Source organism: Bacteroidia bacterium (genome assembly GCA_016218155.1).
Taxonomy (GTDB): domain Bacteria; phylum Bacteroidota; class Bacteroidia; order Bacteroidales; family GWA2-32-17; genus GWA2-32-17.
Genome location: JACREQ010000011.1, coordinates 115,343 through 173,013, shown reverse-complemented (window position 1 = coordinate 173,013; position 57,671 = coordinate 115,343). Strand labels below are relative to the sequence as shown.

Sequence of the window (57,671 nt, the reverse complement as noted above, 5' to 3'; positions counted from 1 at the left end):
GCAATTGCAGGCGTTTTTTATTTAACGTAATCTTTTTAATTTTACATCTTTAAGATTGAAATGAAAAGAATTGCAATAATAGCTTTAATAATTAGTATTTCTTGCATAACTGTGATTGGACAGCAAGTCACATTAAAAGATCGCATTAAGGCCGAACATATCATTAATTTCGGGGCATATATAAACTGGAAAGACAAAACATTTCAAAAGAATTCTGATAAATTTACCATTGGAGTTTATGGCTCTGATTCATTAATGTACAGCTTACTTAAGAAAATTTGCAAATTTCGAATACTAAAATGGAAGAAAATTGAAATAATTCATTTTAATAGCCTTGATGAAATAAAATTTGTTCCAATATTATATATAGCCTATAAAAACAATTATGAGGTACCTAAAATAGACTCTATTATAAGCAATTGGTCAACTCTACTTATTACTGATAGCTGTAATGACTATAGAGGCATTATGATTAATTTTTTTCCTCGGAATTCTTTAAAAAGAGTAGAAATAAATAAAGAAAATATTACTGCTAGAGGAATGAAAGTTAATTCATTACTCTATGTTGTTGCAAAAAATTATGAAGAAGACTGGGAAAAATTATATCAAAAAAGTGAAACAGATTTAGCTTTAGAAAAAGAAACAGTTGAACAACAATCGTTAATTTTAAAAGAACAAGAAAAAAAAATTAAATTAAAAGAAGAACATATATTAAAACTAGGATCAAATATTTCGCAAAAAGAAGCTGAATTAAATTTAAAACAAGAAAAATTAAATAATTTACAACAGGAAATATTTGAAAAAAATAAATTAGTAACAATAACATCAGCTACATTAAAACGTCAGGAGATTGAATTACTAAGACAACAAATTGATATAAAAAACACTCAAAAACTTTTAAAAGAACAAATTGCTGAATACGAAGTACAAAAAGCAAAAATTGATTTACAAAAAGACGAAATTTCTTCGCAACAAAGTTTAATAGATACTCAGAAATCAAGCTTAAATAAAAGTATTGCCGACCTAAAAAAGCAACAAATTGTTTTATACTTTGTTTTAATTGCTCTGTTGTTATTCGGATTAATGAGTATTGCAATATTTAGAAGCTATAGAATTAAGAAGAAGGCAAATAAAATTCTTAATTTAAAAAATATTGAAATTTCAAGACAAAACTCTGAAATTATACAACAAAAAGAAGAAATTGAAACTCAAAGAGATGAAATTGAAGCTCAACGAGACTTTCTTGCCCGTCAGCGCGACCAAATATTAACACAAAACAAAGATATTACTGACAGTATAACATATGCCAGTAAAATACAACACGCCTTACTCCCACCAGAATTATTAACAACACAACTTTTCTTGGATCATTTTGTTTTTTATTTACCACGGGATATTGTTAGCGGTGACTTTTACTGGACAAGAAAAAAAGGAGATACAATTTATGTGGCTGTTGCAGACTGCACTGGTCATGGAGTTCCGGGAGCTTTTATGAGCATGTTGGGAGTTGCATTCTTAAATGAAATTTTAGACAGGTATAATTGTTTATCAGCAGGTGCACTTTTAGATAATCTTAGAGAAAAAGTGGTATATTCTCTACATCAAACAGAAAACGAAGGTGGCTCAAAAGATGGAATGGATATATCGATAATAACTTTTAATCAGATTACAAAAATTGCTGAAATTGCTGGTGCCAACAACCCAATTTACCATGTAAGAGACGGAGAATTATTTGATTATAAACCTGACAAAATGCCAATAGGTATTTATTACGGGGACGAAAAACCATTTAAAATTCATTCAGTTAAAGTTGAAAAAGGAGACTTCTTTTATTTATTCTCAGACGGGTATGCAGATCAATTCGGCGGAGAAAAAGGTAAAAAATTCAAATATAATGCTCTTAAGAATTTATGCTTGCAAATAAGCAAGTTGCCATGTTCTGAGCAAGAGAAGGTATTAAAAAATTCTTTCCATAGTTGGAAGAAAAATTACAATCAGGTTGATGATATTTTATTTTTGGGGATTTGTTTTGAATAATTAAGCATGTATAAGTTTATTTTATTATCGTTTTGTATTCTGTTTGCATTTAAAGCTGTTGCTCAAAAATATACCGAAGCAGAATTAAATAAGAAAATACAGAATGAAAAAGACTACAAAATACGTATTGGTTATATGCTTGAATTGGCTCAATTGTACATTGAGTCAGATTCAACAGCATTTTTTAAAGAAATGGATTTAATAAAAAAGCAATCTCAGAATTATAATTTCATCAGAGGACTTGCAGAATGTGAATATAATTTTGGTGATTTTTATTATTCGCATGGTCAATTTGAAATATCAAACACATATTTTCAAAAAGCAATAGAATTATTTATCAAAATAAATGACAAGAAAAGAATTGCTGACAGTTATACATTAATCGGAATAAATTACAGTGAACTATCAATATTTGATAAATCATTATCACAATATGTAAAATCAGAAAGAATTTATGAAGAATTACATGACACTGCCGGATTAATACAATCAGATATTAATATTGGTGCTACTTATGGTGACATTAAATTATTTAAGAAGGCTAAAAGTTATTACGAAAAAGCATTAAAACTTTCAATAAAAACAAATAGCAGAGAGAATGCTGCGTATTGCTATGCAAATCTTGGAGTACTCGAAAAACAATCAGGAAATTACGACAATGCACTCGAGTATTATATCAAACTTGAAACAATTGCTGAAGAGTTCTCTAATAAATATTTACTTGGAACCGCTTATATTAATATTGCAAATTTATTTTTAAATAAAAATGAACCTGTTAAGGGGAATAAATTTGCCAGAAAATACCTTAAGTTATATGAAAACTCTGAAGATATGGTTACTTTATATTACGGATATAACACTTTGGGTATTTCAGAAATTGACATGGGCGACTTTAATAATGGAATAAAACATTTATTGGTTTCTTATAATAAAGCTATTGAAATGAACTCCGGTGCATCACAATTACAAACTGCAAATAACCTTGCAGATGCTTACGGAAAAATTTCTGATTATAAACAAGCTTACTTTTATCAGAAAATGGCTTTTAAATTATCCGACTCACTTTTTAAGGCGGATAACATAAAGCAGATGACAGATATTGAAACAAAATATCAAACTGAAAAAAAAGAACAGCAAATAGAAGTTCTTAATAAAGATAAAAAACTTAAAGACCTTGAACTTGAGAAAAAACAAAAAGAACTAAGAAACAGAAATTATGTTATTTTAGGAATTATTATTGTGCTCGTTATTATTATTTTCTTTTCATCAGCCTTATACAAAACACTTCAACTTAAAAGAAAAGCAAATACACTTTTAAAACAAAGAAATGTTGAGATACAACAAAAGAATGAAGAAATTATGGCTCAACGCGATGAGATAGAAGCTCAACGTGACGAGGTAACAATGCACAGAGATAAAATTGCGCTTCAACAAAAGAAAATTACAGATAGCATACTTTATGCTAGCAGAATACAGAATGCTGTTCTTCCTCCTACTGAATTCATAAAAGATGCTTTGCCAGAACATTTCATATTATATAGACCACGGGATATTGTAAGCGGTGATTTTTACTGGATACAACAACAGAATAACAAAGTTTACATTGCCGCAGCAGACTGTACAGGACATGGCGTTCCAGGTGCATTTATGAGTATGATGGGAGTTGCTTTTTTAAATGAAATTATCACAAAAATCAATAATCCATCTGCTAGCGACATATTAAATCAGCTAAGGGTAAATGTAAAACGCTCATTACATCAAACCGGTAAAACAGGCGAACAAAAAGATGGTATGGATATTTCACTCTGTATAATTAATAAGGATAAAAAACAACTTGAGTTTGCTGGTGCAAATAATCCATTATACGTTGTTAAGAACAATGAATTAATTGAACTCAAAGGAGATAAAATGCCAATAGGTGTACATCTTACCGACGAAAAACCATTTACTAACCATGTTTATAATTACACTATCGACGATATCATATATTTATTTAGTGATGGATATAACGATCAGTTTGGAGGACCTGACGGGAAAAAATTTATGCAGTCAAGATTAAAAAAATTATTACTCGAGATTAATTCAAAAACATTGTCAGAGCAAAAAAATGAACTTGAATACAATATTGAAAGGTGGATGGGAAAACAAGAACAAATTGACGATATACTTATTATTGGAGTTCGAATAGTTTAACTAATTTTACATCATGAAATTTTCGATAATTTTTATTCTGATTTTTATTTCTTCATATTGTTTCGGACAATTTGATAATTCTATATTTAACAGCTTTAAGCCAGTTAATCCTAATGACAGCATGAAATTATCGTTGGGTATTGACAACCAGAATTTTTTATATAACAACGAGTATTTCAATAACCTAAATTATGGTTTTACATATCTGGGATACTCTTTTAAGCCTTATTTGAATTATCAACCTACGCCAAAAGTAAGAATACAAGCCGGATGGTATTTTTTAAAATATTCTGGAAGAGATGAGTTCGGCAAATCTGTTCCCTGGTTTAGATGTCAATACAAGTTTGCAAAAAACATGGATTTATTATTAGGAAATATTCACGGAACTGTTGAGCATAAATTAATAGAACCACTTTATTCCTTTTCCAGACATTATACAAACAATCCAGAGCAAGGCATACAATTTTTGGGAAACTTTAAACATTTTGAAGGTGATCTTTGGCTTAACTGGGAAAAATTTATTTTAATAGGAGACCCTTTTCAAGAAGAATTTACATTAGCAACCACAACTAAAATTAAATTTTTTAAACCTGAAAATAAACTTCAATTTTCTATACCAATTCAGGGAATGGCAACACATAAAGGCGGTCAAGGGAATAACAATTCCGACAAACTTCAAACATATTTTAATACAGCATCAGGTTTCGAATTAAATTATATTCCTAACATTAATCACAAACCTAAAATAGGAACCAGTAATTTTTTTGTTTCATATTATGATGCATCAAGCACCCATATACAGTATTATTCACAGGGATGGGGGTTTTTATCGAACATTTATGCAAACAAAGGGAAATTTGGCATTATGTTTAGTTATTGGTATAGCAAACACTTTATTGCTCCACGAGGTGAAGTTATTTTGCAATCTGTTTCAAGAAAATACGGATATTGGTGGGAACCTGCAAAACAACTTGTTACAGCAAAACTACAATTTAAACAACCTGTTTATAAAGGAATAAATTTAGAAGTAAGAGGTGAAACCTATTATGATTTGTTAAGATATAATTTAGATTTTTCGTATAGTTTGTTCCTTGTTATCAACGGGGAATTTTTTCTTAAGAAAGTAGAGAACATTAATTAATGTGAGTTCAAAATAATTTGTCATTATGTCCGCCACTACTAATTGTGTCAGCAACATATAACATGAATGACCGATTGATTCAAATTGCTTTTGCATCAAGATGCTTTGACCTCAGCAGGACAATTTGAATATTATTTTCTTATCTGTGCACCTAATTCCTTTTCAAATGCAGCTGAAAGTTTGTTCATAATCTGATCAATCTGAAAATCGTTTAGTGTTTTTGTAACATCTTGCAGATGAAAACTTACCGCATAAGATTTTTTACCTTCTGGAATCTTATCTCCTTCATATACATCAAACAAATTAATGTTTTGCAGAAATTTTTTCTCACTCTTCGAAGCTATTTCAACAATTTTAGAATATGGAATCTGCTTATCCAAAATCATAGCAAGATCTCTTCTAACCTCAGGATATTTTGATAATTCCTGAAATTTAGTTTTTTGATTATTTAGATTAGGCAAAACATTATCCCATAAAAATTCAGCAAAATAAACCGGTTGCTTTATATCAAATTCCTTCAATATATTTTTACTTAACAAGCCTAACGAAACAAGTTCCTTTCCTTTATAAAAATACATTTGACCTTCGGCAAAAACATTTACATCAGGTTGCGATACAGCTATCTGATTTAAAGGACAACCAAGTCTTGTTAAAATATTTTCAACATAGCTTTTTAAGTAATAATAACTAACCTGAGTTGTTTGCGATGTCCAGTTTTCAGAGTTTTTATTTCCCGAAATAAAAAGTGCAAGTCTTAAGTCTTCACAATAAGAGTTCTTCTTCTTGTCATTTGTTAAATCAGGACAATAAGCATAACAATTTCCAAATTCAAACATTTTCAGGTCCTGGCTCTTGCGATTAATGTTATATGAAACAGATTCCAATCCACCAAATAATAAAGTCTGACGCATTACACCCAAATCGGCACTTAAAGGATTTAAAATTTTAACAGAATTTTTTTCATTCCAGAAAGGTTTATTTTCGTAATATGACGACTTAGTAAGTGAATTTGTCATCATTTCAAAATAACCATTTGAAGCTAAATAATCAGAAATAATATTATTAATTTTTTCTTTATCAGGTTTTTGTGAATAACTTATATTTGATCTTACTCTATCTGACACTTCCACGTTGTTATAACCATATATTCTTAAAATTTCCTCGATAACATCCACTTCGCGTAGAACATCTACTTTGTATGCTGGTATTTCTAAAAGTAGGCTCTTCTCTTTTTCTGCTATTATCTTTATTTCAAGAGAGCGTATAATTTCTTTTACATTTTCTTTTGGAATTTGTTTTCCAATCAGTTCGTCAACATTAGCAAAACTAATTTCTACTGTAACATCCTTTACAGGCTTTGGATAAACATCAACAATATTTGAAGATATAACACCTCCAGTAATTTCCTTAATAAGCATTGATGCACGCTTTAATGCATAAACAGTAATATTAGGATCGGCACCACGCTCGAATCTGAATGATGAATCGGTAGCTAAAGCATGACGGCGGGCTGTTTTTCTAACAAATACAGGATTAAAATTTGCACTTTCAATAAAAATCTTTGTTGTCTTTTCGGTAACCCCACTATGCATACCGCCAAAAACACCGGCAATACACATTTCCTCTTCAGAATTACATATCATCAAATCGTTTGAAGACAAACTACGTTCAACGCCATCAAGAGTGATAAATTTTGCATTATCTACAGCGGTTCTAATTATAACTTTATTTCCTTTTATATAATCGGCATCAAATGCATGAAGTGGCTGACCTGTTTCAAAAAGAATATAATTTGTTACATCAACAATATTATTTATTGGTCGTAAACCTATTGAACGCAACCTGTCCTGAAGCCAGATCGGTGAATCTTTTACAACTATATTGCTAATTGTTATACCTGTATACCTCACACAAGCTTCTTTATTTTCAATTTCAACAATAATTGGTAAATCATTATTGTCAACTTTAAAACTCTCAACTGATGGCTTTTCTAAAACCACAGGTTTGCGATGCTGTAAATATGCTGCCAGATCTCTTGCAACACCATAATGCGAAGCTGCATCAATTCTATTTGGTGTTAAACCAATTTCAAAAACATAATCATCATTTATTTTAAAATATTCACGCATTGAAGTTCCAGGGACTGCATCTTCGTTTAAAATCATTATACCTGCATGCGAATCTCCCAAACCAATCTCATCTTCGGCACAAATCATTCCTTCGGATTCTATTCCACGAATTTTGGCACGTTTAATCTCGAAGCTGCTATCGTCTTTATACAAAGTAGTGCCAATTACTGCTACCACAACTTTTTGGTTTACGGCAACATTTGGTGCACCACAAACAATATTTAAAAAATTATCGGTCCCTATATTTACTTTTGTAACGCTTAATTTGTCTGCATCTGGGTGTTTCTGACATTCCATAACATGACCTACAACCAAGCCTTTTAGTCCACCTTTTACTACCTCAAATTTCTCGAGTGCCTCTACCTCCAACCCAATACTTGTAAGAATTTCGGCAATTTTTGCAGGGGCTAAATCAGTATTTATATATTCTCTTAGCCAGTTATACGATATCTTCATAATTCAAATAATTTCTGATTTTACAAATATAGAAAAAGAAAATTCTATCTCGAAAAGTTAAATTAAATGATACCATAAATTTATTTTCAATTAAAATTATTTGTATTTTTATTCACCCAAAATACTAAGAATCATGAGAAATATTTTAAAATTCAGCTTTTTTATTTTCTCTATTTTATTTTCAATAAATATTAAAGCGCAAAATAATGTTGGAATTGGCACAAATAATCCTGATGCAAACTCAATACTGGAACTATCTTCAACGAATAAAGGTTTATTAATCCCACGTCTAACAACATTGCAGCGTACAGCAATGAACACATCATTAAACACAACCCAAACAGGATTACTTGTTTTTGATACTAATGATAATGTGTTTTATTTTTGGAATGGAACAGCCTGGACACAAATCGGAGCAGGTTCAGCGGTATGCACAACACTAGATAACGCATATAACTGTGGAGGAAACGGAGCCGGAAGAACAATTACTGCAAATTATGGAAATATACAAATTGACTTATCAAGTATTTCAACAAATACTGAAGCATTGATTGCTAATGTAACAGCAGGAACATCAGGAAGCCCATCTACTGCAATTGCAGGGCAAAACTCAGCTTTCGGGGTTTCTTTATATGCCGACAATACAAATACAGCGAATCCATACAATTCTTTTGAAGCTCATAACAAAAGTACAAACAGCTATACCTCTGCCGTTGCTGGATATTACGATGGGAATAATCAAGGTGTAGGAGTTTACGGTAGTGTTTTTACTGCAGCAACTGGTGGTGGTGTTGCCGGTGTAATGGGAGTTAATGCTAGAACAGACGGCGGATACGGCATATTAGGTCAAGGTTTTAATGGAATTGTTGGTGAAACAAATTATCAACTTGGAGCCGGAATTTGGGGACAAAATAACGATGCTCTTGGATCAGGAAACGGTTGCGGAGTAATTGGTGACGGCAACTACGGAGTATGGGGACAAACTTCAACTGGAACTGCCGGAACTTTCGGCATAAACGCAAGAACAAATGGCGGATGGGGCGTTGAAGGACAAGGCTTTAACGGAGTAGTCGGCTTTACTGCACAGGATCTTGGTTTTGGGGTTTATGGCGAAAACTTAAGCACAGGAACTGTAAATAATAATGTAGGAGTAGCAGGACTTGGATGGGTTGGAGTTTTTGGTGAGAGTAACGATTTAGCAACCGGATTCGGAGTATACTCAAACGGTGAATTAGGTAGCTCAGGAACAAAATCATTTGTTATTGACAATCCACTTGATCCAGAGAATAAATTTTTAAAACATTTCTGCATTGAATCCCCAGAAGTTCTTAACATGTATCGCGGAACAGCAACTTTAAACAGTAATGGTGAAACTGTTATTACTTTACCCGAATATTATAATTCAATAAATATTGAACCAAGTTATGAACTTACTCCTATAGGTAAACCTGCTCCAGATCTATATATTAAAGAAGAAATAAAAGAAAACCAGTTTACAATTGCCGGAGGAAATCCGAATCAAAAAGTTTCATGGACTGTATATTCTAAACGTAATGATCTTTATGTTCAGAAAAATAAGGAAACATTAAATGTACAACCCGAAAAAAGAGCAAATCAAAAGGGGAAATATTTACATCCTGATCTTTTTGGAAAATCTAAAGAGTTTGCAATATTTCAGCACCCTGAATTAACCGTAAAAACACCACAAAAATCAGATAGTAATTTAAAGAAAAATATTTCTCAACCTTTTTTGAAGAAAATTGCAAATAAGTAATTTGTTATGTTTAGAAAGCTATTTTTCATATTATTATTAACATCACAAAGTATATTATTGTGTTTTTCACAAACCATAACAAATAATGGTGAACTGATTCATATTTCAAACGGGGCAGTTTTTCATGTTTCAGGAAGTTTTACAAATGGCATAAACGGAATATTAGAAAACAACGGTGACCTTACAGTTTTGGGTGATTTAATTAACAATTCACAATTAAATTCAAGTGGTATAATTAATCTGTCAGGAAACTGGCAAAACAATTCAGTATTTAATCATAACAATGGAAATGTATTTTTAGAAGGAACTACTCAAAATATAGGAGGTGCTAACCCTAGTAAATTTTATAATTTAACATTAACAGGAAACGGAATTAAAAGCCTGAATCAAAATGTAAATATTTCTAATTCACTTGCTTTAAATGACAAAGAAATAGATATAGCAAACTTTAATTTATTTATTGAGAATCCAGATATATCAGCCATCTCAAGAACAACAGGATTTGTTAGTAATAACTTGCAGGGAAGATTAATTAGAAATACAAATTCAAACGCTACTTATCTTTACCCACTTGGATCATCAATTAATACTCAGAGATACAGACCTATTGAAATTATTCCGGCAAATAATAGTACAAATAAATATTCAGCAGGAATGGTTAATCATGATGCCGACATTGATGGGTTCAATTTAAATCAAACAGACACCAACCTTTGTAATTTAAATAACAAGTATTATCATTTTGTAAACCGTGATAGCGGCTCTACTTATGCAAGAATTATTTTTTATTACGATTCTTTAGCAGATGGTATATACACTACTGCGGCAAACTGGCATAGCACACCACCAGCAAAGTGGAAAAAAACAGACAGTACTTCATATTCATTCAATAATCCTTATAGCAAAGTAACCATAAATCATTGGCTCTTTACAGGATCTAATATTTTTACTTTAGGAAATTTACTAAATAAAGTTGAACTTGGACAAAATATTACAGGTTGTTTTGGTGATACAATATTATTGGATGCATCAAATCAGTTTACAAGTTATTTATGGTCTAACGGAGCAAACACGCAAACTATTAACGCAATATCAAGCGGAATTTATTACGTAACCGTATCTGCTAACAATTGCTTTTCTAACGACTCGGTAACAATTGCACTTACCCCTCTCCCTCTTGCTAATGCAGGATCTGATGTTAGTATCTGCAATGGAGATTCAGTTCAATTAAATGCTACAGGTGGTACAAGCTACAACTGGATAACAACAGCTGGATTAAATAATCCGAATATTAGTAATCCAATAGCAAATCCGTTAATAAACACTTCATATATTGTTAATGTAACAAATGGTCAGTGTAGTAAAACAGACACTGTTTTAATTACTGTGCTATCGCAACCAACAGTAAATGCAGGTTCTGACACAACAATATTTGAAGGCAGTCAATACCAGTTTTTACCAATAGTTTCAAATTATTCAACAGCTATCTGGACACCAAATATTGGTTTATCAAATGCAAATATCTTAAATTCAATTGCGACCGTAAACACTACAACTACTTATATTCTGACTGTTTATGACAATAACGGTTGTTTTAATTCTGACGATATAACATTAATCACAATTCCAAAACCAAATTATGATATTATAATCTTTAACACATTTACTCCTAATATTGACAACGTTAACGACACATGGTTTATAGAAAACATTTCAAAATACCCCGATAATCATTTAAGTATTTACAATAGAAACGGGCACATTGTTTATGAGAAACATGGGTATAATAATGAATGGGATGGAAAATATTATGGGAATGATTTACCGGAAGCAACATATTATTATGTGTTAAAAATCTCAGGACAAGATGTATTTAAAGGTGATGTAACAATAATCAGATAATATAAATGAAGAAAATATTATACATCTTGTTTTTTACAAGTATTTTTAACTGTAACGCACAACAATTACCACAGCTATCATTACATACATTTGATTACGCTATATTTAATCCGGCTGCAAACGGAACAAAACCTAATAGCGAAGTAATGCTTCATCACAGGAGTCAGTGGGTTGGCTTTAGCAATGCACCAAACACACAATTTCTGACATTTAACGGTAAAGCAAATAAGACAATGGGAATTGGAGGTAATTTAATGAACGACATAACCGGACCAACACGTCGTTTATCGGCTTCAATTGCTTATAACTACAAAATTAAATTCGAAACATTTAAGTTATCAATAGGATTAGCAGCCGGAATATTGCAATACGGAATTGACGGCAATAAAATTACCTTACACGAAAATACAGATATGGCTGTAGCAGAACATAGTTCTCTTAAATCAATCCGACCAAATATTGACTTTGGAACATTTCTTTATACTGACAAATTTTCTGCAGGAATAAGCATCATGCAACTACTTGCAAACAAAATAAAATTTAAAGACGATTTAATTGATCCAGAAATTAAACTTGCTAACCATTTTTATATAACAAGTTGTTATAAAATTGATTTAAATGAAAAAATAAAACTTCAGCCATCCTTCATGGTGGGTGGCGCATTTGGCACTCCCTTAACTGTTGACCTAGGAATTAAAGCAGAATTTCAGGAAAAAATTACAGCCGGATTAAGCTTCAGAACAAAAGATGCTATAGTTATTCTGGCAGGAATAAAAATTAAGAAGCTTTTTACTATTGCTTATGCATATGATATTGTAGTTTCTAAACTCAGAAAATACAATTCTGGTTCACATGATATTATTTTAGCATTTGATATTATTTCGAAAAAAGAAGTAAAGCCTGCTTTGTTAAATTAAAACGTTTTCTATCACAGAGTCCACTTCATGAGACTCTGTGAGAAGATAAAAACACTAGCTTAAATAACACCATGTATTACTTCTGCTTTTTTATCCAGAAAATAGCCATAATCCAGGGCTGTCTTTTCAACCAAACTCTTAACAACTTTGTTCTGTGACTGGAAAAAGAATGTTTCTACAATTACTTTTTCTTTCTTTATTGAGCGCTTCCAGATGCCTATAACATGTCCGTTTATAATAATAACAGGTCTGAAAATTCCATTTTCTGAAACTACTTTCTTTTGATTAACAAATTGAAACGAAGCACTTCTATCTTTGTAGCTAATTAAAAACTCATCAAAAGCAGGCAATAAATAAGCATTATTATCTTCTTGAAATAAAGAAAATGTATTTGTAAACCAATATGTTTCTGACCCTATAACTTCTGAAACTAAATCTGACTTTATCATCTCTAAAGCTTTTCTTGCATCAGAGACAGGCAAACCCGACCACCAAACGAAATCATATAAAGTAGCAGGACAATGACTATTAAAATACTTTCTTGCAATTTTTTCCAAAGCTTGTTCCCTTGTCAGATTATTTGTTTTTGCAACCCTTTCATTAATTAATGCATAAGTCTGCTTTTTATTTTTTATAGCACCACTACATATTATACCATCTAATTCAGCCTGCATAAGCAAATGTGATGCTCTATTGTTATCTACAGGAATATTTGCTTTTGATATTTCAGAAATTAACTCTTCTCTTGTTAAATGGTTACCACCAGTCAACATTCTTCTTATAATTGTGTTAGATTTCTTTAATAATGATTCGGTAAGCTCCAGCTCATTATGCCTGGATTTTAATGATGCACTAATTCGTGGTGCTGTAAGTTCCAACAACCAATAAATGTCTTCTGCAGAAACAAAGTGCCAGGTGGGTCTTAATAAATGTGTTCTGATAATATCACCATTATCTGCAGCATGTTCTATTTCTTTATCTGTAGAATTTGGAAGTCTTACTCCTATTGCCCATTTTGACATAGCATAGTCCTGTGCCTGCATTGCACCCATCCAACCAACAATTTCCTTTACAGTTTTAAATTTTGTTGCTGCAATTTGTTGACTAATTAATCGAATATTTGTAATATCTGTTAAAGTCATAAAAGTTTAAGTTATTTAACACTAAGCCCACATTTATTACAAACAACAAATTCCGGTTTAAGTGCTGCTCCACAGGCAGGATAAAAAAATTATTATAGTTGTCAAATTGCCTATTACTGCAAGACCTTATGTTAGATAATATTAACACATGTTTATTTTTCTTGTTTTATAAGAATTTGTTTACCGTACCCTTCATTTTGATAGTTTACTCCTAGTAGAAAAAGATGGTTATACATTCGATCGTCAGGAAGAATTAATTTTTTAAAACCAAAGTCTACGGTAGAGACAAATGCAATATCAGCAGTACACAAAGTTTCTTGATTAATGAATATTCTCGCTGTCCAGTCACCCTTTTCATACCTTTGCCCAAGTTGATAACTGTCGAATGAAAAAGAAAATATATTGTTATTAATATGTTTTATTTTTATAAATCCTCTTTTGGGACCATCTTCTACCTTACCATTTATAAGATTATATGCTTCCCATTCAGTATTATCTAAATTTTCGATAAGTTCTTTTAGTCTAAGTTTAGGTTCTCTAAATTCAATATTTTTTAATGCGAAATATAAATCATTTGTCAGTTTGTCACTTGCGATTTTTTTATTTTTTTGTATTCTACTATTTTCATTGCTTAGATAATATGAAACACCTCTTCTATAACCTATGTCAAATGGCAATTTATTAAATGAACCAAAAGCTTCATTTATTATACAAATTATATTTGGCCATTCGACATTTTCAGATGCAAACCCTAATTCATAAAGTACATTTGGGTTACTTGTTTTACGATATTTTTTACTACCATTATTAATAATGGAGATGTCACCTACGAAAATATCTGCTTGTCTTATTTTATTTTCAATTGTTTGGACAATATGGATTGCACCTTTTTCGTCTCTAGTAGCTTGGTCTATATAAATACTAATGCTGAGTTCAGTCTCAATACGTTTAATTGCTTTATTTAGACAAGATAATATAAATCCCTTGTTTGTCTTATTGTCTAAGTCAGTTTGCCACGAGTAAAACAAATTATATTTCATTTGCAGAGATTTTATAAATATGTGCTAACTAGCAACTATGTATAATCACACAATCAAATCTACTTTATCTCAAAATCCATCATCTTTTTATCTTCGATAAATGCCTGAAGTCTGTCGCCAATATTAACAGGACCAACACCTGATGGAGTTCCGGTATAAATTAAATCGCCAACTTTTAATGTAACAAATTGCGAAATATATTCAATTACAGAGTCAATATGAAAAATCATATCGGAAGTATTTCCCTTTTGCACTAGTTCACCATTCTGTAATAAAGAAAAATTAAGGTCATTAATATTCTTAACATCATCCAGAGAAATAAAACGTGATATAGCTGCAGAGTTATCAAATGCTTTGCTTATTTCCCATGGGAGTCCTTTTGTTCTGCATTTTTCCTGTAGATCACGGGCAGTAAAGTCAATGCCAACAGCAATACTGTCATAATATCTGTGAGCAAATTTTTTAGAAATTGATTTTCCAACTTTATTAATTTTAAAAACAATTTCAACTTCGTAATGCAAGTTTTTTGAGAATGATGGGATATAAAATGGTTGGTTGTTACGTAACAATGCACAATCGGGTTTAAAAAACATTACAGGTTCGGTTGGAACATCATTCTTAAGTTCTTTGGCATGTTCGGCGTAATTACGACCTACGCAAATAATTTTCATAGCTTTTGTTTTATTTTAAAAATATTACCACAATCTTGAGTATAGTACTAAATTAAAAACAATTTACTTCGCTATACCTACCTTCCTTCGATCCGCCGCGGCGGACGCTCAGGATGACGGTAGGCAAGCACGGGATGTCAAAATTATTTATTTTTCATTCTTAACTTAATCTCGGTTAAAACCTTTTTAGTATAAAGCGGAAACTGACTATTTAACATCCAGCCATAATAACCGGGGTCTTTAACAAAAACCTCTTCAACTGCCATTCCCTTATACTTTCCAAAATTAAAAACCTCAACATCTTTGTCGTTATATATTATTTGTCCGGCTAAATCTACAGTTCTGTTTTGCGATGAAAACTCACTAAGTTCGGGAATAGTTTTAGGAATATCCGGATAAACATCAAGCTGAGCCTTTAAAATCTCATAGGTTGCCAGTGTATCAGCTTTTGAACTATGAGCATCAACCAATTCTTTTTTGCAATAGAATTTATATGCTGCTGCCAGATTACGTTGTTCCATTTTATGAAAAATAACCTGCACATCAACAAATTTGCGGTTACGCATATCAAAATCCACTTCAGCACGAAGAAACTCTTCAGCTAACAAAGGGATATCGAATTTATTTGAATTAAAACCGGCTATATCTGCACCTTCAAAAACAGAGGCCACAGTTTTAGCTATCTCTTTAAATAATGGTTTATCCTTTACGTCCTCATCAGATATTCCGTGAATATCAGTAGCAAACTGAGGAATTGGTATTGAAGGGTTGACTAAAAAAGTTTTTTCGGTTTCTTTGCCATTTGTTTCAATTCTAATAAGCGTAAGTTCAACTATTCTATCTGTTGTTATATTTACACCAGTGGTTTCTAAATCAAAAATAACCATTGGGCGTTTTAAATTCAATTCCATTAAATTTTATTTTTTCTTAAGGTAGATATTTCGTAACACAAGGACTTGTAGGGGTTGCTCATCTCTAATAAGTATATCTTTTGAATATGGAAGATAAGCTTTGCCTACAATCTCAAGTTTCCAGCTTCCCGGAGGTAATGCTATAGTATATTTCCCTGTTTTACTGGGTTGATAAGTTGCAAAAACAGCATTATTTTTATCTTTGTTATATACATTAATAGTAAGAATTGAATCCACCTTATTAAAAGGAACAGCAGTAAGAGAGTCACCAACCATTATTCTTCCGGTGTAAATAATATTTGTTTGAGGAATATCATTAAAAATAACTCTGTATATATCCAAACCACCCAATCCATCTTCTTCGAATTTACTTATATAACCATACCTTGCATTTGAAGTAAGTGCAATATTATAATTATCATATGTATCATTAATCGGGTAACCTAAATTTTTTGGTTCGGCCCATTTATTTTCAATTAATCTGCTTCTGAATACATCATACCCACCCATTGAGTTATGACCAGTAGAAGAAAAATACAACGTTGTACCTTCTGCTGTAATATTTGGGTAATTTTCATCATTCTCTGTATTTACAGGTTCTCCTAAGTTAACCGGAATTCCCCATGTTTGGTCGGGTAATTTAATTGCATAATAAATATCGAAACCACCTTTACCACCCGGACGATCACTGGCAAAAAACATAGTATCTCCTGTTTGTGATATTGAAGCACCAGCTTCGCCATATTTTGAATTAATATTATTTCCAATATCTGCTAGTTCTGAATAACTTCCAGCTTTATTTTTTTGTGAAAAATAGATCTCATTTGGTGCACTTAACCTGTCAACATGTGCTAAAATTAAAGAACCGTCTTTATTTATACCAACAGCTTCAGCATTTTCATCGGTGTTAATTTTTGCACTTGCAGCTTTTGCTTTTTGCCAGGCACCACCACTCTTTGAACTTAAATAAACCCCTCTGATAAATTGCTGATACTCGTTATTGTATTTACGAGCTGATGAAAAAACCATGAATGTTTCATCTTCTGTAATAAACGGAATAAAATCATCCTGAGGAGAATTAATATTATCTCCAAGATTAACAAAAGTTACCTTAAGTGGTTTAGCCACTAATGTTTTTGCATTACTACACATTTCCATAAATCTGTCAAGTGCAGCTAACTCCTGTGAATTTCGGGTTTTCAGGCTCAAATATTTCTTAGCAAATGATGTTGCATTTTCAAAATTATGACGATAAAAGTATGCCTGTGCCAGATCAAATTGTATTGACTCAAAGCTGGAACCCTTAACACTATCTGCAAACAAAAGATAAGGAAGTGCCTTTCCTTTATTGTAATTTGTTTTCAAATAACAATATCCAACTCTGTAATTAACCTTCGGATCATCTTTATACTTCTTAATAATTTTTAAATATTGTTTTAATGCTACCTCATAATTTTCATCTTCAAAATTTGAATCAGCATCTCCTAATATTTCTGCCTGCGAAAATGATGAAAAAGTAAATGCCAGAATAAAAACCAGCGACAGTAATATATTAAAAACTCGTTTCATTTTAATTTAATTTAATAGCAATTTACATCTTTTTTAAAGAAAGTGAAAATATTTTATCAGTTTCAGACTGATACAAATCGCGATCCAAAACAGTTATTTTCTCGGAATAATCATTATAGCCATCTGCATGAATTACTATTTGATATTCACCAATTGGTAATGCAGCAATAAAACGACCCATATGTGTATTGTAAATATATTTTCCAAAAAGATTTTGTTTTAAATCATAAACAGAAATATCCAAGTCTTCATTTCCTAAATTCCAATCAACTGTTCCGGTCTCATTTGCAATTACAATTTTTCCTTTAACTACTGTTATAAGATCGTCAACATCTTTAAAAGTAACCCTGTAAATATCCTGTCCACCCATACCTTCTTTTCTTATTGATGACAAATAAGCATATCGTCTGTTAGCAGAAAACGAAATAGTTAAATCGTCACCGGGAGTATTTATGGGATATCCAAGATTTACAGGTGTTGTCCAGTCTCCTGTAATTTCGTTTATATAAGAAACAAATAAATCATATCCACCCATACTATTATGTCCCTTACTAGCAAAATATAACATTTTACCATCAGGAGAAATGTTTGGGCATGTTTCATCATAAGGTGAATTAATTATATCGCCCAGGTTTTTTAGTGGTCCCCATGTTCCGTTAGGTAATTTCCTTACTATATATATATCACTATTTACAATACCTCCTTCATTATTCTCCCGTGAAATGTACACGGTGTTATTGTCTGTTGAAATACATGCACCATTGGATGTTTTTATGGCTAAAGGATGAAACCAGTCATTTGCAGTTTCAAACTTAAATAATTTACTTTTAAGCAATGCCATATCTACCTCGCTATATGACTTTTGATAGCTTCCACAAACAAATAATTTTTTACCATCATTACTTAATCCGACAGACCTCTCATTATCATCGGTATTTATATATTGCATTGGTTTTGAAAAACTCCAACTGTTATTCTCAGGATAGCTTATATAAAGATTATGATCAAACATTTTTGTTACCTGATCAAATTTTTTATCTGAAGTGTAAATAAGAAATTCTTCATTTCTCGGGACAAATGGATTATAATCATTGGAAGATGAATTAATATTAGATCCTAAATTCTGAAATGAAACATTTACTGGCTTATTCATTAATACAATTGCTGAATTACACATTTCAACAAACCGTTTTGATTCTGCAACTTGTACTTTATCTGCACCAGTTGTGGTTAAAAAAGTATTAAACATATCAATTGCATCGTTAAACTGATATAAATACATATAATTCTGTGCAACCCAATAGCAGACATCAATAGGTGCTTTTGAATTGCCAATTAGTGGCTCAAGCGATTTTAACGATTTATTATTATCGAATCCGGCAAGAAAATTTGAAATCCCAAAACGATAATTATATTCCACGTTGTTTGGAGTTAAAGCTATCAACCTCTCATACGATGCTGCAGCCAGTTTATAATTATTATTCTGCCAGTCTTTTTCAGCTTGTTTGTCTAAATCGGTACCTGCCAACACATTTGGCTGACAAAATCCCGACAAAGCAGAAAATAGAATCGCTATAAGTATTAAAAATATTGTTTTCATAGTCTAAAAATATTAAAAAAAAAGGAAACCTAACGGTTTCCTTTAATATATTATGATCAAAAGTTAAATACTTTCATTTAGCATCATTGGCATAAGCAACATTAATACTTCTTCATCTTTATTGTCTGCTTCTGATGGTAAAATAATTCCAGCACGGGTTGGATCTGACAACTCAAATCTTACCTCGTTTGCTGAAAGGTTTAGAAGAATTTCCATTAAGAACACAGATTTAAAACCTATTTCCATTGAATCGCCTTCGAAATTACATGAAATTCTCTCAACTGCAGAAATCGCAAAATCGATATCCTGTGCTGATATTGTAAGCTGATTTCCTGTAATTTGTAATCTAACCAAATTTGTTGCCTGATTAGAAAATACACTAACTCTTTTTAAACTGTTAATTAACTCAACTCTGTCAACCGATAATTTATTAGGATTATCAACAGGTATAACTGAATTATAAGCAGGATAATTTCCATCAACAAGACGGCAGATTAATTTATTAGTACCAATAGTAAAAAATGCATTTTTATCGTCGAACTCCAATACGATTTCATTAACACCTTTAACCAAAAGATTTTTTAGTAATGAAGCTGGTTTTTTAGGAAGAATAAAAGAAGAAACCACATCTGTTTTAACATCAAATCTTTTATAACGAACCAATTTGTGAGCATCAGATGCAACAAAACGAATTTCTTCTGCAGAAATTTCTATGTAAATTCCATTCATTACAGGTCGTAACTCATCGTCAGCAGTAGCAAACAAAGTTTTGTTAATTCCATTTAAAACCAATTCTGATTTTAAATTTAGTTGCGAGCCTTTTGCTTTTTTAAATGCAGGCAATTTTGGAAAATCATTTCCATCCTGACCAATTAATGAAAATTTTCCGTTTTGTGATAAAACATCTACATTAAAATTTTCAGTATTGATATTAAAAGTAAGTGGCTGTTCAGCAAATTCTTTTAAAATATCAAGTAAACGTTTTGCTTCAATTGCAATTACTCCTTCTCCTTCAACATTTGCTAACTCCATGCCTGTTATTAGAGTTGACTCTAAATCTGAAGCTGTTACTTTTAGATTTTTACCATCAACTTGAAACAAAAAATTATCAAGTATAGGCAAAGAGTTTTTTGAACTAATAACCTGTTTAATAGATTGCAAATGAGCGAATAACTCCGAACTAGATACTACAAAATTCATTTCTTTTTATTTTATTTTAATTGTACCAAAATTAATAATTGTAAAGATAAGAATGACTATAATTGCCATTAAATATTAACATTGATTATATTTTATCAACATTAAGATGGTGTTTTCTGAAAGAAATATTCAATATTCTTCATTAACGGATCAAATACATAATACTGACAAACAAGAACTTGCCTTTCGTTATTTAATATTCCATACATAGCATCGGGATCAGAAGTAATAGGTTTACCATTATCATCTAACGCACCTGAAAAATTTGGTCTTAAATATAATTTCAAGGTATTTACTTCACCTTTTTTATCTGTAACAGAAAGAATTGCTAATGGTTTTACTTGTAATAATGAATCTAATCTACTATCAGAAAAAAATTCATTTACATATGATTCGCATTTAACCTTTTTATAACCTGCAATAAATTCTTTAACTATTAATGAATTAAATCCGGTAACCTCTTTTTTGTTAAAATCCTGCAATCTAAAAATATTATTTCCATCATTAAATACTGTAAAAGCCTTATCGGGGGCATTTTGAATACTAACAGAAACTGATACAATATCAGAGTATGAATACATAAACACTGAATTATCCCGCCATAATTTTTCATCAACAAAATATCTTGTAGATAAATAACCTATAAAACCTGGTTTATGTGTAATAAATGGTACTGAGGAATTATCAAGTATCATATAAGTGCCTCCCTGATCTGCAGTTGGCTCACCTACATAATATGTTTTCACAAGATTTTCGCCCTGATATATTTCAACTTTTACAGATTTTGTAGCAAGTCGTTTTATTATATTATCTATTGATGGCTTTGGTACAGGAGATTTCATTTTAACAGAAGCAATAGTTTCTAGTAAAATTCCAATAGCATCCTGACGTGCTATATATTTATTATTAACTTTCCAATAACTATTTTCGCGGGTAAGAATTACCTGGTTGTTCTTTTTATCAACCATAAAAATTTTGGTTACCAATGCAGTATCTTTTACTGCAAAATCAGTCAATTCTTTTTTTGTTGTGCCTTTTTGCTGTGTAAAATAAACTACAGCTGCAATTATCAGAAAAATTAAAAAAATAATTAATACCAGTTTGTTTTTCATAACTATGCTGCAGTTTTTGTATATTTTCTTTTTCTTAAAATAGTAATTACAGTACCAAGAATAACAATTAGTACAATTGGAAATATTGTGTTAACAACTTGCCAGAATGTGCGGTCATCATCAATTTTAGTTTTATCTAACAATCTCAATTTAATCTCACGGGTTCTAAGATTCATGAATCCTGATTCATCCAGCATATAATTAATAACATTAAGCATGAATTCCTTATTGCCAAAAGTATCTCCGGTATATCTGTCAAATCCCAATGGATATGGCTTTGATGTAAATCCAATTTTTTTAACCTGATTTCTGATTATATCTCCATCGCCAATAACAACCATTTTTGTTGGTATACTGTTATCCTTAAAAACCATTTCACGGCTTTCAATAATTTCGGGTGGAACTCTGTTCTTAAATACACTAGTAAATGTACCTTCAAGTAATACTGCAACAGGTAAAAACTGCTTACCAAAATCGGCTTGATCAAGTTTTACTCTTACCAACTCCCAACCTATTCTTACAGGTGCATTCACTATTCTTGAATATTGTGACGAACTAAGCAACACGGTTTTTTTTACAGTAGCTTCATCCTCGCCAACAAAATCTACTGTATTAACAAATAAGCCTTTAACGAGGTTAATATTTCTACCTATTGGATGTGCAGATTGTGGCTGAAGTAAGGGAAAATATATCCAAGGCTTAGGTTCAAATCTTGGCTTTGCTCCGGCTATAGCAGTATTCAGTGGAATTACAGCCGACTGGATATCCTGAACCATATTTGGATTTACTCTTGCACCGTAATGAAAAAGCTGATCGTTAAGATTCAATTCTCTTATTGTAGCAAGATAAGGAAGACTGTCTACTTCAGCATTAACCTGATCGATTAACCAGATAACCTTACCTCCTAACATTATAAACTGATCAATAATAAATTTATCCTGCTCTTTAAATGCTGAATCAGGCTTTGCTATTATTATCATATCGTACTTATTATGTACACGAACACCTGATGAATCCTCAATACGCTCAGAAAGTGCATTTACCTTTCCATCAATTTTTACTCTTTCTACATTATAATATTCCGACAATGAATTTGAGATATCCTCAACTTCAGGTGATTCTAATTCGCTATGACCATAGATAAATGCTATATTTTGTCCGAATTCATTTTTTAATTTTCTGATTGCACTCATCAGAGAAAACTCTATTTCTTCTATCGACCCATTAATATTCTGCTCTTCGGTTTGATTAATACTTCCATTTAAAAAATTTACAGGTGCTTCAACATTTCGATAAGAAATAAGTGCACCCGGAAAAATTATTTTTTGTGATTCTGCTCCTTCTTTATCTTTTTCCTGTAAATTAATTGGCGACAATCCTTTATTAAACAATTCCTTATAAACATCATTGCGATCTTTTAAGTCGGTATTTTCGGATGGATTAATAAATTCATATTGTACATTATCACCTGCATAAACCCTGAATTCATCAAGCATTTCCTTAACACTATTCTGTAGTCTTTTATAACCAACAGGTAAATCGCCTGTTAAATATATCTTAACATAAATCACATCTTCTAGTTCTTCTAACATCTTAACAGTAGATGGAGCCAGAGTATAACGTTTTTCTGTTGTTAAGTCGAGACGGGCAAAGAAAAAAGAAGAAATATAATTTACAAAAATTATAATAGCAACAATCATTGCCAAATCAATAAAAGTTCTTCTCTTAAATGATTTTCGGTTTTTATTTTTTCCTGCTATTTCCATTTTCTTCTGGTTAAAACGGTTTTTGAAAAGAACAAGAAAACAGCAATAATGCTAATAAAATAAATAATGTCGCGCGAATCAATTACACCACGACTTATTGATCTATAATGGTCATTAATACCTAAACTAACAATAATTGAATCGAAGCTTTTTAATACCGGTAAAGTAGAAAGTGCATCGAAACCAAAATAAAACACAAAGCAGAATATCATTGATAAGATAAAAGCGACAATTTGATTATCTGTAATTGATGAGGCTAACAAACCAATTGAAACATATATTCCGGCAAGAAAAAACAAACCGATATAAGATCCCATAATACCGCCTGAATCTAAATTACCAACAGGACTACCCAAAAGGTAAACGCTTAAATAATAAATCACTGTAGGTAATAATGAAAGAAAAACAAGAAATAAACCAGAAAGAAATTTTGCAAAAACAATAGTAAAATCAGATAACGGACGAGTTAAAAGTAATTCCATTGTCCCAGTTTTCTTTTCTTCGCTAAAAAGACGCATAGTAACAGCAGGAACAAGGAAAAGGAAAACCCATGGAGAAATAATAAATAATGTATCAAGATTTGCATATCCCACGTCCAGTATATTAAAACCACCTGGGAATATCCACATGAATAAACTATTTATCAGCAGAAAAACAACAATTACAATATAACCTGTAATTGATGAAAAAAAATTTCCTATCTCTTTACTGAATAGTACTAACACTATTAAGATTATTTTTTAATGCGTGTAAAAATAATGCAATTTTTTGCCATTGCGAAACTTGAAATATTATAAATCATTCTGAAAAAATATAACAAATCGTTTGTTTCAATCAATCAATCTATTATGAAATAGAACAACAAAAGAATTTGCTGTTAAAGAAAGTTAAGAAAGTATATTTGTGCTGTCTGCTTTTTTAGATGTAGCAATACATTACCTTATTAAAACACACAAAAGAATTATTAAATATTTTAAAGAGACACTGAACTTAAATTATTAAAAACCGTTAAACAAACTATAAATAAAATTAGCTATTTCTGAACACGATAATTATTAAAACTATAACTAGTTTATTTTTTGTAGTTTTCTGTTTTCTACAATCAAACTCTCAAATTTTATTGAGAACAAATTCAATATGCGACTTCTCAGCTGTTTCGATAAATTCAGGGTTTAATGACTTTAACTATCTGGAAAAATTTAATTTTGAAGAATCATTTTATTACAGAAACAGATACAATAAAGATAGTAAAGAAAGAACTGTTTACAGTATTTTTTCTATATATAAAAAAAATACATCTATAGGCATCTGTCCATATGGTATTGACTTTGATTTAATGAGCGAACATTTCCAGAAGAAAAAAGCTAATACTTTCAGATACTGGAATAAAATAAGAATGGGATTTAAATTTTTAATTGAAAAAAATCTGAATGATCCAGATGAATTACCGATTGATTATATAATTCCTGAATTGTGTTTTTCATATCTTCATTTACCCCAATCTGCAAGGGGCGATCAAACAACCAAAGTAAGAAAAGGATCATTTATGTTTTCCATTTCTGTTACGCCATTAAAAAGATCGCTTACTTATTTAAAATTCAATGTTGGCTCGGTTTGGATGAGACCTTATTTTAAACAGGAGTCAATAGTTTTTAATCAAATGGAAAATTCATCCGGAATTAGCGTTGAAGTAGAAATCAACAAAAATGGATATAACCGTAGCAAAGTAGAATCCTCGAGAGATATTTACAGAGGAATTACACTATTTGGTGGACCGGAATACAATTTTTCACAAAGCAGAATCTTCCTTAATTTTGGAGTTTCTGTAACAACAGAGAATCATTAAGAATTGTTTTGCGTAAATATATTGTATCTTTGGTATTGAGTAATTTATAAATAATGCAATGAAAATTATTATTATAATAGTCTTTCTAACATTTATTGCTAAAATTTCCTTTGGTCAGTTAGGACTTACTATGCACGATTCATTAATTATAAAACAAAGAACATTTTACTCACCCGGACCAATTGGATCAGGACAAGGCCCTTTATATGTTTATACTTATTATTATTATTTCATAAATGGAGATTCAACTATTAATGGGACAAACTATAAAAAGCTTTATAAATATTCTACAAGCGCTAATTCTGAATTTAATTTTACTTCTTTAATATTTAATTCATTATTACTTGAAGATTCAAATTGTATTTTTCAAGGAACACCTGGTAGTATGTCTAAAATATTAGACTATAATTTACAAGTAGGAGATTCTTTTAAATTTATTGGCTACTCACCAAAACAAGTTTTAATAAGCATTGATTCTGTTTTAATAAATGGTGCTTATGCAAAAAGATTTAATTTTAATAAAAACATTAAATGGATAAAAGGTATTGGCGATGTTAATTATGGTGCAAGTTTTAGTAATTACGATTTTTTAAACCCTGTTCCGCCAATATGGGATTTCTGGGGGAGCAATTTTCTTTGTTATGCAGAATATTTAACACCAATTTATAACTTTGGCAATTATTGTAACTTACCATTAAATATTAATCAAGTAAACACTGAAAATGATTTTAGAATTTTTCCTAATCCAGTTTTCAATAATTTAAACATTGAAATTTCATCTTATAATAATTTTGAGTCAATTGAAATATATTCTATACTTGGCAAAAAGGTAAAAAGTATCCTTTTAACAAATGACAATATAGAAATAAAAGTTAGCGATCTTCCATCTGGAATTTATATTTTAAAAGCTGAAGATAAATCGCATAACATAATATCAAAACGATTTATTAAAGAGTAGATATTTCGACCTTTTTATAACACTTCACAAAATGTAGACGAAGTATAGATTCTTCACTTCGCTCAGAATGACAAAAACAATTAAACTGCAGCCTGCAATTTTTTTAGTGTAGATTTATCTAATTTGCTTTTGCAATAATCTTCGGTAATGTTTAAAGATTTTATTTTTGAAGTTGGTGAATCAAACATTGCATCGAGCATAATAGTTTCGCAAATAGAACGGAGTCCACGGGCACCAAGCTTAAATTCTATTGCTTTGTCAACAATATATTCTAAAGCTTTCTCATCAAATGTTAAATTTATTCCATCTATTTCAAAAAGCTTCATATACTGCTTTGTTAAAGCATTTTTAGGATCTGTAAGAATTTGTCTTAACGCAGCACGATCCAGTGGATGCAAGTATGTTAGCAATGGCAAACGCCCAATTATTTCAGGTATTAAACCAAATGCTCTTAAATCCTGAGGGGCAATATATTTTATTAAATTGTCACGGTCAATCTGATCTTTATCGCGACTGGCATGGTATCCAACAACTAAAGTATTTAACCTTTTGCTTATTTTTTTCTGTATTCCATCAAAAGCACCACCACAAATAAAAAGAATATTTTTTGTATCAACTTCTATAAATCTTTGCTCGGGATGTTTTCTTCCACCTTGTGGTGGAACATTAACAACAGAACCTTCGAGTAATTTTAATAGTCCCTGTTGAACACCCTCACCTGAAACATCTCGTGTTATCGAAGGGTTATCTCCTTTTCGTGCAATTTTATCTATTTCATCAATAAATACAATTCCAATTTGTGCACGTTTTACATCATAATCGGCAGCTTGCAAAAGTCGTGATAACAAACTTTCTACATCTTCGCCTACATAACCAGCTTCAGTAAGAACAGTTGCGTCAACAATGGTAAAAGGCACATCAAGCATTTTAGCAATTGTTCGTGCCAAAAGTGTTTTACCTGTTCCGGTTTCACCAACTAAAATAATATTTGATTTTTCTATTTCAACTTCGTTATCTGTCTGTTCCTGAAAAATTCTTTTATAGTGGTTATAAACAGCTACTGATAAAGATCTTTTTGCATCCTCCTGTCCGATTACATATTGATTTAAAAATTCAAATATCTGAATCGGTTTCAGTAACTTTTGTTTTGGTGCAGCCTTTTTTGTCGATCTATGGCTTTCTTCTGTAATAATTTGCTTTGCCTGATCTACACAGCTATCGCAAATATGTCCCGACATACCTTCAATCAGCATTCCGGCTTCTTTGCGACTACGACCGCAAAACGAACATTTATCCATTAGTAAATAAAATTTGAAAATTTTTAAATTATACCCTTAGATCTGCCGCGGCGGACGCTCAGGGGGGACTAATTAAAAATTATTTTTTCTTTTTATCGCGAACTAAAACCTCATCAATTAAGCCATATTCTTTTGCTTCAATGGCTGTCATCCAATAGTCGCGGTCGCTGTCTTTTTCAATTTTAGCAAAAGTATTTCCTGAATGGTGTGCTAAAATTTCGTAAAGCTCCTTTTTCAGTTTTAAGATTTCGCGAGCTGTTATTTCAATATCACTTGCCTGTCCTTCGGCACCACCCATTGGCTGGTGAATCATAACACGGCTGTGAGTTAATGCTGAACGTTTACCTTTTGCGCCGGCTGTTAAAAGAATTGCTCCCATTGAAGCCGCCATTCCAGTGCAAATTGTTGCAACATCAGATCCAATATATTGCATAGTGTCATAAATACCTAATCCTGCATACACAGAACCACCAGGGGTATTGAAATATATCTGAATATCTTTATTTGGATCGCTACTTTCTAAAAATAACAATTGAGCCTGAATAATATTGGCAACATCATCATCAATTGGTGCACCTAAAAAGATAATACGATCCATCATTAATCTTGAAAAAACGTCCATTGTTGCAATGTTTAACTGACGCTCTTCAATAATTGTTGGAGAAATATAGCTATTTGTTACAGATTTATAACTATCGAAAATAGAACTGCTAATTCCTTTGTGCTTTATTGCATATTTTCTGAATTCGCTATTATCTTTCATCTTATTAATTTTAATTTGGTTTTTACAATTTGCGGAACTCTTCTGGAGTAATTTCTTTTATTTCCAAATTTATTGATTCTTTCACAAATTCTAACACTTTATCTTCAACTTTTTTCTCTTCGATACGTTTTTTCTCTTTTTCGCTTGATAAAATTCTTTTTGCCATTTCATCAAGATATTCATCAGGTACGTTATTCATTCCATATTGACGGAACTGCGCCATAGCCACCTGTTTAGCCAACTCGTTAACTTCTTCTTCAGTAATTCTTAAATCGTTTTCTTTAATAAATTTTTCTTTAACAAGTTGCCATTTAATATCTTCCTGAAATGCAGGATATTCTTTTTCTAATACCTCATCGGTAAGTTCTTTCTCACTGGTTTTCTTTAACCATTTTTTCAAGAAATCGTTTGGAAGTTCGAAAGTTGCCTGTGCCATTAACTGTGCACGAATATCAGCTTTAAGTTTATATTCACTTTCAGCTTTATAGCTTTCAGCTATTTCTGATGATATTTTTTCTAAAAATTGTTCTTCAGAAGTAACTACATCTTTACCATATATTTTATCCCAAAGTTCCTGATTAATTTCAGCATCAACAAAAGAACTAACCTCTTTTACTGTAAAACTAAAATTATTTGTGGTTAATACTAAATCCTGTTTTTTCTGATTTAATAAACCTGCTATTTCATCATCATTTGGAAATGCCTTATTAATATCAAAGCTTACATACTGATTAACAGCTAAACCAATAAATTGCTTTTTAATTTCTTCATCTTTAATAACAGAAACAAGCATTTTTGATTCCTCGTTAACTATACCGCCTTCAAATTCTTTACCTTCATCATTTAACTGTGCCATACGCCCTTTAAGCATTGATTTTTCATCGCTTTGATCGGTAGGCATATATGATCCGTAATTTCTGGTATAATAAGTTTTAAAATTATCAATTGATTCCTGATCAACAGATAAATTATACTTTGGAAGTTTTACTTTTTTGTCAATTTTAACATCAATAACAGGTGAAAGCCCAATTTCAAAAGAAAATTCGAAAGTTGGCTCATTATCTAAATCAATTTTATCTAGATTATTATCATTTGCTAAAGGTTCGCCAAGAATATTAATTTTATTTTCTACAACATAATTCCAAAGCGAATCAGATAAAATCTTATTTACTTCATCAATTAATACATTTTTACCATACATCTTTTTTACTAACCCTGTAGGAACCATTCCTGGTCTAAAGCCTTTAATACTTGCTTTTTTTCTGATGTCGCGCATTGCTTTCTCAACTTTCTCTTCGTAGTCAGCTTTTTCAATTTTTACATTCAAAATTGCATTTAATGCGTCGATGTCGGTCTTTGTAATATTCATTGCTTATCTAAATTTTTAATTTTAAAACCGCCGCAAATTGATATTTGCAGCGGTTCCATTTTTCAGTTTTTATATGTGCGGGTGAAGGGACTCGAACCCCCACACCTTGCGGCACCAGATCCTAAGTCTGGAGCGTCTGCCAATTCCGCCACACCCGCAAAAAACGGTTGCAAAGTTAAAAGTTTTTATTTATAAATTGTATCTTTTTCAAAAAAAAGTACTCTAATTTTGTAAATTGAAAGAAGTTGTGTTAATTTGTTTAAATTAAATTTTTGTAACAACAAACTACTATGAGATTAATCCTTAGTTTCTTACTTATTACTTTTGCGGCTTTTAATTTGTTTTCGCAAACAGAAGTTGAAGTTATTAATCAGACAAATAAGAATGCTCTTGATAGTAATCAGGTAAAATGGCAAGCAGCATTAATTAAAGACTCGCTCTTGCAAGTCAATAAAAACAAGATAGTTAACGTAAGATGGGCATCTAAAGTGGTCAACTTCTCATCGCAATTTTCAAAAAAAGAAAAGGCCGCTTATCAGGTTTTAGGGAAACCTAATGTATTACCAATTGGTGGAGATGCAAAAACCGCATGGTGCGTTAAAGAAAAAGACGGTAAAGAATCTGACAATGATACTTACATCAGAGTAAGTTATGAAAACCCTTCAAGGGTTCAGCAAGTTGCTATTGCAGAAAGCTTTAACCCCGGTGCAGTTACTAAAGTTACTGTATATGGTGTTAAAGGCGAACAACAGGTTATTTATGAAAAACCTGCACAAAATTTAGGTATAAAATGTAGGATGATGAATATTATTTTGCCACAGGCAACAGAGTTCTACGTTTCTGAAGTTGAAGTAAGGCTTGATCCTATTGCAGTAATCGGTAGTAATCAGATTGATGCTATTGGAGTTTCAGAAAATAAAGATTCTATTACATGGAGTATTAATTTAATTCCTATGGTAGAATTTCCAACTATTGCAGAAAATTTAGGCGAATCAATTAATTCAATTTATGACGAGGTTGCTCCAATGATTTCTCCTGATGGCAAAACCATTTATTTCTGTAGAAAATTACATCCTGAAAATGCTGGCGGTTTTAATGATGAAGATGATATATGGTATTCTAAAAAAGATGATAATGGCAAATGGCTACCTGCAAAAAATATTGCAGCACCTTTAAATAATAAGTTTAATAATTTTGTACAATCAATTACCCCTGACGGCAACTCTCTGTTAGTTGGCAATTTATACAACAAAGATGGTTCAACTGGTGCAGGAGTTTCTTTAACCTATAAAACAAAACAAGGTTGGGCATTACCTGAGAAGCAAGTTATTGATGACTTTTTAAATCTAAATCCATTTGCTAATTATTTTCTTTCTAATGACGGAAAATATCTTCTTATGGCTATTGAGAAAAACGATTCTTATGGCGAACTCGACATTTATGTAAGTTTCCGTAAAGGAGATAATAAATGGTCAAAACCAATTAATCTAGGTCCAATGATTAATTCATGTGTAAATGATTATAGCCCATTTTTGGCTGCTGATGGAGTAACATTATATTTTTCTACAGCAGGAATATCAGGATATGGATTAGAAGATATTTTTGTTACAACCCGTTTAGATGACACATGGCAAAACTGGAGTGAACCACAAAATTTAGGCGCAAAATTAAACAGCGCTTCATCAGATTCTAAATATAATATTCCAGCATCAGGTGAGTTTGCATTTTTCTCAACTTCAAATAAATCTATTGGTAAAAATGATATTTTCAGAATAAAACTTCCTACTAAGATTAAACCTAATCCTGTAGTTTTAATTTCAGGAAAAGTTATAAATGAAAAAACTAATCAACCTGTTGACGCCAGAATAATTGTTGAAGAATTACCAAGTGGAAAAGAAGCTGCAATTGCTCGTACCGACCCTAATACCGGTGAATTTAAAATTATACTTCCGGCAGGTAAAAAATACGGATTCCGTGCTATTGGTCTGGGTTTCTTTGAAGTTAACAAAAACATTGATTTAAGTGATGTAAAAGAATATACTGAAATTGAAGACGAAATGTTAAGAATGTCGCCAATTGAAGTAGGATCAGTTGTTAGACTTAATAATATTTTCTTTGAATTTGCTAAAGCAACATTATTACCTGAATCATTCCCTGAACTTGACCGTACTGCAGATTTTCTTAAATCAAATAATAATATTGAAATTGAAATTGGCGGACATACCGATGATTCTGGATCTGACGTTACAAATCAGAAACTTTCAGAAAAAAGAGCTCAGTCTGTTGCTACCTATTTAATCGGCAAAGGCGTTGACACAAAACGCATTACTGTTGTTGGTTATGGTGAAAGCCGTCCTGTAGCATTTAATACCGATGAAGAAGGTCGCGCAATGAACCGTCGTGTTGAATTTAAGATCATGAAAAAATAACCCATAAATATTTTCAGCTATGAAATACTTCAAACAAAACGAAACTCTAAACGGTGACTCATGTGTAAACCTATATTCAGGAATTACTCAGGAAGCATTAAATACCGAAGTAGATAAATTTTTTAAATCTTCAGGCTATAAATTAAAAGATGGCATTCCAGGTAATGCTACATACGAAAAAGGAAATAAAACCATGAGAATATTGTTTGGTGCTTTTGCTAAACATTTTCTTTTTCAGGCAAAAACATATGCTAATGAACCTGATACAGTAAAAGTAACTGTAGTAAAAGGAACAAATGGTATAGCCGGCGGCTTGGTTGGAATGAAACAGGTTAAAGACGAATTAGCCAGAATCTCAAGGGAACTTCAGAATATTTAAGCAATAGCTTATTTAGTAAAACAGGAAGAGAATTAATTTAATATTAGTTCTCTTTATTCTTTATACCAACTAGCATACATTGTATAGCTATTTGCTATTCTTTCTATTTGTCCGACAACTAAAGAAGGATCTACATTCTTAATTTTTTTAGCAGGTATGCCTGCGTAAACTGAGCCTTCTTCTACGACTGTATTTTCAGAAACTACAGCTCCTGCTGCAATAACTGAATTACTATGAATTATTGCACCGTCCATAACAATTGCTCCCATTCCAATTAGAACATTGTCGTGAATAGTACAACCATGTACAATCGCATTATGTGCAATTGATACATTGTTACCAATTACTGTTGGTGCTTTCTTATAAGTGACGTGTACTATTGCTCCATCCTGAATATTTACTTTATTTCCAATTCGAATTGTATTTACATCTCCCCTTACTACTGCATTAAACCAAACACTACATTCGTCGCCCATAACAACATCTCCAACAACTGTAGCATTTTCTGCAAAAAAACAATCTTTACCAAATATAGGTTTAATCCCTCTCAGTTCTATAATCAACGCCATATTAGTATTAAATAAATATTAATCTGTATTTTTAGCTGGCAATCTCTTTCTTAAGAAGCAATATTATTTTATTTAACAATTGTTCAGAAAGCTGTACAATTGGCGGTATTTTTTCAACCTCTTTCATCTCTTTTGCCAACCTTTGAATTTCGTTTATTTTATTTTCAAGAAGTTTCATTCCAAGATAAGAAAGAGCCGGCTTCATTTTATGCGCTATAGTAGTAATTTGTTGCCAATTCTGATTTTCAGTTGCAGTTTTTATCTGACCCATTTCCTCTAATGTTTTCTCAATAAAAACAGTCAGCATTTTTTCAATTGTTTGCTTACTTCCTTTTGAGATTCCTTTAAGAACCGACAAATCAAACAGATTTTCATCTCTTGAATTAAGTATCACATCATTATCATTAAATCTTTCGTGGCTATGAGAAAAATTAGCATTTGCCATACCTAAAGAATTAGCAATTTTATGAAATAATACTTGTGATTTAAAAGGTTTTGATATAGTATCATTCATTCCAGCTTCTATATATTTCCTATGATCTTCGCTATAAGCATTCGCAGTAATTGCAATTATTGGTGTTTCACTAACAGGTTTTTTAAAGTCTTTTCTAATTTGACGTGTTGCCTCAACTCCATCCATTATGGGCATTTGAATATCCATTAACACCACGTCATATCTTGTTGTTTTTAGTTTCTCAATAACACCTAATCCATTTTCAACAATGTCAATCTCAAATCCCCAGTCTTCAATCATCGACTGAACTACCATCTGATTAAAAACCTGATCTTCTGCTAATAAAACTCTAATTTTATCAATTGAATTAAAATTCATTTTATCATTAGCATCTTCTTCCAAAAACAAATCACCCTCCTCGCTTAATGAAAATTTAATTTTAAATGAAAACACTGATCCTCTTTCTGGTATACTAGATATTTCTAATTTACCTCCCATTAATTCAATAAGTTTATTAGAAATAACTAATCCTAGACCCGATCCACCACTTGTTTCTGTAGATATTGGTCGGTTGTTAGCAAAACTACCAATAATCTCTTTCATTCGTTCGGTTGTTATACCTATACCAGTATCAGAAACTTCGAAATTAAAAGTACAATACTCATTACATCCTGATTGCTTAGCGACTTTTATTTCGACTTTACCTTTTTCTGTATATTTTATTGCATTTTCAACTAAATTTAAAAGAATCTGATTTAACCTTGCCGAATCTCCCTTTACATAATAATCATCGCCATAAACAACATAGTCTGATAATAATTCTATTCCCTTCGACCTTACATTATAAAACTGATTATTAATAACTGATGATATAACATCTTTAAGACTAAATGTTTTATTCTGTAATGCAATTTCACCTGATTCAATTTTAGAAATATCCAGCAAATCGTTTACAATAACCATTAAATTTTCAGCTGACTTAATTATAACATTTAAAAAATTAAATTGCTTTTTTGTAAGATCTGTTTTTAATAATAATTCTGACATGCCTATTATTGAATTCATTGGAATTCTGAAAGCATGGCTCATATTTGCAAGGAAAACTGTTTTGGCTTTGTTTGCTTCTTCAGCTTTTTTCCGTTCGATAGTTATTTCTTCTTGTGCAGCTTTTCTTTCACGCATGTCTCTTACCACAAGAAAAAGCATATCTTTTCCATCCCATTTACCAAGAGAATAAGTAGTTTCTGATGCAATCATTTCTCCGGTAGCAGATAGTAAAGGAAAAAATGAAAGCATTGTTTTTCCTTTAAATGCTTTTTCAAGAGTATTTTTAATATCAAATGAAAGTTCTGCAGGGTGAATCTGACTTATGTACATATTAGAAAGATCTTCATCAGAATATCCTAATTTTTGTGCAGCAATAGGGTTAAAATGAATTATTCTGCCATCGGTATTAACAATAAACAACATATCGTTTATTCCCTTAAACAAACTCTCAAAATTAGTTTGATGTTCACGAAGTAAATTTTCAGAATCTAAACGACCGATAACACCTCCAATTTTTGCACTTACTGCCTCAACTGTTTCTGTAACAATATTTGCGGGAGTTCCTTCTTTTTCAGAAATTAAAACTAAAAGAGCTACAATTTCTCGATTAAGTTTTACAGGTGCTGTTATAAAAGAATTTGCTTTACTGATACTATCAAAAATTAAAAACTCATCACGATTATCTGATTTTTTTATTAAACTTATATGCTCACTCAATGCAAGTTCAACTTCAGGCGAAGAATTTTTAAAAATATTTGCAGTCGACTTAAATGATGAAGGCAATCCGATTTCATATTCAAATTGCAAGTCATTATTTGATGATAAAATATATACAGCACCTCCAAAGAAACAATCTATTCTTATAAGATGTTCAAGTAATACATGAACTGCTTCACGTAAACTTAATGTAATACTTAATTCATTTGCAATTTCTTTTTGTAGTGTAATCAGAAATTCTGCGTCAGAACCGTGTTTTGTGTTAATTTCTTTTATTTTATTCATGATAATATATTGTTATCAATAATAATATTTTCCGTCAAACGAATATCATAATTAAGACATTACAATATATGAAAATTCCATATAATAATAAAAAACAAATGTCAACATATGTAATTATTTGGTAAAGGCTAATTTTTTACAATATAATAATAAACAATAATACAGATAACTTTTATCTAATGCCCTTACCAGATGTGTTTTTCAAATAAATGTTAAGTGCCTCTTCAGCTTCTTTAAGCTGGGTAATATCCATAACATTTCCTATTATATATGAATCTTTTCCTGATTCATCGCTTACAACTTTATATTTATCACTTACCCAACGATATTCTCCTTTTTTATGTCTTATTCTGTATTCAATAATAAATTCTGTTTGCAACTGAGGAATAGCCTTAACCATTTTTGCAATAATATTTTCTGCTTTACCTATATCATCAGGATGCAATAATGACATTATTTCGCCTGCATTCATAGAATAAAACTCCTCTGGAGTAAAACCTAATAGTTGTGCTAATGCAGAACTTATATATTCGTAATTACCGGTTTTTATATTTAATTTATAAAGAATCTGACGTGAATTATCTAAAATCTCTCTGAAGTTTACTTCATTCATCCTGCTTTTTTCAAGTAAAAATGCATTATCAGTAAGTTCGTGAATCATGCAAAAACCACCAGGTAATTGGTTATCTGAACTATAAACAGGCGTAAAAATTGCATTTAAATATAAAGACTGGTTTTTATTGATAAAGTAATTTCCAGTAAATGTATTTTTCTCGCCTTGTAAGCAAGACTTAATAGATTCTTTAAAATCCTTATTATATTCGGTTTCCAGTAGGTTAAAACCAATAATTTCATTTCTTGGAAGAAGAAGAATATTTTCATATTTCTCATTACAATCACTGATAATACCCTCATTTGAAAAATAAAAAATTCCAAACGGACTATTGTCAAATATTAAATGATAGCTTCTTTCCTGCTCCAGAATAGCTTTTTCAATTTGTTTTCTTTGTGTAATGTCACGAACAACCGCTAAAACATAATCTTCTTTGTTAAAAGAAAATTTATTTAATGTAACTTCGGTATCAAATGGTTCTTTTCCATTTTTAATATGCGTCCATTCAAAAAATTGTGGCTTATTGCTTAATGCGAGGTCAATTTTTTCTCTTGCCATTTCTCTTGATGAACGACCATTTGGTTGAAAAGTAGGTGAGAATCTGTAATGAAATGGGGTATGCATAATCAAATCTTCAAGGCTTGATTGATAAAGATCCAAACTCTTCTGATTACAATCAATAAACTTATCATCTTTAATTATTAAGTAAGCATCATTTGCAGACTCAAAAAGTGTATGATATTTATTTTCTCTTTCAATCAATTCATTTTCAGCTTTACGATATCTTGTAATATTTCTTGCAATACCTTCAATTGCAATTAATTCCCCTTCTTCATTCTTTACAGGTATTTCTTTAATTTCCAAATAACTAATGGCACCGTTATTATTTTTTACCTCTACTTCAAAAGGGGGTTGCTTAAGATCATTATATGCAAGCTGATTATGTCTGTCAAAGCAATCGTCGTATAATTTTGAAGCTCCTACTTTTCTAAAAGTTTCAACAAAATCTACTTTTGAAAATCCAAGTACGTTAGTTACAGACGAACTTAAGTATTTAAAAGGTTTACCTTTTTCATGTCTGTAAAAGAAATAGTCATCCTTTAAATTATCAACAACAAGCCTGTAATTCTTTCTACTTACTTTTAATGAATCTTCTAATTCTTTAAATTTATTATATGGTTTACCTAATAAAAAAAACAATATTACAGAAAGGGATACCAAAATAAAAAACCAGCGATATGTTTGAACAAGATACCAAACTACAGTATTTTGAATAGCTATATCAAGAAAAAAATCTGAGAATAATGAAAGTACAATTAATGATGTCAAAAAGAAAACCCCTGTAACTTTTAACTTCCAATTATTTTTAATATTTATTTTCATGATTGGATTAGTGTTTATCTTATTCGATCAATAGAACGAATTAATTTCTCATCCTTTCTAATAAATCGATAAGCAAAATAAGCAAGTATTGCTGATACTAAAGGAAAAGCTATTGAAATTTTATAATTAGTTAAAACATCTTTCATCTGCCCCGAATCCCATACAAAATAGATTAAAAGAAGTTGAAATAAAACAAGCAGAACAATATTTATCAGACATGATTTCATTTGTAATTTTCTATTACCAAACAAGAAAATATTTATTAATAACATTATTGAATTAATTATCAATAATATTAACGAGAACAAAGAAACCGATTGCAAATCAAGTATAGATTCAGATTTCATGTCTGCAAATAAAAAATCAATAACCATTTTATCTGGTAATATATATGAAGCAACGGGTAAAAAAATCATAGCAAGCTGAAAAGCAAATGCAAAAAACAAAAAAACCGTTTGAATTCTTTGTATCATAAACCAATTAACTTTAATACAAACCTAATAAAAAAGACACAAGTTCACAACTTATTTTTCACAAATAAAATATGACTTATTATTTTCAAAATTTTGTTTTTCATTGGATATTGTTAATATTTAAGCTACTTTCGTAATATAAATTTAAAATTGCATTATTATTCTAAGATGGTAAACATCTCTTCAAATATTCATGATTTCATCAATAGAATTCTTATCTGGAGGCTTAAACATATTAGCGACAAATATTTTATAATTTTTCTTAGTATTTTGGTCGGAGCTTTAGCAGGACTTACAGCAGTCCTAATTAAAAATACTGTACATTTTATCAGCTATTTACTTACCTACAACTTCTCAGACAAATATCAGGTTTTACTTTATTTGGCATATCCTGCAATTGGAATTCTAATTGTAATTGTTCTTTTAAAATTTATTATTAAGAAAAAACCAAAGCCTGAAATTCCTAATGTTTTATATGCAATCTCAAGATTAGATGGAAAACTAAAAGCTTCTAATATTTATACAACAATACTTGCAAGTACAATAACAGTTGGATTTGGTGGTTCTGTTGGACTAGAAGGACCCTCCGTAACAACAGGTGCATCGGTAGGTTCTTCGCTTGCTCAACTTTTAAGATTAAGCTACAAACAAACAATCCTGCTAATTGGATGCGCAGGTGCTGCTGCAATTGCATCATTATTTAAAGCTCCTGTTACGGGGATAGTTTTTGCTTTAGAAATTTTCATGCTCGATTTAACAATGGCTTCTATTTTACCATTGCTTATTTCTTCTGTTACCGGTGCATTGGCTTCTTACCTTTTCTTTGGGCAAGATGTTATTTATGATTTTCAATTAATAAGCAAATTTAACATTAGAGAAATACCATATTATTTAGTATTAGGACTTCTTACAGGATTATTTGCTGTATATTTTACTGCAATTCAAATACAAATAAAAAAACTTTTCAAGAAAATATCCTCATGGATTGTAAGATTATTAATTGGAGGAACTATACTTGGAATACTAATATTTTTTATGCCATCACTATTTGGCGAAGGATACCAAACTGTAAATTCAAGTTTACATGGCGATTATTCATATTTATTTGAACACAGTCAGTTTTATGCATATAAAGACAGTATTTATTCTGTAATACTAATGTTTCTGGCACTTGTTATTTTTAAATCAATAGCAACAGCTGTTACATTTGGTGCAGGCGGAGTTGGCGGTATATTTGCTCCAATACTTTTTTTAGGAGCAAATCTTGGGTTTTTATTTGCAAAACTTTTCGAAGTTTTTGGCATTAAAATTCAAGCCAGTAACTACGCACTAGTTGGCATGGCAGGACTTCTATCTGGAGTTATGTATGCTCCATTAACTGGAATATTTTTAATCGCAGAAATCACTAATGGTTATGAACTTATTTTCCCGTTAATGCTGGTATCTACTATTTCTTATGCTATTGCCAGAGGTTTTAATCCTCACTCAATTTACACTAGAAAACTTGCAAAAGATGGGAATCTGATAACACACAACAAAGACAAAGCAGTACTTTCAATGATGAAAGTGGAGAAGCATATCGAAACAAATTTTAGAACAGTAAAACCTACAGATACACTTAAAAGACTTACAGAAATAATTAGTAACTCAAATAGAAATCTTTACCCAATTACCGATGAAGAAAATAATTTCCTTGGAATTGTTTTTTTAGATCATATAAAGCATATCATATTTAAACCAGAATTTTATGACACACTCTTGGTAAAAGATTTAGGGTTTATACCACAAGTAACGGTTTCACCTGAAGATACAATGGAAGAAGTTGTGAAAAAATTCCAGGAATCGGGTAACTTTAATATAGCCGTTGTAAAAGATGGGAAATATCTGGGATTTGTATCACGCGCAAATATATTTTCAGCTTATCGTAAAAAGCTGAATTATTTTTCAGAAGAATAATTTTTTAAGTGATATCCAAAGAGAACAAGTAAGTTAATTATTGAATACTTGAAATTAAACTGTTTTTATAATTAACTATTTTTGACCAGTAAATTATCCAGAATACTAAACCAATAAGTGCTGCAATTATTCCTAAATATGGCACCATTGCACAACAGTTAAGTATACATGAAGTTTTACCAGTTGAATAAGCAAAGTTACTTTCATCTTCTGGTAAATTTCTTTTAATATATTCTGCTTTTAAAGAATCAGAAATTGCTTTTACTACAATAAACTGCCAAACCATTCCAAAACCCGGAATAAACATCATCCAGACAGCATTAGGTTTCATTTTCTGATTTTCTTCACTTACTGCTTTTAAGGTATTTTGAAGAGTTGTGATATAAAGTATAGCTAGTAAAATAGCTAGCCCACAAAAAATTAATAAAGCAACAATTAAAATTATTTCCGATTCACCTAATGCCATAATATTATATTTTTTAGTTTAACAAATGTATCAAAATAAAATTGTTTGAAGAAAAGCAATACTAAGCATGGACACTTAGATATAATTATTATTAAATGCTTAATTGTATGGGTTCTAAACAGGATTTTGTCAGCTCATATACTTTAGGTTGTAAGCCCAAAGCAAAATAAAGATAATTGGCAACAACCACAAATAGCTAAAACTAAATCCAACAAAGATTAAAAATGAAGCAATTGGAACTAATTGTCCCAATACAAAATATAAAAACCCCTTTTTTCTTAAATTCCACATCCACATTAGACCTACAAAGCTTATTAATGCAGATACAATAACTATTACTCCTAATATAATTGAGTTTTCTACTAATTTATTTGCAAACACAAGTTGCCCACCAAAAGCATTATTTAGATTATTAACTGCTTTTTCAAATCCATCAACTTTATCTAAACCGTTACTCTGATTAATATTTGCTTCTGCAATATTTAGAAACTCAATACCGGTGAATATTTTAAATACGCCTGAAATTATTGAAAAAGCTACATCAATAAAGCCAACAATACCAATTATTACTATTAACCGAGAGCGCTTAATAAAATTATTCACAATATTTTTTATAAAAAAAGAGCTGTCAAAAATTGACAGCTCTAAAATTTAATAATTTTTTTTAATTACTGAATGCTATCATTTAATTGTTGCATAGCGTTGTCTAGTTCACTACCAAATTCATTAAGTGTACCTTCGAAAGATGGTACTTGACTTACTGAATACATAAAATAACCTAAAAGTAAAACAACAACTACGTTAATAATTAAACCTGTCATTGCTAAACCTTTTCCACCACCTGTTGCACCTAATTTCTTCATACCCATGAAGCTTAATAGTAAGCCAACAATAGCTATTACCAAACAAACACCAAGTGAAATAAAACCGTTTCCACCAGCAGCCTGAACAATAGCAGCAGCGCCCCAAACGAACCAAATACTAACGATCATCAATAACGAGAGAATAAATCCAACGATTGCTAATCCCTTACCCTGAGGTTTTTGTGTAGTTTCTTCCATAATTTAAAAGTTTTAGATTAATAATAAGTTTTCGGGAGCTAAAGTATAACATCTTTTTTTTCCAGCCAAACTAATATTATATTTTTTATTCACATGTGTTTTATAAATATTTTTTGACATTAGATGTATCGTGTGTATTGTAAAAGCTTAACTTTGGCACTGTTTCATTTTTATACATAAATATTTATTCACAATGGAAAAAGATATAAAAATATTTGATCTTATCGAAGAAGAGCATAACAGACAGCTCCATGGTATCGAACTAATCGCTTCAGAGAATTTTGTAAGCCAACAAGTGCTGGAAGCAATGGGTTCAGTTTTAACAAATAAATATGCCGAAGGTTATCCCGGCAAACGCTACTATGGTGGTTGCGAGATTGTTGACCAAACAGAACAACTTGCAATTGACAGAATTAAACAACTTTTTGGTGCCGAGTATGCTAATGTTCAGCCTCATTCAGGTGCTCAGGCAAATGCTGCAGTTATGCTTGCAGTTTTAAAACCAGGCGATAAATTTATGGGATTAGATTTATCTCATGGAGGTCATCTAACTCATGGTTCACCGGTTAATTATTCTGGTATTCTATACCAACCTTTTGCATACAGAGTAAAAGAAGATACCGGATTAATTGATTATGAAGAAATGGAAAAACTAGCTTTTGAGCATAAACCAAAAATGCTTGTTGCCGGTGCTTCTGCATATAGTCGCGATTGGGATTATGCCCGCATGAGATCAATTGCTGATAAAATTGGTGCTTTATTAATGGCAGACATTTCACATCCTGCCGGATTAATCGCAGCAAAAGAACTAAACAACCCATTCCCACATTGTCACATTGTTACATCTACTACACATAAAACTTTAAGAGGACCAAGAGGTGGAATTATATTAATTGGTATCGATTTTCCAAATCCATGGGGATTAAAAACTCCAAAAGGTGAAATTAAAATGATGTCTGCTTTGATTGACTCTGCTGTCTTTCCTGGAATTCAAGGTGGTCCTCTCGAGCATGTTATTGCATCAAAAGCAGTTGCATTTGGCGAAGCATTAAATCCTTCTTACAAAGAATACATAAAACAAGTTAGAAAAAATGCAGTTAAAATGGCTGAAGAATTTGTTAATAAAGGATATAAAGTAATTTCAGGTGGAACAGATAACCATTTGATGCTTATCGATCTTCGCACCAAATTTCCCGATATTACAGGAAAACAAGTTGAAAATACCTTAGTTAAAGCGCATATTACCATCAATAAAAATATGGTTCCATTTGATACACGTTCACCATTTCAGGCTTCAGGTATTCGTGTTGGAACTCCTGCCATTACAACTCGTGGAATGAAAGAAGAACATATGCCAATTATTGTTGATTTAGTTGACAGAGTAATTTCAAATATTACAAACGAAGATGTAATTAACAAAACCGGTAATGAAGTAAACGAAATGATGAAGCAATTCAAATTGTTTGCTTACTAAAACATATTTTCTTATTTAATAACCGTTCGATAAATAAATCGAACGGTTATTTTATTTTTTAAATAATATTAATGCTGCAAAACAAGTTATTTATAACTGAACCTCCCCTAAAAAATAAAGTCATATGAAATCAATAATCTTTCAAACAATATTATTGTCAGTAATAATTCTATTTTCCAGTCTTTCAAATGATAATAAAGTAACAGAAAAAAAACTTGGAATTGAAGACGCTGTAAACAAAGGTCTGATAAGAGCCACTGTTAAAGGAAAAGGAGGTCATGGAGGTGAATGTATCAGTCTTAATATTATTAATATTACTTCTGTTGATACTACAATATATGTAGAGGCTGGAAGAAGGTTAAATTCTGTAGATTCTACTGTTCAGGATATTTTGGTTGTAAAAGAGATCCCTATTCTTGTAAAAGCCGGTGAAGAAAAAAATATTAATATTTATGGATTTTGTTGTCAGGCTTCAAATCACTCTCCTTCTACCAATGAAAAATTTGATATAGGACATATGGCTGATAGCGGACTTGTTAAACTTGCTAAGTTTTTAGACAAAAATTCATTTGAAGATGGGATAATGCAAAATGCTGTTTGGGTTATTTCAGACAATCACCCATTATCTTCTGTAGGATCATCCAATTCTAACAAAAGAAAAGAATTAAAAAAATTACATAATCTTTTAGCTACAATAAAAAATTTACCTATAGATTTCTCCTGGTATTCATTAACATTTAAACCAGATACAGCACGATTGTTTTCGGGTGTTCCTGATTCTTTATATGGAGACATTGAATATAGCATATGGAAAAACAGTAGTGTTTCATTAACACTTAGCGATTCTATCGGACACGTTGTTAAAAGATTTTTTGCAAATAAACCTCAGAACCCAGATAAATATACTTATGAGATTAAAACATCGGTTTTTGGTTATCCTAAAGGAAAATATTTTGTAAGATTATTCGCTAATGATCAAATGAAACTAGAGAAAAAGATTGAACTTTAGTTTTAAACCATTTTTAAAAATATAATAAATGCTGAAAATATAAGCATTGTTAAATTTATTGTATTTTTACAATACAAATTTTAATACACTTCAATTAGATATTTATAATATGTCAGACAAATTTTCCATTATTGGAATTAAAAGATTATACCAGATTATTGAAAAAGATTTTAGCGAAAAAAATGAAATATTTGGTATTCCTGAAGAGCTTTTTTTCAGACCATCTATAAACGATACTTTTAAAATATCGCGTTACGGACAAATTTTAGAAACACCTATTGGAATTGCTGCAGGTCCACATTCTCAGATGGCACAGAATATTATTTCGGCCTGGCTTTGTGGTGCAAGATATATTGAATTAAAAACCATTCAAACACTTGACGAAATAAATGTTTCCAAACCTTGCATCGACATGCAGGATGAAGGTTATAACTGCGAATGGTCACAGGAACTTAAAATTCACGAAACATTTGACGAATATTTAAAAGCATGGATTCTTATACATTTGTTAAAACACAAATTAAATTTTGAAAAAAGTGAAGATATTGGCGTAATTTTTAACATGAGCGCTGGTTACAACATGGATGGCATGTTAAAAGAAAATGTTCAATGGTTTTTTAACAAAATGGAAAATTGCAAAGCAGAAAAAGAAAAATATATTGAATTATTAGAACCTTTTTATCCAGAAATCACAAGCATTTATATCCCTAACAAAGTAACTGATAATATTACTTTATCAACAATGCATGGCTGTCCACCTGAAGAAATTGAAAACATTGGACTATATCTTATTAATGAGAAAAAATTCAACACAACAATAAAGTTAAACCCCACTTTACTTGGGTCAAAAGAATTAAGAGAAATTTTAAACACTAAACTAGGCTTTAAAACCGAGGTTCCGGATATTGCATTTGAACATGATTTAAAATACGCTGATGCACTTAAACTTATTAACTCATTACAGCAGGCTGCAGATAAAAACAACGTTCAGTTTAATCTTAAACTTACAAATACTTTAGAAAGTATCAATAATAAAAACATTTTTTCTGCTGAAGAAAAAATGATGTACATGAGTGGTCGTGCACTACACCCTATAAGTATTAATCTTGCTAAAAAACTTCAAAATGAATTTAACGGGAAATTAGATATTTCTTTTTGTGCAGGTGCTGATTGCTTTAACATTTCAGAAATTCTTAACTGTGGACTTCAACCCGTAACAATTTGTTCTGACATTTTAAAACCAGGTGGTTATGGGAGACTTTTACAATATATTAATAATATAAGAAACAATAAGACTATAACAAATAAACTTGAGTTTCTTAACAAATACGCTGATAATGTTATTTCTGAAAAGGCATATATCCGAGATTCTTTCCACACGCCAGATATTAAAACAAGTAGAGCATTAAATTACTTTGATTGCATTCACCCTCCTTGTGTTGACACATGTCCAACAAATCAGGACATTCCTGATTATTTATATTTAACATCTATTGGTGAATTTGAAAAAGCATTCGAAGTAATTCTTAAAAAGAATCCATTTCCAGCTTCTTTAGGAATGGTATGCGATCATCTTTGCCAGTCAAAATGCACAAGAATAAATTACGACGACAATATAAAAATAAGAGAGGTAAAAAGATTTATTGCAGATTATGGTAACAACGAGAATTTCTTAAAACCTGCAAAAGAAAACGGATTTAAAGTTTCTATAATTGGTGCAGGTCCATCCGGCCTTGCATGTGCTTACTTTTTAAGACTTGCAGGATTTACAGTAAATGTTTACGAATCAAAAAATATCTCAGGTGGAATGGTTGCTGATGCAATACCTGCATTCCGACTAAGAAAACAATCCATTGAGAAAGATATTGAAAGAATTAAAAATCTTGGAGTAAATATTCATTATTCAAGTAAAATTGATTCTACATTTTTTGAGAAAATTCAAAAAGAAAGTGATTTCATTTACATTGCAACAGGAGCCCAAACATTTAAAAAGCTTGGCATTGTAGGCGAGAACTCAACCGGAGTTTTAGATGCATTTGATTTTCTGTCTTCTGTTAAAAGCGGAAACAATATTGAAATTGGGAATAATGTTATAATAATTGGTGGTGGAAATACAGCAATGGATGTAGCTCGCACTGCATACAGAATGGTTCCTGCGAATGGTAAAGTAACTGTTGTATACAGAAGAACAATTCACGAAATGCCAGCAGATGCTGAAGAAATTGCAGCACTAATTGATGAAGGAATAGAAATAATTGAACTCTCTGCTCCGGAAAAAATACTATCTGAGAATGGGAAAGTAATTTCTTTGATTTGTTCAAAAATGAAACTTGGAGAACCTGATTCTTCTGGTAGAGCAAAGCCAATAAAAATAGAGCATTCAGAATTTTCAATATTAGCAGATACTATAATTCCGGCATTGGGACAAGATGTAGATATTGATTTTATAAAACCAGAATTACTTAAAACAAATTCTAATAATTACGAAACCCAAATTAAAAACATCTTCATTGGTGGCGACGCAATGCGAGGTGCTGCAACAATTGTAAAAGCTGTTGGTGACGGGAGAAAAGTAGCTTCAGAAATATTAAATCGTACCGGAATAAATTATAATTTTGAAACAGAAAAAGTAAATCGCGGTTTAAAACACAAAGATTATATTGTAAAAAAATCTACTCGCGAAAAATCAGAACAACTTACAGAATCTGCTATTGAAAACAGAAAGAATTTCGATATAGTAATTTCTCCGCTGACTAAAGAGCAAGCTGTCGCTGAAGCTAAACGTTGCTTACTATGCGATGACATTTGCAATATTTGCGTAACAGTTTGCCCTAATCGTGCTAATTACAGTTACTTTATAGAGCCAAAAATAATAAATATTTACAAAGCAATTAAAAGTTGTGGAAACATAATTACTGAAAAAACGGGTGTTTTAAATATTAATCAAAACATTCAGGTTTTAAATATTGGTGACTTCTGCAACGAATGTGGCAATTGTACAACATTTTGCCCAACAAGCGGAAAACCATTTAAAGACAAACCTAAATTTTATCTGACTGAAAAAAGTTTTAAAGAGATTGAAAATGGTTTCACTATTAACAAATCACAAGGCAAAACAATTTTATTTCATAAAACATATAATGAAACAAGCTGCCTTTGCTTAGTTGAAAATGAATTTATTTATGAATCAAAACATGTAAAAGCAACATTTAATAAATTCGATTTTAGTGTTAAAAATGTTGAATTTTTAAATAACAATATTGAAGAATTTGAATTTACTGATGTTGTTAACATGTTTGCATTATTTGATGCTGCTAAAAACCTATATTAATAATCTAATCTTAGTTTGAAACTACGATTAGATATTAGGCTTTAAATATTAAGATTATCGATCTTCGCTTATCGAAGGACTCGAAAACTGAGATTACTATAAGTCCCCCTTCGAGTGCCTCAGGGTGACTGAAAAAATTCATCACAATTTAACAAATCGCTCACTAAAATTAATATTGTTACCAACAACAATTATTGAGTAAACACCTTTTTCTAAATCACTAACATTTATTACTGATTCGTTTAAATTTGTCATTATCTTTCTAACTAAAACACCGTGCATATTATAAATAAGTATGGTTAAACCAGTTGAATTTGCAGAATTTATATTAAGATTTAATATATCTGTTGTAGGATTAGGATTAATTTCAATTTTAAAATTACCCAATTTTTCAGTATTAATTTTTGTAACACAAGAAGTATCAACATAAACAGTAACAATAGTATCATTAATACAACCAAAATCATCTAACACCGAAAATATATATGCTACATTACCAGTATCAATTGGAGTTGCTGTTCCAATTCCATTTACCTGAGTTGTTATACCACTTCCAGTCCATAAATAATTCGATGGATTATACGTATTTCCATAAGTCCATGTTGGCGGAATTATAGAAGGATTAAAATTTAACATCCAGTAAAAAAGGTAACCATCATCAGCTCCAAGATGATCAGTAATATGAATAGTCCAGCTTCCGTTTAAAGGACATCCTAGTAAATTAGAAAACGGAGTTTCGGGTGCATAATTTCCGGCAGGAATAAATGGTTGGTTTAAAATAGAATTTCCTTCCTGATCTATAAAATTGTGCAATGTATCATTTGACTTTCCTGGTAAAGTGAGCGTATCAATAGATGTCCAATTATATGTATACCCTAATCCTGGGCTTGTGGCTGGTGTTATATCACATGGTTCACCTAAATGTGTTGCACCAGGATACTGAGGATAACCGGGATATGGAAGTGAACATGTAGTACAAGCATAATTGTAATAACCGATAAGATTAACTGCTTGTCCATTGGGACATGTTAACCAAACTTCTAAATCGCCTAAATACGAATGCTCTATATTCATTGTTAAAGATTGCAAATCAGAAACATTAGTTATCACCTGCCCAGAAGCAAACAATGTTTGTGTTAAAGTAGTTGTATATGTTACTCCACTTCCATCAGGAATTAACACTAATCCGGAAACTACTGTTGGGATTGGCTGTACCCATGCATTAGCAGATGCCAACCCTGACAGATTAACAGATTCACCTAAACATATAGTATCCTGAGTAATATTTGTTCCAACATATAACGGTGAATTAGATATCATAATCATATTTCTTGCATAATTTGAATTGTTACAATCATTAATATCCTCTCCTGTAACAGTTGTATAGTAACCACCTCCATTTTGAAAAACATGCGTAACTGACGATAGACCAGTATCAGATTGCACTGGTGATCCATCACCAAAATCCCAGGTAAAAACAGTTGTAGTATCTGACTGAAAATAGTTAAGGTTATTGTCAGGATATGTACCTGCTGCATTAAATGTTATAGATTGTCCCTGACAAGCCCTGATTGTATCACCATTAAAATAAGGAATACTTGCACCAATAATATCAATATTAAAAGGCTGACAAGGATGAGTACAGGCAATTGTAGCTTCCCATCCAGCCTGATTTACTGACCCATCTGATGTAAAAACCAGAGTCAAACAACCACTTCCCTGAGAAAAAATAGTTTGTCCTAACAAATTGGTACCTGTTGCATTTACTATTAATAACCCAGCTGCCGAATTACCTTCATGAATTGCAAGATGCTCAAACCCACTTTCAATAGCAAATTGAGTAAAACTCAACGAAACCTGAGAACCCGGCCAAGCAGAACAAATTGTTATAGTATCATATTCACTTATCTGATATGTTCCTCCTGCTCCACCAGAATCATAAAAAGTTCCACTACAAAGACTAACTGAAGTATCATGCATAAGAACAACCTGCGCTTTTAAATTTAAGCTATAAAAGCTTAAAATAAAAATAACAACGCAGCTAAGATATTTTTTAAATAAATTCATATTTAGTAGATTTTACATTAATAAGACAAATAACTTGCTAATTCGTTGTCCAAAAATAATATGTTACACAACTATAAAATTACAATTTAAAAGATTAAAAAACAAGAATGAACTTCCTAACAAAACATTTGAATTTCCTAACAACGTGTATATACATATTATACTTTATCAAATAATGTTTTGTAACATTCACTAATAATGCGAATTATAGCATCTACTTATTTAGTTAAAATTATTTTATTTATGGATAATATTTAAATATATAATTTGACTTTATAAACTTTCAACTTTTTACTTTAAACTTTGGCGATTTTCAAAAAAAACTAATTTTTATTTATTCATGCCTTTTTATTACTTACTTTTGTATTCTTAATTCGATTATTAAAATTTTTTATATATGATAAAGATTGAAAACAAGATCGTTAACCACGATGTAAGAAAAAAAGCTATTGAACGTTTACGCGAAAAAGGTATTGTACTTCCAACTTTTGCTCAAATGAGGGATCCTCAGTTAATATCTGAAAAAATTAAGGACAAATTAAAAAATATAGGATTGTGGGAACTTAATCCACTGAACCTTTTCCGTATTAACTGGCACAATGAGCCTAAAGAAACTGGTGGTTTATATGGTGGCGTTAATTATATTGAAATCCCGAAAGAAATAACAGGAATCGATACACGCATTGTACTAATTGTGGGAAAATGGTTTCCAACAGGTGCCCATAAAGTCGGTGCTGCATACGGTTGTTTAGCTCCAAGAATAATTTCAGGTCAATTTGACCCTACATATAATAAAGCTGTTTGGCCTTCTACAGGAAATTACTGTCGCGGTGGGGCTTTTGACTCATATTTAATGGGCTGCACTGCTGTTGCTATTTTACCCGAAGAAATGAGCAAAGAACGTTTTGCATGGTTAAAAGACATCGGCGCAGAGGTAATTGCCACTCATGGTTGTGAGTCAAATGTGAAAGAAATTTATGATGCATGTTGGGATATTCGTCGCAACAGAAAAGATTGTATCATTTTTAACCAGTTTGATGAATTCGGAAACCCTTGCTGGCATTATAATGTAACTGGTTATGCATTAGAGGAAGTTTTTAATAAAATAAAAACTCCTAAATCTAAATTCGCAGGGTATATTTCTGCTACAGGTTCTGCAGGTACTATTTCTGCAGGAGACTTTTTAAGAACAAAACACCCGCATATTAAAGTTGCAGCATCAGAAGCATTACAATGCCCAACACTTTTAATGAACGGTTTTGGCGGACACAGAATTGAAGGCATTGGTGACAAACACGTACCATGGGTACATAATGTTAAGAATACTGATGCAGTTGTTGCAATTGATGATGAAGATTGCATGAGAATTTTCAGACTTTTTAATGAAAAAGAAGGTAAACAATATTTAAAATCAATTGGAATCAGTCAGGAAAATATTGATTCTCTTGAATTATTAGGTATTTCCGGAATTTCAAATATGCTATCTGCAATTAAAACAGCAAAACATTTTGAAATGACTTCTGAAGATATTATAATGACAATTGCAACAGATTCTGCAGTTATGTATCAGTCACGCCTTGAAGAACTGGCAGCCGAAAAAGGTGCATATTCAAATATTCAGGCTGTAAAGGATTATGAAAAATGTCTTTTAGGAACAAAAGCTGATTATATAAAAGAATTGACATATAACGATCGTAAAATGATTCATAATCTTAAATATTTTACATGGGTAGAACAACAGGCAAAAGATGTTGAAGATTTAAATCAGTTATGGTATGACAGAGAAATCTGGGATCAAATATTCCATCAGGATGTTAAGCTTGATGAAATGATTAATGAATTTAATGAAGAAACCGGTGTGCTAAAGAATTTATAATTCAGCTATTTTATAATACACTTAGCTATGAACAATAAATTCCATTTTTCCTGTGTTGATTGTGGTAAAATCATTAATTCAACCAAAGTTGAATATTTATGCAACGATTGCGAAAAAAACAATAGTATTACCCAGCCGCCACAAGGTGTTTTAAAAACAGAATATAATTTCTCTGAAATTAAATCAAGGTTATCTGGTAACACATTTAACAAATTAGAAAATACTGGTTTTATTGATTTGTTGCCAATTAAGTCATTGAATAGTCTTCCGTATTTAAAAGTTGGAAATACTCCTTTATATCAAATCTCATCACTTGATAAAGAAGATTTAGGGTTTGATTTATTTCTAAAAGATGATTCACAGAACCCCACTTTTTCTTTTAAAGACAGAGCCTCATCAATTGTTTCTGCCTATGCAAAAGAGAATAACATAGATACAATTGTTGCTGCATCGACTGGTAATGCAGGTTCATCTCTCGCAGGAATTTGTGCCGCGCAAAAACAAAGAGCAATAATTTTCGTTCCCGCTAAAGCACCAAAAGCTAAGCTTACTCAAATTATAATGTACGGGGCTAAAATAGTCCCAGTTAATGGAACATACGACACAGCATTTGATTTAAGTATTGAAATTACTAAAAAATACGGATGGTATAATCGTAATACCGCTTTCAATCCTTTAACTATAGAAGGTAAGAAAACAGTTTCGTTTGAATTATATTCTCAACTTAATCAGAATTTACCTGACAGAATATTTGTACCTGTTGGTGATGGAGTAATTATTTCTGGTATTTATAAAGGGTTCGAGGATTTATTAAAACTTGGTATTATAAAAAAGATACCTACAATTGTAGCTGTACAAGCTTTTGGTAGTAGCAATATTGTAAATAATATTCACAATAAACAATTTGTTTCAACACCGAGTAATACTGTTGCAGATTCAATTTCAGTAGATATTCCAAGAAATTACCTAATGGCAAAAAAATACTTACTTGACTTTGCTGGAGAAACTATTTTGGTTAATGATGATGAAATTATAGCAGCATCAAAAGTATTAAGCAGCAATACCGGAATCTTCACAGAACCTGCAGCAGCTACAGCATTTGCAGGCTTATTAAGCTATAATAATAACAATAAGATTACAGATAACAGTAAAAATGTTGTACTATTAACCGGTAGCGGACTAAAAGACTTAAATGCAGTTCAATCAATAATAAATATTCCGAGCCCAGTAAATCCAACTATTTCTGACATCGAAAGATTTCTAAATTTATAATACATAATGTTAATATTATGATTAATTTCATTCTTAACAAAGAAAACATTAGTTACAACGGAAATCCTGATCTAACGTTGTTAAAGTATTTACGAAATGAATTAGAAATTACCTCTGTAAAAGACGGGTGTTCTGGTCAGGCTGCTTGTGGTGCATGCATGGTTGAAATAAACGGAGAAGCAAAACTTTCATGCAACACACCAATGAGTAAACTTCAAGGTACCGTGGTTACAACAATGGAAGGAGTTCCAGAGCCAATAAAACAAGTCTTAGGAAAAGCTTTTGTAGAAAAAGGTGCTGTTCAGTGCGGATTTTGCACACCAGGATTCTTGATGAGAACAAAAGTTCTACTTCAAAAAAAACCAACTCCCACTAAAGAAGAAATAAAACAAGCGCTTACTTTAAATCTTTGTCGCTGCACTGGCTATGTTAAAATTATTGAAGCAATTGAAGAAGCGGCAAAAACTATAACAGATGGCAAAGATATTGAATATTCAGATTTATCCGGAAAAGTAGGAACTTCCTATCCAAAATATCAGGCTTACGAAACAGCAATTGGAAAAAGAGCATTTGTAAACGATTTGCATTTTGAAGGGATGTTGCATGGTGCATTAAAATTCAGCGATTATCCTAGGGCAAAAGTTTTAAAAATAGATATTTCAGAAGCATCAAAAATTAAAGGTGTAATAAAAATATTTACTTCAAATGATATTCCAGGAGATAAATTTATTGGACTAATATATCAGGATTGGCCTTTAATGATAGGTGAAGGTGAAATCACAAGATATATTGGCGATGTAATTGCTGGTGTTGTTGCAGAAACCGAGGAAATAGCAAGAGAAGCAGCAAAGAAAATAAATGTAAGTTATGAAATTCTTGAACCAGTAACAGATCCTTACGAAGCTTTAAAAGAAAATTCTCCACAGGTTCAGCCAAATCATATAAATTTATTAGATAACTGCAAGGTATATCGTGGTGGAAATGCAGATGAAGTGCTGAAAAAATCAGATTATACATCTAAAGGAACTTACAATACTCAACGTATTGAGCATGCATTTTTAGAGACTGAAGGCGCAGTTGGCTTACCAAAAGAAGATGGAATAACACTTTACACTAATGGACAAGGTATTTATGTTGACAGAAAACAAATTGCTAAAATACTTGCTCTTCCTGAAGAAAAAATAAATGTAATACTTGTCCCAACAGGTGGTGGCTTTGGAGGAAAAGAAGACATGACAGTTCAGGGACATACTGCATTATTTACATGGCTATTAAAAAAGCCAGTTAAACTAATACTTTCAAGAGAAGAATCATTCCGAATGCACCCAAAAAGACATCCTGTATTTATGGATATTGAAATGGGTTGCGATAAAAACGGAATGCTAACAGCCGTAAAACTTATGGCAGTTGGTGATTCTGGAGCATATGCTTCTGTTGGAACAAAGGTCATGGAAAGAGTTGCCGGCCATGCTACTGGTGGTTATCATTTTCCATGTGTAAATCTTGAAGCAAAAACTGTTTATACTAACAATATTCCAAGTGGCGCTATGCGTGGTTTTGGTGCCAATCAAGTTTGTTTTGCTTTAGAAGGTTGCATTGACGAACTTTGCAAACAAGGTGGATTTGATCGCTGGAAATTCAGATATGACAATGCCTTAACTGAAGGCAGAATGACTGCTACAGGTCATATCTTAAAATCAGGAGTTGGAATTAGAGCAACTCTTGATGCGCTTAAACCATATTACGATAAAGCAATATTTAAAGGTCTTGCTTGTGGAATAAAAAATTCCGGAGTTGGTAATGGAATGGAGGATTCCAGTGATGTCATTATTGAAATTATTTCAAAAAAACGAGTAAATATTCAGCATGGTTGGACCGAAATGGGCCAAGGTATTCATAACATGGCTATACAGACTTTACACGAAGAAACAGGTATTAATCCTGAAATAATTGAAGTAATTGTTGATACAAAAGCAAGTATAACAACTGGCATGACAACATCATCTCGTGCAACTGCCTTACTTGGGAATGCTATTATTGATGCCTCAAAACAAATTATAGAAGATCTTAAAATAAAGAAACTCTCCGATTTAAAAGGAATGAAATATAAAGGTAATTACACTTGCAACTGGACTACAAAACCCGGAGCTGATGTAAAAGAGATTATAACACACTACTCATACGGTTATGCATCACAGCTTGTTGTTTTAAATGATAAAGGAGAAATAGATACTGTTTATGCAGCTCATGATGCGGGTAAAATAATGAACCCAATAATGTTTGAAGGTCAGATTGAAGGCGCTGTTCATATGGGTGTAGGATATGCGTTAACTGAAGATTTACCAATGAAAGATGGATTCCTTGTCTCAACAAAAATGAGAGATTTAGGAATTTTATCAGCTAAAGAAACACCAAAAATAAAGGTAATTGGTGTTGAAGTTAAAGATTCTGTTGGTCCATATGGTGCAAAAGGACTAGGTGAAATTGGTTTAGTTCCAACTGCTGCAGCTGTGGCTAATGCCCTTTGTGATTTTGACGGTGTTAGAAGATATTCTTTACCAATGAAACGAAAAAAGAAATGTTAACAAAATAACATTTTACAATAATAAATCAATTATGGCAATTTATTTAAAAAACGCAATATTTATTGATTGGCAAACTTTAGAATTTAAAACCTCAAACATTAAAGTTATTTCTGGTATTAATAATGGTTTCGAATTCATAAATGAAATACCAGTTAATTCTTCCGAAGAAATTATTGATTGCACAGGCAAATATGTCACAAAATCGTTTGTATGCGGACATCACCACATTTATTCAGCACTTGCAAGAGGAATGGGTGCACCTAAAAAGAATCCTGAAAACTTTTATGAAATTTTGCAATATGTTTGGTGGACTCTAGATAAATGTCTTAATAAAGAAATGATTGAAGCAAGTGCATTAACTACAGCAATTGCTTGTGCTAAAAATGGAACAACATTCGTTATTGATCACCATGCCTCACCTTATGCGGTAGAAGGTTCACTTGAAATTATTGCAAAGGCATTCGAAAAAGTTGGTATTTCACATTTATTATGTTACGAAATTTCAGACAGAGATGGATTAGAAATAGCCAACAAAGGACTAAAAGAAACTGAAAATTATTTAAAACATAATCAGGGATTGGTTGGCTTACACGCATCATTCACAGTTTCTGATGATACTCTTAAGACAGCTATAAATATTTCCGATAAATACAATTCCGGCATTCACATTCATGTAGCAGAAGACAAGTACGATCAAGAACATTGTGTAAATAATTACAATCAAAGAGTTGTTGAGCGATTAAATAATTCGGGAGGATTAAATTCCTCAAAAACAATTCTTGGACATTGCCTACATTTAAGTGACAATGAAAAAGATATTATTAAAAACTCCAATGCTTGGGTAGTTCAGAATAGTGAAAGCAATTTAAATAATAATGTTGGATATTTTAACTCAAGAGGTTTAGGAAATAACATTATGCTTGGAACAGATGGAATGCATAGCGATATGTTACGATCAGCAAAGTCAGCATTCTATGTTGGACAAGGCTTTGACAGCATTGACTATTCTGGAGTTTATAATCGTTTTAGAAACGCACATAAATATTTAAGTACAAATAATTTTTCAGGTGACGGTGACAATAATCTTGTTGTACTTGATTACGACTCTACTACCAAATTTGATCAGAATAATTTCTTAGGACATTTTCTTTTTGGTATTGAATCAAAACATGTACAACATGTTATTTCAAACGGAAAGCTGATTGTAAAAGACAGAAATATAACAACAGTTAACGAACAAGAAATTCTTAATAACTCACAAAAACTTTCGCTTCAACTTTGGGAGAAAATGAAAAAATAATCAGTACATGGAATTAACAGTATTGCAAATAATAGGTTACGTTGCATCAGTTATCATTGCTGCATCAATGACTATGAATTCTATTATTAAATTCAGGTGGATTAATCTTGTTGGAGCATCAACTTTTTCAGTTTATGGATTTGTTATGGGAGCTTTGCCCGTTGGTATTTTAAATGGTTTTATTGTTTGTGTAGATATTTATTATTTGTACAATATTTACTCTAAAAAAGAAGTATTTGAAACTCTTGAATTAAGACCTGAGAACAGATATCTTATAAGGTTTTTAGAATTTCATAATGATGAGATTCAAAAGAATTTTCCTGGATTTACATACAAACCAGAAATGAATACTATAAGCTTTTTCATTTTAAGAAATATGTCAGTTGCTGGTGTTTTCCTTGCTCATCGTGAAGATGACAACATACTTAAAGTTGGACTAGATTATGTTATTCCTGAATATAGAGATTTTAAAAACGGCAAATACATTTATAATCGTGTTAAGAATCGCTTTATTGGAGCTGGTTTTACAAAAGTTTTAGCACCTGCTTCAAGCAACAAGTATGTAAAATATCTTAAAAAGCTTAATTTTACAGAAAATACAGATGGAATGTATGAAATTAATCTTAAGTAGTTCTGCAAATTATTTTTAATATATGAATATACTGATTAAAAACGGAACAGTAGTAACTTCGACAAAAACAGAAGTCGCAGACATCTTAATTACCGAAAACATTATTGAAGCTATTGGAAATAATCTTATAGTTAAAAAGGATACTACTATAATTGACGCAACTGATAAATATATTTTTCCAGGTGGAGTTGATGCTCATGTTCACCTTGACCTACCTACTCCATCAGGTCCTTCATCTGACAATTTCAAGACCGGCAGTATTGCCGCAATTTATGGTGGAACAACCACTGTAATTGATTTTGTAACACCTTCCAAAAATGAATCATTAATATCTGCTTTTAACAACAGATTAAAAGATGCTAAAAACTCTCTCATAGATTATGGTTTTCACATGGGAATAACATCTTGGAATAAAGATACAGCAATAGAAATGGTAACCTGCTTAATAGATTATGGAATAAGCTCATTTAAGACATATATGGCCTACAAAGGAACTATTG

General features: G+C 31.2%; 42 protein-coding genes and 1 tRNA gene (1 of these 43 cut by a window edge). 20 read left to right on the top strand and 23 right to left on the bottom strand.

The window, feature by feature from the left end; genetic code table 11:
* Window positions 1-60: 60 nt before the first annotated feature.
* The 3 genes from HY951_02030 to HY951_02020 are packed head-to-tail and all read left to right on the top strand — an operon-like array spanning window position 61 to window position 5,371.
* Entirely contained in the window at window positions 61-2,037 is a 1,977-nt protein-coding gene (locus HY951_02030; protein ID MBI5538810.1) for a DUF4154 domain-containing protein, read from the top strand.
* A gap of 6 nt (window positions 2,038-2,043) precedes the next feature.
* The gene (locus HY951_02025) at window positions 2,044-4,230 is read left to right on the top strand and encodes a tetratricopeptide repeat protein (GenBank protein ID MBI5538809.1); all 2,187 of its coding nucleotides are present in this window, start codon (window positions 2,044-2,046) and stop codon (window positions 4,228-4,230) included.
* A 13-nt stretch (window positions 4,231-4,243) separates the two neighbouring features.
* Window positions 4,244-5,371, top strand: coding sequence for a hypothetical protein (locus HY951_02020; GenBank protein MBI5538808.1), 1,128 nt, complete (start codon window positions 4,244-4,246; stop codon window positions 5,369-5,371).
* A gap of 131 nt (window positions 5,372-5,502) precedes the next feature.
* On the opposite strand, the gene HY951_02015 is transcribed toward HY951_02020, so the two are convergent.
* On the bottom strand, window positions 5,503-7,956 hold the full coding sequence (locus tag HY951_02015; GenBank protein ID MBI5538807.1) for a phenylalanine--tRNA ligase subunit beta: 2,454 nt from the start codon (window positions 7,954-7,956) through the stop codon (window positions 5,503-5,505).
* Between the two features lie 133 nt (window positions 7,957-8,089).
* Between HY951_02015 and HY951_02010 the strand changes: the two genes are divergently transcribed.
* The 3 genes from HY951_02010 to HY951_02000 are packed head-to-tail and all read left to right on the top strand — an operon-like array spanning window position 8,090 to window position 12,549.
* Entirely contained in the window at window positions 8,090-9,730 is a 1,641-nt protein-coding gene (locus tag HY951_02010) for a hypothetical protein (GenBank protein ID MBI5538806.1), read from the top strand.
* Between the two features lie 6 nt (window positions 9,731-9,736).
* On the top strand, window positions 9,737-11,632 hold the full coding sequence (locus HY951_02005) for a gliding motility-associated C-terminal domain-containing protein (protein ID MBI5538805.1): 1,896 nt from the start codon (window positions 9,737-9,739) through the stop codon (window positions 11,630-11,632).
* A 5-nt stretch (window positions 11,633-11,637) separates the two neighbouring features.
* Window positions 11,638-12,549 (top strand): type IX secretion system membrane protein PorP/SprF, encoded by a 912-nt coding sequence (locus tag HY951_02000; GenBank protein ID MBI5538804.1) that lies wholly within the window; start codon window positions 11,638-11,640, stop codon window positions 12,547-12,549.
* A gap of 59 nt (window positions 12,550-12,608) precedes the next feature.
* Here the strand turns inward: HY951_02000 and HY951_01995 are convergent, their stop codons facing one another.
* The 10 genes from HY951_01995 to gldF form a co-directional block, all read right to left on the bottom strand.
* On the bottom strand, window positions 12,609-13,691 hold the full coding sequence (locus HY951_01995) for an AlkZ family DNA glycosylase (protein MBI5538803.1): 1,083 nt from the start codon (window positions 13,689-13,691) through the stop codon (window positions 12,609-12,611).
* Between the two features lie 152 nt (window positions 13,692-13,843).
* Window positions 13,844-14,731, bottom strand: coding sequence for a hypothetical protein (locus tag HY951_01990; GenBank protein MBI5538802.1), 888 nt, complete (start codon window positions 14,729-14,731; stop codon window positions 13,844-13,846).
* Between the two features lie 59 nt (window positions 14,732-14,790).
* A complete protein-coding gene (locus HY951_01985) occupies window positions 14,791-15,402 on the bottom strand; it encodes a fumarylacetoacetate hydrolase family protein (GenBank protein ID MBI5538801.1) in 612 nt (203 codons plus the stop codon).
* A gap of 143 nt (window positions 15,403-15,545) precedes the next feature.
* A complete protein-coding gene (locus tag HY951_01980) occupies window positions 15,546-16,313 on the bottom strand; it encodes a 3'-5' exonuclease (protein ID MBI5538800.1) in 768 nt (255 codons plus the stop codon).
* A 6-nt stretch (window positions 16,314-16,319) separates the two neighbouring features.
* Window positions 16,320-17,882, bottom strand: a complete 1,563-nt coding sequence (locus HY951_01975) for a PD40 domain-containing protein (protein ID MBI5538799.1) — start codon at window positions 17,880-17,882, stop codon at window positions 16,320-16,322.
* 22 nt (window positions 17,883-17,904) lie between these two features.
* Entirely contained in the window at window positions 17,905-19,482 is a 1,578-nt protein-coding gene (locus tag HY951_01970; protein MBI5538798.1) for a PD40 domain-containing protein, read from the bottom strand.
* A gap of 63 nt (window positions 19,483-19,545) precedes the next feature.
* The gene (gene dnaN, locus HY951_01965) at window positions 19,546-20,682 is read right to left on the bottom strand and encodes a DNA polymerase III subunit beta (protein ID MBI5538797.1); all 1,137 of its coding nucleotides are present in this window, start codon (window positions 20,680-20,682) and stop codon (window positions 19,546-19,548) included.
* A gap of 101 nt (window positions 20,683-20,783) precedes the next feature.
* A complete protein-coding gene (locus HY951_01960) occupies window positions 20,784-21,794 on the bottom strand; it encodes a DUF4340 domain-containing protein (GenBank protein MBI5538796.1) in 1,011 nt (336 codons plus the stop codon).
* Between the two features lie 2 nt (window positions 21,795-21,796).
* Complete coding sequence (gene gldG / locus HY951_01955; GenBank protein MBI5538795.1) at window positions 21,797-23,560, bottom strand: gliding motility-associated ABC transporter substrate-binding protein GldG; 1,764 nt, start codon at window positions 23,558-23,560, stop codon at window positions 21,797-21,799.
* Window positions 23,551-24,285: a gliding motility-associated ABC transporter permease subunit GldF gene (gene gldF / locus HY951_01950; protein ID MBI5538794.1), complete on the bottom strand. Its 735-nt coding sequence runs from the start codon at window positions 24,283-24,285 to the stop codon at window positions 23,551-23,553. Before gldF ends, gldG begins: the two co-directional genes overlap by 10 nt.
* A gap of 395 nt (window positions 24,286-24,680) precedes the next feature.
* Here gldF and HY951_01945 point away from each other — a divergent pair, with 395 nt between their 5' ends.
* The gene (locus HY951_01945) at window positions 24,681-25,406 is read left to right on the top strand and encodes a hypothetical protein (protein ID MBI5538793.1); all 726 of its coding nucleotides are present in this window, start codon (window positions 24,681-24,683) and stop codon (window positions 25,404-25,406) included.
* A 58-nt stretch (window positions 25,407-25,464) separates the two neighbouring features.
* Window positions 25,465-26,364 carry a T9SS type A sorting domain-containing protein gene (locus tag HY951_01940; GenBank protein MBI5538792.1) on the top strand — a complete coding sequence of 300 codons (900 nt, stop codon included), beginning with the start codon at window positions 25,465-25,467 and terminating at the stop codon, window positions 26,362-26,364.
* Window positions 26,365-26,444: 80 nt separating this feature from the next.
* Here the strand turns inward: HY951_01940 and clpX are convergent, their stop codons facing one another.
* The 4 genes from clpX to HY951_01920 form a co-directional block, all read right to left on the bottom strand.
* Window positions 26,445-27,662 (bottom strand): ATP-dependent Clp protease ATP-binding subunit ClpX, encoded by a 1,218-nt coding sequence (gene clpX, locus HY951_01935; GenBank protein MBI5538791.1) that lies wholly within the window; start codon window positions 27,660-27,662, stop codon window positions 26,445-26,447.
* Window positions 27,663-27,741: 79 nt separating this feature from the next.
* Complete coding sequence (clpP, locus tag HY951_01930; protein ID MBI5538790.1) at window positions 27,742-28,425, bottom strand: ATP-dependent Clp endopeptidase proteolytic subunit ClpP; 684 nt, start codon at window positions 28,423-28,425, stop codon at window positions 27,742-27,744.
* A gap of 22 nt (window positions 28,426-28,447) precedes the next feature.
* Window positions 28,448-29,794: a trigger factor gene (gene tig / locus HY951_01925; GenBank protein ID MBI5538789.1), complete on the bottom strand. Its 1,347-nt coding sequence runs from the start codon at window positions 29,792-29,794 to the stop codon at window positions 28,448-28,450.
* 76 nt (window positions 29,795-29,870) lie between these two features.
* A tRNA-Leu gene (locus HY951_01920) sits at window positions 29,871-29,952 on the bottom strand.
* A gap of 132 nt (window positions 29,953-30,084) precedes the next feature.
* On the opposite strand from HY951_01920, the gene HY951_01915 reads away from it, so the two are divergent.
* Both HY951_01915 and HY951_01910 read left to right on the top strand, forming a co-directional pair.
* The gene (locus HY951_01915) at window positions 30,085-32,223 is read left to right on the top strand and encodes an OmpA family protein (protein ID MBI5538788.1); all 2,139 of its coding nucleotides are present in this window, start codon (window positions 30,085-30,087) and stop codon (window positions 32,221-32,223) included.
* 19 nt (window positions 32,224-32,242) lie between these two features.
* The gene (locus HY951_01910) at window positions 32,243-32,602 is read left to right on the top strand and encodes a hypothetical protein (GenBank protein MBI5538787.1); all 360 of its coding nucleotides are present in this window, start codon (window positions 32,243-32,245) and stop codon (window positions 32,600-32,602) included.
* Window positions 32,603-32,655: 53 nt separating this feature from the next.
* Here the strand turns inward: HY951_01910 and HY951_01905 are convergent, their stop codons facing one another.
* The 4 genes from HY951_01905 to HY951_01890 form a co-directional block, all read right to left on the bottom strand.
* Window positions 32,656-33,171, bottom strand: a complete 516-nt coding sequence (locus HY951_01905) for a gamma carbonic anhydrase family protein (GenBank protein ID MBI5538786.1) — start codon at window positions 33,169-33,171, stop codon at window positions 32,656-32,658.
* Between the two features lie 31 nt (window positions 33,172-33,202).
* Entirely contained in the window at window positions 33,203-35,674 is a 2,472-nt protein-coding gene (locus tag HY951_01900; GenBank protein ID MBI5538785.1) for a response regulator, read from the bottom strand.
* A 172-nt stretch (window positions 35,675-35,846) separates the two neighbouring features.
* Entirely contained in the window at window positions 35,847-37,670 is a 1,824-nt protein-coding gene (locus HY951_01895; protein ID MBI5538784.1) for a PAS domain S-box protein, read from the bottom strand.
* Window positions 37,671-37,684: 14 nt separating this feature from the next.
* Window positions 37,685-38,143 (bottom strand): DUF4293 domain-containing protein, encoded by a 459-nt coding sequence (locus tag HY951_01890; GenBank protein ID MBI5538783.1) that lies wholly within the window; start codon window positions 38,141-38,143, stop codon window positions 37,685-37,687.
* Window positions 38,144-38,311: 168 nt separating this feature from the next.
* On the opposite strand from HY951_01890, the gene HY951_01885 reads away from it, so the two are divergent.
* Window positions 38,312-40,099, top strand: coding sequence for a chloride channel protein (locus HY951_01885; protein ID MBI5538782.1), 1,788 nt, complete (start codon window positions 38,312-38,314; stop codon window positions 40,097-40,099).
* A 37-nt stretch (window positions 40,100-40,136) separates the two neighbouring features.
* Here HY951_01885 and HY951_01880 read toward each other — a convergent pair whose 3' ends face one another.
* The 3 genes from HY951_01880 to HY951_01870 all read right to left on the bottom strand — a co-directional run bounded on the left by HY951_01880 (window position 40,137) and on the right by HY951_01870 (window position 41,626).
* The gene (locus HY951_01880) at window positions 40,137-40,565 is read right to left on the bottom strand and encodes a hypothetical protein (protein MBI5538781.1); all 429 of its coding nucleotides are present in this window, start codon (window positions 40,563-40,565) and stop codon (window positions 40,137-40,139) included.
* A gap of 129 nt (window positions 40,566-40,694) precedes the next feature.
* Complete coding sequence (locus tag HY951_01875; protein ID MBI5538780.1) at window positions 40,695-41,168, bottom strand: hypothetical protein; 474 nt, start codon at window positions 41,166-41,168, stop codon at window positions 40,695-40,697.
* Window positions 41,169-41,233: 65 nt separating this feature from the next.
* The gene (locus HY951_01870; protein ID MBI5538779.1) at window positions 41,234-41,626 is read right to left on the bottom strand and encodes a hypothetical protein; all 393 of its coding nucleotides are present in this window, start codon (window positions 41,624-41,626) and stop codon (window positions 41,234-41,236) included.
* Between the two features lie 193 nt (window positions 41,627-41,819).
* On the opposite strand from HY951_01870, the gene HY951_01865 reads away from it, so the two are divergent.
* The 3 genes from HY951_01865 (at window position 41,820) to ygfK (ending at window position 47,440) form a co-directional block, all read left to right on the top strand.
* A complete protein-coding gene (locus tag HY951_01865) occupies window positions 41,820-43,100 on the top strand; it encodes a serine hydroxymethyltransferase (protein ID MBI5538778.1) in 1,281 nt (426 codons plus the stop codon).
* 124 nt (window positions 43,101-43,224) lie between these two features.
* A complete protein-coding gene (locus tag HY951_01860) occupies window positions 43,225-44,109 on the top strand; it encodes a hypothetical protein (protein MBI5538777.1) in 885 nt (294 codons plus the stop codon).
* Between the two features lie 109 nt (window positions 44,110-44,218).
* Window positions 44,219-47,440: a putative selenate reductase subunit YgfK gene (gene ygfK / locus HY951_01855; protein MBI5538776.1), complete on the top strand. Its 3,222-nt coding sequence runs from the start codon at window positions 44,219-44,221 to the stop codon at window positions 47,438-47,440.
* Window positions 47,441-47,581: 141 nt separating this feature from the next.
* On the opposite strand, the gene HY951_01850 is transcribed toward ygfK, so the two are convergent.
* Complete coding sequence (locus HY951_01850; GenBank protein MBI5538775.1) at window positions 47,582-49,507, bottom strand: T9SS type A sorting domain-containing protein; 1,926 nt, start codon at window positions 49,505-49,507, stop codon at window positions 47,582-47,584.
* A gap of 406 nt (window positions 49,508-49,913) precedes the next feature.
* Between HY951_01850 and HY951_01845 the strand changes: the two genes are divergently transcribed.
* The 6 genes in view from HY951_01845 to hydA are tightly spaced (at most 31 nt apart) and all read left to right on the top strand, a layout consistent with a single transcriptional unit that may run on beyond the window.
* Window positions 49,914-51,383, top strand: a complete 1,470-nt coding sequence (locus HY951_01845) for a pyridoxal-phosphate dependent enzyme (GenBank protein ID MBI5538774.1) — start codon at window positions 49,914-49,916, stop codon at window positions 51,381-51,383.
* 27 nt (window positions 51,384-51,410) lie between these two features.
* Window positions 51,411-52,655, top strand: a complete 1,245-nt coding sequence (thrC, locus tag HY951_01840) for a threonine synthase (GenBank protein MBI5538773.1) — start codon at window positions 51,411-51,413, stop codon at window positions 52,653-52,655.
* A 17-nt stretch (window positions 52,656-52,672) separates the two neighbouring features.
* A complete protein-coding gene (gene xdh / locus HY951_01835; GenBank protein MBI5538772.1) occupies window positions 52,673-55,240 on the top strand; it encodes a selenium-dependent xanthine dehydrogenase in 2,568 nt (855 codons plus the stop codon).
* A gap of 31 nt (window positions 55,241-55,271) precedes the next feature.
* Window positions 55,272-56,540, top strand: coding sequence for an amidohydrolase family protein (locus tag HY951_01830; protein MBI5538771.1), 1,269 nt, complete (start codon window positions 55,272-55,274; stop codon window positions 56,538-56,540).
* Between the two features lie 7 nt (window positions 56,541-56,547).
* Window positions 56,548-57,171 (top strand): hypothetical protein, encoded by a 624-nt coding sequence (locus HY951_01825; protein ID MBI5538770.1) that lies wholly within the window; start codon window positions 56,548-56,550, stop codon window positions 57,169-57,171.
* Window positions 57,172-57,193: 22 nt separating this feature from the next.
* On the top strand, window positions 57,194-57,671 hold the 5' end (the start) of the coding sequence (gene hydA / locus HY951_01820) for a dihydropyrimidinase (protein MBI5538769.1). The gene runs 893 nt beyond the window's last position; 478 of the gene's 1,371 nt are visible here — the first part of the coding sequence; it begins with the start codon at window positions 57,194-57,196; its stop codon lies beyond the right edge, outside the window.

What these genes read in the sequence shown, in the direction of transcription:
- HY951_02030 (MBI5538810.1), top strand. Translation starts at nt 61, where the DNA reads ATGAAAAGAATTGCAATAATAGCTTTAATAATTAGTATTTCTTGCATA.
- HY951_02025 (MBI5538809.1), top strand. Translation starts at nt 2,044, where the DNA reads ATGTATAAGTTTATTTTATTATCGTTTTGTATTCTGTTTGCATTTAAA.
- HY951_02020 (MBI5538808.1), top strand. Translation starts at nt 4,244, where the DNA reads ATGAAATTTTCGATAATTTTTATTCTGATTTTTATTTCTTCATATTGT.
- HY951_02015 (MBI5538807.1), bottom strand. Translation starts at nt 7,956, where the DNA reads ATGAAGATATCGTATAACTGGCTAAGAGAATATATAAATACTGATTTA.
- HY951_02010 (MBI5538806.1), top strand. Translation starts at nt 8,090, where the DNA reads ATGAGAAATATTTTAAAATTCAGCTTTTTTATTTTCTCTATTTTATTT.
- HY951_02005 (MBI5538805.1), top strand. Translation starts at nt 9,737, where the DNA reads ATGTTTAGAAAGCTATTTTTCATATTATTATTAACATCACAAAGTATA.
- HY951_02000 (MBI5538804.1), top strand. Translation starts at nt 11,638, where the DNA reads ATGAAGAAAATATTATACATCTTGTTTTTTACAAGTATTTTTAACTGT.
- HY951_01995 (MBI5538803.1), bottom strand. Translation starts at nt 13,691, where the DNA reads ATGACTTTAACAGATATTACAAATATTCGATTAATTAGTCAACAAATT.
- HY951_01990 (MBI5538802.1), bottom strand. Translation starts at nt 14,731, where the DNA reads ATGAAATATAATTTGTTTTACTCGTGGCAAACTGACTTAGACAATAAG.
- HY951_01985 (MBI5538801.1), bottom strand. Translation starts at nt 15,402, where the DNA reads ATGAAAATTATTTGCGTAGGTCGTAATTACGCCGAACATGCCAAAGAA.
- HY951_01980 (MBI5538800.1), bottom strand. Translation starts at nt 16,313, where the DNA reads ATGGAATTGAATTTAAAACGCCCAATGGTTATTTTTGATTTAGAAACC.
- HY951_01975 (MBI5538799.1), bottom strand. Translation starts at nt 17,882, where the DNA reads ATGAAACGAGTTTTTAATATATTACTGTCGCTGGTTTTTATTCTGGCA.
- HY951_01970 (MBI5538798.1), bottom strand. Translation starts at nt 19,482, where the DNA reads ATGAAAACAATATTTTTAATACTTATAGCGATTCTATTTTCTGCTTTG.
- dnaN (MBI5538797.1), bottom strand. Translation starts at nt 20,682, where the DNA reads ATGAATTTTGTAGTATCTAGTTCGGAGTTATTCGCTCATTTGCAATCT.
- HY951_01960 (MBI5538796.1), bottom strand. Translation starts at nt 21,794, where the DNA reads ATGAAAAACAAACTGGTATTAATTATTTTTTTAATTTTTCTGATAATT.
- gldG (MBI5538795.1), bottom strand. Translation starts at nt 23,560, where the DNA reads ATGGAAATAGCAGGAAAAAATAAAAACCGAAAATCATTTAAGAGAAGA.
- HY951_01940 (MBI5538792.1), top strand. Translation starts at nt 25,465, where the DNA reads ATGAAAATTATTATTATAATAGTCTTTCTAACATTTATTGCTAAAATT.
- clpX (MBI5538791.1), bottom strand. Translation starts at nt 27,662, where the DNA reads ATGGATAAATGTTCGTTTTGCGGTCGTAGTCGCAAAGAAGCCGGAATG.
- clpP (MBI5538790.1), bottom strand. Translation starts at nt 28,425, where the DNA reads ATGAAAGATAATAGCGAATTCAGAAAATATGCAATAAAGCACAAAGGA.
- tig (MBI5538789.1), bottom strand. Translation starts at nt 29,794, where the DNA reads ATGAATATTACAAAGACCGACATCGACGCATTAAATGCAATTTTGAAT.
- HY951_01915 (MBI5538788.1), top strand. Translation starts at nt 30,085, where the DNA reads ATGAGATTAATCCTTAGTTTCTTACTTATTACTTTTGCGGCTTTTAAT.
- HY951_01910 (MBI5538787.1), top strand. Translation starts at nt 32,243, where the DNA reads ATGAAATACTTCAAACAAAACGAAACTCTAAACGGTGACTCATGTGTA.
- HY951_01905 (MBI5538786.1), bottom strand. Translation starts at nt 33,171, where the DNA reads ATGGCGTTGATTATAGAACTGAGAGGGATTAAACCTATATTTGGTAAA.
- HY951_01900 (MBI5538785.1), bottom strand. Translation starts at nt 35,674, where the DNA reads ATGAATAAAATAAAAGAAATTAACACAAAACACGGTTCTGACGCAGAA.
- HY951_01895 (MBI5538784.1), bottom strand. Translation starts at nt 37,670, where the DNA reads ATGAAAATAAATATTAAAAATAATTGGAAGTTAAAAGTTACAGGGGTT.
- HY951_01890 (MBI5538783.1), bottom strand. Translation starts at nt 38,143, where the DNA reads ATGATACAAAGAATTCAAACGGTTTTTTTGTTTTTTGCATTTGCTTTT.
- HY951_01885 (MBI5538782.1), top strand. Translation starts at nt 38,312, where the DNA reads ATGGTAAACATCTCTTCAAATATTCATGATTTCATCAATAGAATTCTT.
- HY951_01880 (MBI5538781.1), bottom strand. Translation starts at nt 40,565, where the DNA reads ATGGCATTAGGTGAATCGGAAATAATTTTAATTGTTGCTTTATTAATT.
- HY951_01870 (MBI5538779.1), bottom strand. Translation starts at nt 41,626, where the DNA reads ATGGAAGAAACTACACAAAAACCTCAGGGTAAGGGATTAGCAATCGTT.
- HY951_01865 (MBI5538778.1), top strand. Translation starts at nt 41,820, where the DNA reads ATGGAAAAAGATATAAAAATATTTGATCTTATCGAAGAAGAGCATAAC.
- HY951_01860 (MBI5538777.1), top strand. Translation starts at nt 43,225, where the DNA reads ATGAAATCAATAATCTTTCAAACAATATTATTGTCAGTAATAATTCTA.
- ygfK (MBI5538776.1), top strand. Translation starts at nt 44,219, where the DNA reads ATGTCAGACAAATTTTCCATTATTGGAATTAAAAGATTATACCAGATT.
- HY951_01850 (MBI5538775.1), bottom strand. Translation starts at nt 49,507, where the DNA reads ATGAATTTATTTAAAAAATATCTTAGCTGCGTTGTTATTTTTATTTTA.
- thrC (MBI5538773.1), top strand. Translation starts at nt 51,411, where the DNA reads ATGAACAATAAATTCCATTTTTCCTGTGTTGATTGTGGTAAAATCATT.
- xdh (MBI5538772.1), top strand. Translation starts at nt 52,673, where the DNA reads ATGATTAATTTCATTCTTAACAAAGAAAACATTAGTTACAACGGAAAT.
- HY951_01830 (MBI5538771.1), top strand. Translation starts at nt 55,272, where the DNA reads ATGGCAATTTATTTAAAAAACGCAATATTTATTGATTGGCAAACTTTA.
- HY951_01825 (MBI5538770.1), top strand. Translation starts at nt 56,548, where the DNA reads ATGGAATTAACAGTATTGCAAATAATAGGTTACGTTGCATCAGTTATC.